This is a genomic window from Peribacillus sp. YIM B13472, assembly GCF_042788005.1.
Lineage (GTDB): Bacteria > Bacillota > Bacilli > Bacillales > DSM-1321 > Peribacillus > Peribacillus simplex_E.
Genome location: NZ_JBHZPG010000029.1, coordinates 1 through 57,671 on the forward strand (window position 1 = coordinate 1; position 57,671 = coordinate 57,671).

At 40.4% G+C, this 57,671-nt stretch carries 50 protein-coding genes, 2 pseudogenes and 1 riboswitch (1 of these 53 running past the window's edge); of the genes and pseudogenes, 7 read left to right on the plus strand and 45 right to left on the minus strand.

Annotated features, from left to right (window positions below; all coding sequences use genetic code 11):
* Window positions 1-185 precede the first annotated feature (185 nt).
* From ACFX4I_RS19290 to ACFX4I_RS19320, 7 genes are all read right to left on the minus strand, one after another.
* Window positions 186-1,184 (minus strand): NAD(P)H-dependent flavin oxidoreductase, encoded by a 999-nt coding sequence (locus tag ACFX4I_RS19290; RefSeq protein ID WP_377422404.1) that lies wholly within the window; start codon window positions 1,182-1,184, stop codon window positions 186-188.
* A 172-nt stretch (window positions 1,185-1,356) separates the two neighbouring features.
* Window positions 1,357-2,100 carry a Cof-type HAD-IIB family hydrolase gene (locus ACFX4I_RS19295; RefSeq protein ID WP_377422406.1) on the minus strand — a complete coding sequence of 248 codons (744 nt, stop codon included), beginning with the start codon at window positions 2,098-2,100 and terminating at the stop codon, window positions 1,357-1,359.
* Between the two features lie 176 nt (window positions 2,101-2,276).
* Window positions 2,277-3,272 carry a cation diffusion facilitator family transporter gene (locus ACFX4I_RS19300; RefSeq protein ID WP_377422408.1) on the minus strand — a complete coding sequence of 332 codons (996 nt, stop codon included), beginning with the start codon at window positions 3,270-3,272 and terminating at the stop codon, window positions 2,277-2,279.
* 273 nt (window positions 3,273-3,545) lie between these two features.
* A complete protein-coding gene (locus tag ACFX4I_RS19305; RefSeq protein ID WP_230304296.1) occupies window positions 3,546-4,298 on the minus strand; it encodes a hypothetical protein in 753 nt (250 codons plus the stop codon).
* A 239-nt stretch (window positions 4,299-4,537) separates the two neighbouring features.
* A complete protein-coding gene (locus tag ACFX4I_RS19310) occupies window positions 4,538-5,956 on the minus strand; it encodes an amino acid permease (protein ID WP_377422489.1) in 1,419 nt (472 codons plus the stop codon).
* 794 nt (window positions 5,957-6,750) lie between these two features.
* Complete coding sequence (locus tag ACFX4I_RS19315; protein ID WP_377422410.1) at window positions 6,751-7,896, minus strand: histidine kinase N-terminal domain-containing protein; 1,146 nt, start codon at window positions 7,894-7,896, stop codon at window positions 6,751-6,753.
* A gap of 253 nt (window positions 7,897-8,149) precedes the next feature.
* Window positions 8,150-9,982, minus strand: coding sequence for a sigma-54-dependent Fis family transcriptional regulator (locus ACFX4I_RS19320; protein ID WP_377422412.1), 1,833 nt, complete (start codon window positions 9,980-9,982; stop codon window positions 8,150-8,152).
* A gap of 507 nt (window positions 9,983-10,489) precedes the next feature.
* On the opposite strand from ACFX4I_RS19320, the gene ACFX4I_RS19325 reads away from it, so the two are divergent.
* Window positions 10,490-11,971, plus strand: a complete 1,482-nt coding sequence (locus ACFX4I_RS19325; protein WP_230303566.1) for an aldehyde dehydrogenase family protein — start codon at window positions 10,490-10,492, stop codon at window positions 11,969-11,971.
* Between the two features lie 192 nt (window positions 11,972-12,163).
* Here the strand turns inward: ACFX4I_RS19325 and ACFX4I_RS19330 are convergent, their stop codons facing one another.
* The 4 genes from ACFX4I_RS19330 to ACFX4I_RS19345 form a co-directional block, all read right to left on the minus strand.
* Window positions 12,164-12,868 carry a TerC family protein gene (locus tag ACFX4I_RS19330; protein WP_230303565.1) on the minus strand — a complete coding sequence of 235 codons (705 nt, stop codon included), beginning with the start codon at window positions 12,866-12,868 and terminating at the stop codon, window positions 12,164-12,166.
* 321 nt (window positions 12,869-13,189) lie between these two features.
* The gene (locus tag ACFX4I_RS19335; RefSeq protein ID WP_377422414.1) at window positions 13,190-14,677 is read right to left on the minus strand and encodes a tagaturonate reductase; all 1,488 of its coding nucleotides are present in this window, start codon (window positions 14,675-14,677) and stop codon (window positions 13,190-13,192) included.
* Between the two features lie 81 nt (window positions 14,678-14,758).
* Window positions 14,759-15,772, minus strand: coding sequence for a zinc-binding alcohol dehydrogenase family protein (locus ACFX4I_RS19340; RefSeq protein ID WP_377422416.1), 1,014 nt, complete (start codon window positions 15,770-15,772; stop codon window positions 14,759-14,761).
* Between the two features lie 44 nt (window positions 15,773-15,816).
* The gene (locus tag ACFX4I_RS19345) at window positions 15,817-17,322 is read right to left on the minus strand and encodes a UxaA family hydrolase (RefSeq protein WP_377422418.1); all 1,506 of its coding nucleotides are present in this window, start codon (window positions 17,320-17,322) and stop codon (window positions 15,817-15,819) included.
* Window positions 17,323-17,520: 198 nt separating this feature from the next.
* Between ACFX4I_RS19345 and ACFX4I_RS19350 the strand changes: the two genes are divergently transcribed.
* Window positions 17,521-18,390, plus strand: coding sequence for a helix-turn-helix domain-containing protein (locus ACFX4I_RS19350; RefSeq protein WP_377422420.1), 870 nt, complete (start codon window positions 17,521-17,523; stop codon window positions 18,388-18,390).
* Between the two features lie 95 nt (window positions 18,391-18,485).
* Here ACFX4I_RS19350 and ACFX4I_RS19355 read toward each other — a convergent pair whose 3' ends face one another.
* The 8 genes from ACFX4I_RS19355 to ACFX4I_RS19390 all read right to left on the minus strand — a co-directional run bounded on the left by ACFX4I_RS19355 (window position 18,486) and on the right by ACFX4I_RS19390 (window position 26,648).
* Window positions 18,486-19,727: an MFS transporter gene (locus ACFX4I_RS19355; protein WP_377422422.1), complete on the minus strand. Its 1,242-nt coding sequence runs from the start codon at window positions 19,725-19,727 to the stop codon at window positions 18,486-18,488.
* 157 nt (window positions 19,728-19,884) lie between these two features.
* Complete coding sequence (locus tag ACFX4I_RS19360; RefSeq protein WP_377422424.1) at window positions 19,885-20,886, minus strand: LacI family DNA-binding transcriptional regulator; 1,002 nt, start codon at window positions 20,884-20,886, stop codon at window positions 19,885-19,887.
* A gap of 184 nt (window positions 20,887-21,070) precedes the next feature.
* Window positions 21,071-21,907 (minus strand): SDR family oxidoreductase, encoded by an 837-nt coding sequence (locus ACFX4I_RS19365; protein WP_230303558.1) that lies wholly within the window; start codon window positions 21,905-21,907, stop codon window positions 21,071-21,073.
* The gene (gene uxuA / locus ACFX4I_RS19370) at window positions 21,904-22,980 is read right to left on the minus strand and encodes a mannonate dehydratase (protein WP_283931764.1); all 1,077 of its coding nucleotides are present in this window, start codon (window positions 22,978-22,980) and stop codon (window positions 21,904-21,906) included. Before uxuA ends, ACFX4I_RS19365 begins: the two co-directional genes overlap by 4 nt.
* Before the next feature lie 12 nt (window positions 22,981-22,992).
* Complete coding sequence (locus tag ACFX4I_RS19375; RefSeq protein ID WP_377422426.1) at window positions 22,993-23,613, minus strand: bifunctional 2-keto-4-hydroxyglutarate aldolase/2-keto-3-deoxy-6-phosphogluconate aldolase; 621 nt, start codon at window positions 23,611-23,613, stop codon at window positions 22,993-22,995.
* 13 nt (window positions 23,614-23,626) lie between these two features.
* Window positions 23,627-24,646 (minus strand): zinc-binding alcohol dehydrogenase family protein, encoded by a 1,020-nt coding sequence (locus ACFX4I_RS19380; RefSeq protein WP_377422428.1) that lies wholly within the window; start codon window positions 24,644-24,646, stop codon window positions 23,627-23,629.
* Window positions 24,647-24,654: 8 nt separating this feature from the next.
* Complete coding sequence (gene allD, locus ACFX4I_RS19385; protein WP_377422430.1) at window positions 24,655-25,665, minus strand: ureidoglycolate dehydrogenase; 1,011 nt, start codon at window positions 25,663-25,665, stop codon at window positions 24,655-24,657.
* A 26-nt stretch (window positions 25,666-25,691) separates the two neighbouring features.
* Window positions 25,692-26,648 carry a sugar kinase gene (locus ACFX4I_RS19390; RefSeq protein WP_377422432.1) on the minus strand — a complete coding sequence of 319 codons (957 nt, stop codon included), beginning with the start codon at window positions 26,646-26,648 and terminating at the stop codon, window positions 25,692-25,694.
* A 403-nt stretch (window positions 26,649-27,051) separates the two neighbouring features.
* Between ACFX4I_RS19390 and ACFX4I_RS19395 the strand changes: the two genes are divergently transcribed.
* The gene (locus ACFX4I_RS19395; protein ID WP_283896331.1) at window positions 27,052-27,969 is read left to right on the plus strand and encodes a DMT family transporter; all 918 of its coding nucleotides are present in this window, start codon (window positions 27,052-27,054) and stop codon (window positions 27,967-27,969) included.
* 385 nt (window positions 27,970-28,354) lie between these two features.
* Here ACFX4I_RS19395 and ACFX4I_RS19400 read toward each other — a convergent pair whose 3' ends face one another.
* From ACFX4I_RS19400 to ACFX4I_RS19510, 23 genes are all read right to left on the minus strand, one after another.
* Entirely contained in the window at window positions 28,355-28,993 is a 639-nt protein-coding gene (locus ACFX4I_RS19400) for an urease accessory protein UreH (RefSeq protein WP_377422434.1), read from the minus strand.
* Complete coding sequence (larC2, locus tag ACFX4I_RS19405; RefSeq protein WP_309518902.1) at window positions 28,990-29,466, minus strand: nickel pincer cofactor biosynthesis protein LarC2; 477 nt, start codon at window positions 29,464-29,466, stop codon at window positions 28,990-28,992. Before larC2 ends, ACFX4I_RS19400 begins: the two co-directional genes overlap by 4 nt.
* Entirely contained in the window at window positions 29,463-30,281 is an 819-nt protein-coding gene (gene larC / locus ACFX4I_RS19410; RefSeq protein ID WP_377422436.1) for a nickel pincer cofactor biosynthesis protein LarC, read from the minus strand. The genes larC2 and larC overlap by 4 nt, the downstream gene beginning before the upstream one ends.
* Window positions 30,262-31,032, minus strand: coding sequence for a nickel pincer cofactor biosynthesis protein LarB (gene larB, locus ACFX4I_RS19415; RefSeq protein ID WP_377422438.1), 771 nt, complete (start codon window positions 31,030-31,032; stop codon window positions 30,262-30,264). The genes larC and larB overlap by 20 nt, the downstream gene beginning before the upstream one ends.
* Complete coding sequence (larE, locus tag ACFX4I_RS19420) at window positions 31,029-31,844, minus strand: ATP-dependent sacrificial sulfur transferase LarE (RefSeq protein ID WP_230304312.1); 816 nt, start codon at window positions 31,842-31,844, stop codon at window positions 31,029-31,031. The genes larB and larE overlap by 4 nt, the downstream gene beginning before the upstream one ends.
* A 182-nt stretch (window positions 31,845-32,026) precedes the next feature.
* Window positions 32,027-32,659 carry a bifunctional 4-hydroxy-2-oxoglutarate aldolase/2-dehydro-3-deoxy-phosphogluconate aldolase gene (locus tag ACFX4I_RS19425; protein WP_377422440.1) on the minus strand — a complete coding sequence of 211 codons (633 nt, stop codon included), beginning with the start codon at window positions 32,657-32,659 and terminating at the stop codon, window positions 32,027-32,029.
* Window positions 32,660-32,672: 13 nt separating this feature from the next.
* Window positions 32,673-33,629, minus strand: a complete 957-nt coding sequence (locus ACFX4I_RS19430) for a sugar kinase (protein ID WP_377422442.1) — start codon at window positions 33,627-33,629, stop codon at window positions 32,673-32,675.
* Between the two features lie 21 nt (window positions 33,630-33,650).
* Complete coding sequence (locus tag ACFX4I_RS19435) at window positions 33,651-34,514, minus strand: fumarylacetoacetate hydrolase family protein (protein WP_377422444.1); 864 nt, start codon at window positions 34,512-34,514, stop codon at window positions 33,651-33,653.
* Window positions 34,515-34,529: 15 nt separating this feature from the next.
* On the minus strand, window positions 34,530-35,489 hold the full coding sequence (locus ACFX4I_RS19440) for a C-terminal binding protein (protein WP_230303243.1): 960 nt from the start codon (window positions 35,487-35,489) through the stop codon (window positions 34,530-34,532).
* A 66-nt stretch (window positions 35,490-35,555) separates the two neighbouring features.
* Window positions 35,556-36,503, minus strand: a complete 948-nt coding sequence (locus ACFX4I_RS19445) for a U32 family peptidase (RefSeq protein ID WP_377422446.1) — start codon at window positions 36,501-36,503, stop codon at window positions 35,556-35,558.
* Window positions 36,500-37,411 (minus strand): dihydrodipicolinate synthase family protein, encoded by a 912-nt coding sequence (locus tag ACFX4I_RS19450; RefSeq protein ID WP_230303245.1) that lies wholly within the window; start codon window positions 37,409-37,411, stop codon window positions 36,500-36,502. The genes ACFX4I_RS19445 and ACFX4I_RS19450 overlap by 4 nt, the downstream gene beginning before the upstream one ends.
* 17 nt (window positions 37,412-37,428) lie before the next feature.
* Complete coding sequence (dgoD, locus tag ACFX4I_RS19455) at window positions 37,429-38,577, minus strand: galactonate dehydratase (protein WP_230303246.1); 1,149 nt, start codon at window positions 38,575-38,577, stop codon at window positions 37,429-37,431.
* A 69-nt stretch (window positions 38,578-38,646) separates the two neighbouring features.
* Window positions 38,647-40,116 carry an alpha-ketoglutaric semialdehyde dehydrogenase GucD gene (gucD, locus tag ACFX4I_RS19460; RefSeq protein WP_377422449.1) on the minus strand — a complete coding sequence of 490 codons (1,470 nt, stop codon included), beginning with the start codon at window positions 40,114-40,116 and terminating at the stop codon, window positions 38,647-38,649.
* 22 nt (window positions 40,117-40,138) lie between these two features.
* On the minus strand, window positions 40,139-41,296 hold the full coding sequence (locus tag ACFX4I_RS19465; protein WP_214792355.1) for a UxaA family hydrolase: 1,158 nt from the start codon (window positions 41,294-41,296) through the stop codon (window positions 40,139-40,141).
* A 4-nt stretch (window positions 41,297-41,300) separates the two neighbouring features.
* On the minus strand, window positions 41,301-41,600 hold the full coding sequence (locus ACFX4I_RS19470; protein WP_377422451.1) for a UxaA family hydrolase: 300 nt from the start codon (window positions 41,598-41,600) through the stop codon (window positions 41,301-41,303).
* A gap of 11 nt (window positions 41,601-41,611) precedes the next feature.
* Entirely contained in the window at window positions 41,612-42,499 is an 888-nt protein-coding gene (locus ACFX4I_RS19475) for a fumarylacetoacetate hydrolase family protein (protein ID WP_377422453.1), read from the minus strand.
* A 31-nt stretch (window positions 42,500-42,530) separates the two neighbouring features.
* A complete protein-coding gene (locus ACFX4I_RS19480; RefSeq protein WP_230303250.1) occupies window positions 42,531-43,298 on the minus strand; it encodes an IclR family transcriptional regulator in 768 nt (255 codons plus the stop codon).
* Between the two features lie 62 nt (window positions 43,299-43,360).
* A complete protein-coding gene (locus ACFX4I_RS19485) occupies window positions 43,361-45,565 on the minus strand; it encodes a dihydroxy-acid dehydratase domain-containing protein (protein ID WP_377422455.1) in 2,205 nt (734 codons plus the stop codon).
* 64 nt (window positions 45,566-45,629) lie between these two features.
* On the minus strand, window positions 45,630-46,880 hold the full coding sequence (locus tag ACFX4I_RS19490; protein ID WP_230303252.1) for a nickel pincer cofactor-dependent isomerase, group 22: 1,251 nt from the start codon (window positions 46,878-46,880) through the stop codon (window positions 45,630-45,632).
* Between the two features lie 24 nt (window positions 46,881-46,904).
* On the minus strand, window positions 46,905-47,951 hold the full coding sequence (locus ACFX4I_RS19495; RefSeq protein WP_377422457.1) for a TRAP transporter substrate-binding protein: 1,047 nt from the start codon (window positions 47,949-47,951) through the stop codon (window positions 46,905-46,907).
* A gap of 57 nt (window positions 47,952-48,008) precedes the next feature.
* Complete coding sequence (locus ACFX4I_RS19500; RefSeq protein ID WP_377422459.1) at window positions 48,009-49,286, minus strand: TRAP transporter large permease subunit; 1,278 nt, start codon at window positions 49,284-49,286, stop codon at window positions 48,009-48,011.
* On the minus strand, window positions 49,283-49,855 hold the full coding sequence (locus ACFX4I_RS19505) for a TRAP transporter small permease (protein ID WP_377422461.1): 573 nt from the start codon (window positions 49,853-49,855) through the stop codon (window positions 49,283-49,285). Before ACFX4I_RS19505 ends, ACFX4I_RS19500 begins: the two co-directional genes overlap by 4 nt.
* A gap of 36 nt (window positions 49,856-49,891) precedes the next feature.
* Window positions 49,892-50,920, minus strand: coding sequence for a TRAP transporter substrate-binding protein (locus tag ACFX4I_RS19510; protein ID WP_230303256.1), 1,029 nt, complete (start codon window positions 50,918-50,920; stop codon window positions 49,892-49,894).
* 675 nt (window positions 50,921-51,595) lie between these two features.
* Between ACFX4I_RS19510 and ACFX4I_RS19515 the strand changes: the two genes are divergently transcribed.
* The 3 genes and pseudogenes from ACFX4I_RS19515 to dapA all read left to right on the plus strand — a co-directional run bounded on the left by ACFX4I_RS19515 (window position 51,596) and on the right by dapA (window position 54,073).
* Window positions 51,596-51,883: a DUF2690 domain-containing protein gene (locus ACFX4I_RS19515; RefSeq protein WP_377422463.1), complete on the plus strand. Its 288-nt coding sequence runs from the start codon at window positions 51,596-51,598 to the stop codon at window positions 51,881-51,883.
* Between the two features lie 137 nt (window positions 51,884-52,020).
* Window positions 52,021-52,447: pseudogene (locus ACFX4I_RS19520) on the plus strand (MFS transporter); the annotation flags it as partial.
* A 416-nt stretch (window positions 52,448-52,863) separates the two neighbouring features.
* Window positions 52,864-53,042: riboswitch (Lysine riboswitch) on the plus strand.
* 134 nt (window positions 53,043-53,176) lie between these two features.
* Window positions 53,177-54,073 carry a 4-hydroxy-tetrahydrodipicolinate synthase gene (dapA, locus tag ACFX4I_RS19525; protein WP_377422465.1) on the plus strand — a complete coding sequence of 299 codons (897 nt, stop codon included), beginning with the start codon at window positions 53,177-53,179 and terminating at the stop codon, window positions 54,071-54,073.
* Window positions 54,074-54,699: 626 nt separating this feature from the next.
* On the opposite strand, the gene ACFX4I_RS19530 is transcribed toward dapA, so the two are convergent.
* Window positions 54,700-55,170 (minus strand): Lrp/AsnC family transcriptional regulator, encoded by a 471-nt coding sequence (locus tag ACFX4I_RS19530; RefSeq protein ID WP_098369458.1) that lies wholly within the window; start codon window positions 55,168-55,170, stop codon window positions 54,700-54,702.
* Between the two features lie 253 nt (window positions 55,171-55,423).
* Between ACFX4I_RS19530 and ACFX4I_RS19535 the strand changes: the two genes are divergently transcribed.
* The gene (locus ACFX4I_RS19535; RefSeq protein ID WP_377422467.1) at window positions 55,424-56,338 is read left to right on the plus strand and encodes a DMT family transporter; all 915 of its coding nucleotides are present in this window, start codon (window positions 55,424-55,426) and stop codon (window positions 56,336-56,338) included.
* A 136-nt stretch (window positions 56,339-56,474) separates the two neighbouring features.
* On the opposite strand, the pseudogene ACFX4I_RS19540 reads toward ACFX4I_RS19535, so the two are convergent.
* Window positions 56,475-57,176 (minus strand): annotated as a pseudogene (locus ACFX4I_RS19540) (DNA alkylation repair protein).
* A 354-nt stretch (window positions 57,177-57,530) separates the two neighbouring features.
* A protein-coding gene (locus ACFX4I_RS19545) for an HPP family protein (protein ID WP_377422469.1) crosses the window boundary here: on the minus strand, window positions 57,531-57,671 show its end. 420 nt of this gene lie beyond the right edge of the window; the window shows 141 of its 561 coding nt (coding positions 421-561); its start codon lies beyond the right edge, outside the window; the stop codon is at window positions 57,531-57,533.

Below are 57,671 nucleotides of genomic sequence, written 5' to 3' on the forward strand. Positions count from 1 at the left end.
AATGGCCTAACATAGTGGGCTCGTAGAGCCCCAATCTCTTAACTTTAGGCGAAAATTCAAAGGGAATTTCAAAAGGGTTTCAGAATTTTTTAATTCCGAACCCCTTTTGTCTACAAACTGAAGGGTATCCCTAATGGATACCCTTAGTTAGCTATATTAGCATAATTAAATAAAGCGCTTACATATCATTTTGATATAATGCCTTTTAATTTTTCCGCCTGTCCGGTCAGTTTCTTTAAGGATTGCTGATATTCTTTTTCTAATTGTTTTATGATGCCGGCAGCGGTATCTATTTTTTTAATCGCCCCTACGCCATGACCCGCTGACCAAATATCACGCCACGCTTTAGATTCAGATGATTTGGACATGCTGTCAAAATCGACTTTTTCTTTTTTGGCTAATTGTTCTGGGTCCAATCCTTCCTTTCTGATGCTCGGTTTCAGCATATTACAATTAACGCCTGAAAATGCATCAGTCAAGATGATGTCATCATGATCAGAATCGACAAGCATTTCACGATATTCATCATTGGCCCTGCTCTCTTTTGCCACGATAAAGCGTGTACCCATATATGCAAGATCCGCTCCTGCAGCCTGAGCTGCCAAGATACTGTGACCAGTACTGATGGATCCGGCAAGCAAAATGATTCCGTCCCAGAATGTCCTTACGCTGTCCACGAAAGCAAAGCTATTTATTTCACCAGCATGACCACCGGCTCCCGCAGCAACCAAGATTAATCCGTCCACACCTGACTCCGCAGCTTTTTTTGCAAAATCCACGGAGCTGACATCCGAAAAGACCAACCCGCCATAGCCATGTACGACATCCACCACATGTTTTGGTGAGCCTAATGATGTAATGACGATGGGAGGCTGATGCTTTTTGACCAATTCCAACTCTTCTTCAAGACGGCTATATGTACGGTGAACAACCATATTCATTGCCCATGGAGCAATCTTCGAGCCAGGTTCTTTACCCTTTGCTGCAATCAATGTGTCGTTTATATCACTCATCCATTGATCCAGTACCTCAATCGGCCGCGCATTCGGTGCTGGAAAAGAGCCGATCACCCCATTCAAGCAACATTCTTTCACTAACTCAGGACCGGATATTAAAAACATAGGTGCTGAGATAACTGGTAAAGATAATTGATTCCACCACTGTTCAGGCAAACTTCTTGTCATCTATGAAACCCTCCCATTTTAATATATTACCAAAATATAACACTACAAGATTATCATACTTCTAAAATACACAATTTTCAAGAAATTATTTCAGCAGCTGAATTAACTTGTCATGCAGCGCCATTTCAATAAAAAAACTGTATATGGAATACATCCCATATACAGTGTCGATTCAATTTGAAAGCGCCCATTTACGAATGGCCTTAGCCACACCATCTTCTTCGTTTGTTGCTGTAACCCAATCTGCTTTTTCTTTCACAATTTCTTGGGCGTTTCCCATTGCCACACCCACTTTTGCATCCGAAATCATTGCAAGGTCGTTAAGGCTGTCACCCACTGCCATAACATTATCCATCGTAATATCGAGCAATGAACATACAAGCTTTATTGCTTTCGCTTTATTGACGCCCATGGCATTCACTTCAATATTCGTTGGACTAGAATTGCTTATTTCAAAGTTTCCTTTTGATGCCAGTTCATCCATGATGATTTGGCGGACGTTATCATCACTTGTATCAAAACCGAATTTAAGCCATTGCGAATCATGGATTTTTTCAGGCATTTCAGCCCTGTATATATTATCGCAACTAATTGCCCAAAAATGTGTACCATGTTTTTGGCTTAATTCCCACATCCATTGTATGGACTCACTATCGACGATATTCCTTTCCACCAGTTTTCCTTGATTATCGTATATTTCGCTTCCATTTACGGTAATGAGGTATGATTGGAGTTCCATTGACTTTGCAAAATCACTGCATGTCGCATAGGATCTTCCTGTGCTCAATACAACAAAAATCCCTTGATTTTCTGCTTCTTTTATCGCTCTCCGATTTTCTTGGGATATCTCTCCAGCCTTATTGAGAAGCGTGCCATCCATATCAAGTGCTACCAGCTTAATATCTTGTTCCTTCATTCTTATTCACCCTTCCATAATCCTTCTTTATGTAACTAAGTCCATGATAGCTTATAATGCATACGCAAGGAAAGTACGTGAATAATTGAACAGGCATTACCATTCGTTTCATTATTTTTATAATCAACCAAATATCCTTATCCGGCCACTTTATATTCTGCCATTCTAGACATACTCTACTCCCTTTCTTTTTTCATTTCATTCAATTCTTTTTTTATCTGACCTTCCCATTTTGGGATACCATCATTTTCATCAAATTCTATAATGACATCCGTTACCCCTCTTTCCTTGAATATCTCATTAAACAGCCGATCTTTAATGTCATCCGCCTGGCCGATTGAAATATGGGGATCAAGTTCAACTTCAAGTTCAACATGAAAGTCTTCCCCTTCTTTGATTACGGCCAGTTTCTGTATATCCCTTACGTCTGGATCATCCATGACCATAGTTCCAATTTTTTGTCGCATTTCAATATCGGCTTCCCCAAGAGCACCTGCAGCATTATCAAGAAAAACCCTACCAACCACATAGAACATACCGAGACCGATCATGACGGAAGCAACGCCTTCCGCTTGGATGAAGGGCGTGAAGTTTGCTAATAAAATGGCAATTATCGCAAGTACCCCACCACCGGTTGCTACCATATCTTCCATGAATACTAATTTCGTCGCCGGTTTTGCTCTTTTTAAACCAGCGAAGCTCTTAAATATGACGGCTGCTCCTTTAGCTTCGATTCCAGTCTCATGCACCACTTCTTTCATCGCTTTAAATAATACATATGATTCCAACACAACCGCTAACGAAAGGACGGACAAGTTAATAAGGATACCAGTTGATTCTACAGGGTGCAAAATGTGATGGAACCCTTCTTTAATCGTTTCATAAGACATGATCCCGACAACCAATACTGCCCCTAATAATACGAGGTTAACCAAACGTCCAAAACCATCAGGGAATCGATCAGTTGGAGACTTTTTACTTAGTGCGGATCCAATGAAGACGAAAAACTGATTCGCAGCATCGCCCAAAGTATGTAAAGTTTCGGCAAACATAGCGACATTCCCTGTCATGAAATAAGCAATCCCCTTAAGCACAGCGATGATACTATTCACACAGGCAGCAATGAACGCCGATTTATTGCCTTGTTTTAATAACCGAAATAACTCTTTCATATAAAAACCCCCCTAATCTTTTTTTATAAATCCATTATCATAATGTATTATCCCCAACACTGGAAAATATGAAACCACATAAGCGAAACCCTTAACTATACGATTGGTTTTAATGGTTATAAGTTGTAACTCCCACAAACGAATATATTCCAGGAATGGACTCATCTATTCTAATAAGTTCACATGAACGATTCATTTCTTTTGAAAACTGATAAAAACAACAAAAAAAGGGAGTAAGCGGCGGCTTACTCCCTATCATTCAAGAACTTCAGCTTACATCTCCTTTTTCACTAACTTAGATGGATTATTAACTTTATACCGTATTTCTTTATTGTATTTTTTGTCGACCACTTTTCCATCAAATTCGATTGCGTCCCCTTCTTCGAGCTCAGCTTTTTTTAATGTCTTGCTATATCCACACCAAGCATCGCCTATAGTCAATTCAGGTTCCGTTGTCACTATGACATTCTCCAAGAGTATGACTTCATCTTCTTCACCAGTGAAATGGTTCATTTTCGCCGTGAACTCCTTGACCGTTGCGGTGAAATGCACTTTTTCCCCAGGTAAGTCCAATTTAGGTTTTGCAGTCGTCTTTTTAGTTTTGGTTTTTGCTTTTTTTGGTTCTGCACTTAGCTGATCGGAGTTTTCCGGAATTGGTGCTTCCATCACCTGCTCAGTTTCACTTGAATCTGCGGATATTTCGGAAACCGGTCCACTCAACAATTCTTTTCCGAAACTGGTGCTTTGCATTTCCTTTAAATAGGAAGGGTGAATGCAACTAAGCTTACCATTTTCAAATTCAACAACTACAGTGTCAAGACCATTTCCATATTGTTCATAACCTGCCAATTTGACTTTAGCTTGAAAACTGCCGCTTTTATATATTAGTTCTCTTTTTACCGAACGGGCAGTGAATAATTTCCATTCCAATCCTTTAGCGATATAGTCCGTATCATCTAAAAAAGGGATATACTCTCCTTTTGGTGCAATATAATGTATCAAATCTTCAGCTGGAGTTTCAGCCACAGTCACCACTCCTAATCTTTTCTATAGATTATATTCTAGCAAAGGATTTCAAAGTTGCAAATGAATGAGTATCATAATGGGTTGATAGCAGTCACAATTCCGAAAACGCTTAATTTCCTCCCCGTTAAATGAATGCGATCAATTTTTGAACCAGAAAAAAAGCTGCCCACTAAGAGCAGCCTTTTTATTTGAATAGTCAATCATTTCTTTCTATAATCGGACAAAAAGGACTACATTCCTTACCCTTCCTTAACGTGAATTTTTTTTAGTTTTCCTTCTTGTTCAGGAATAATTACGTTTTTATTATGATAAAACAGAAAGTATGACCCAATAACTAGAATCGTGAGAAGGGTTGTAAGAAAGAATTGCAATCTCATGGAATCAATAAACGCCTGAGCAACGAATATAATAAATAATACGGCAATAGTCGCGTAGGTTAAATAAGGGAATAGCCACATTTTCACTTTGAGTGTCCCTGGATTTTCTTTTTCCGTCTTTTTCCGCAAATACAGATGGGAAAAGGCGATAAAGATATACATGATCATAGTGACTCCTCCCGAGCTGTTAGCGAGAAAAGCAAACAATTTATCAGGGGAAACAAATTTAAATGTCGTGCACACATAAGCAAAGAAAACACTTGCCATCAACGCCCAAATCGGGATTCCCCTCTTATTCACACGGGAAAGGATTTTCGGTGCATCACCTTTTTTTGATAAAGAATATAACATACGAGAGCTTGTATATAGCCCTGAATTCAAAACCGAAAGCAATGAAATGAAGATTACGATATTCATGACTTGACCCGCTGCCGGGAGGCCTGCCATATCAAATACGCTGGCATAGGGGGTTTTTAGTAAATCTTCAGCCCCCTGGGGGATTACGAGAACCAACACAGCCACTGAACCAACAAAGAAAAGAAGGAGACGCCATACAACACTGTTTATGGCTCTAATAATATTTTTTTCAGGATTTTCAGACTCCCCTGCAGCAATGGCAGCTACTTCACTTCCTGATAAAGAGAAGGTAATGAATATCACACTAAGGAGGACAGGCAGAAAACCATTTGGCAAAAACCTTCCATCCCCAGTAATGTTTGAGAGGCCTGGTGAATCGAATCCTGGAACAAATCCGAAAATCATGGCGGCGCCCAGGAAGAGGAATATTACAATGGCAGCCACTTTCATGAAAGCTAACCAGTATTCAAATTCCCCATAAGCTTTGACTGAATAGATATTCGTAACCGTCATTAATATAGGGAAAGATAGACTCGCAGCCCATATAGGTATGCCAGGAAACCAATCATGAATCATAGTACCTAATAACGTAGTTTCGATGGCAATGATGATAACCCAGTTGAACCAGTATAACCAGCCTATCGTGTATCCGGCCCAGGGACCAAATGCTTGATGTGCATATGTTGAAAAGGATCCGCTATCAGGGTTTACCACAGCCATTTCACCCAGCATACGCATTATAAGCACGATCATCAATCCTGCGATTATATACGATAAAATAGCCCCAGGTCCTGCTGAATTGATTATTGTTCCGCTTCCAATAAATAGTCCTGCCCCAATTACCCCGCCAATAGAAATCATTGTGACATGCCTGGTCTTTAGACCGTGTTTCAATTCATTTGTTTGAAGTGCCACTATTGTCACCATCCTTTAAAACTGTCAATTTACCGTTTTGTAAGCAGTAAACCACTGCTCATGGGTACCCTAGTAGAAATCTTTCATTCAAAAACAATGTTTACAGTCCTATCCCCGTTTCATCATTCATTTTAATGAGGTCAAATTCACAATCGGTATATGTATATTGCACAGCAAAAACTCTATTAACCGTAACCGCTTTTCTATTTATACTCCCTACTACTACCTCAGCCCCTCAACGGAATACACGGAAAGTACAATGATCTTTGTTGATTTTGCACTATTTGCATTTTGTTGAGTGAAGTCCTATTATGTAAAAAATATAGTTACCCAGCTCTATTATTTTTTTCCTCGCTCTTCACCCTCTTTTATTAAAATTTTATACATACTAAATAAAAGCAATATCCATGCCAAAAAAAGGATAGTTATTTTAATGGGGTTTAACGCTTTTATGAATTTAAAACGATTCATTATTGAATCATTACTCCGATTTATGATTCATATATTAATTATCGATCCTTTTTGATCCACAATTGAATTAAAAATGACAATCTAATTGTTTCCTTTTAAAATTTCGACACACATATATACTAAAAAATAGCAGGGATAAAAAAAAAGATGCTAAAATCCAAATTATGATTTCTTGGCATCTTCCAAATAAATTTATTTTCACTGAGAATCATTTTGTAAAATACTGTCAAAACCAGAATTTCCTTCCGCTATTAATCAAAGATTTATGTACAAGCTTCGAAAAATATCGATAAGTATATAATGCTTTATGTAGTGTCACTATATGATATGTATTAAACCCTCATAAATTCATTCTGAACTGTGGGGAAATGGATACTGAATGTGGTTAAATTTTCATTGGAGACACAATTCATATATCCAGCATTACTTTCAATGATCTTTTTACATACGTATAATCCAATTCCCGTTCCTAACTCTTTCGTTGTGACAAAAGGCTCAAAAATAGATTCGATCAATTCACTGGCGATGGCCGGTCCATTATTTGAAATTCTAATTATTCTTTCATTCGCCTCAATTAAAGAGCTTATCCTCAAAATCCTCGGATGTTCCTTATCCTTTAAGGCATCAATGGAATTTATAAAAAGGTTCAAGAACACTTGTTTTAACCCATCCTTGCTCGCTGTCATGACGAAGTTTGGATAAATATCTATTTCCACATTAACACTGGCATCCACAATATTTGCATAAGTCAGTTCTTGAATTTCTTCAATTAACTTCAACACGGGAATTTCTTCTCTTTGTTCCTCATTAAAATCTGATTTAGAGGTATGGAGGAATTGGGTTATCCTGAAATTCAACTGATTTAACTCATAATCAATGATATCTAAATATTTCAAGCCCGGGTTCTCCCTTTTCAGTAATTTATTGAACCCCATGATAGCTGTAAGAGGGTTTCGGAACTCATGTACGAAGCTTGATGATATCTGACCCAGTACCGCTAATTTATCTTTGTGGTTTTCACTAATATAAGACTTTTTCTCCTCAATCACTTCATTTGTAAGATTCGTATATCTCGTTACTGCATGGTAGCTGAACGTATCAAAGTGCAAGTTGATGTCATTAATGAATTTCTGCATATAATTAATTGGGATATTGGCTCCAAAAAGATTTCTGATTATGATATTTCTCCCCAAATTGATATTATATAGAAAATCCCCAATGTTGATATTTGCTTCAAGTCGCTCTTTTGCAACCTGGTAAGCCAATTTTATCAGCACATCTTCAGACAATACCTCCTTGAACGTTTGGATGACCAGTGAGTACATCCCATAACCATTTTCTTTAATCTTTTCTTTGTAGGGATCTATTTCATTGATCTTTATAGTCTCGTTCCATTCATTTAAAAACACAGATTCATTTTCTTCCAAATATTGAATCAATACATTTTTATACTTCTTATGTTCAGATGACAACTCCATACTATTGACCACACATCCCCTTACGGAATTTTAGATACTATATCAATAACATCATTCTATATGAGATTTTGATTTTCTGCACTTCATTATTTATTGTTCTTTAAGGTGAAATGTAGCTTATAAGGAGACAAGGTATGCTGGTCCGCATATGTTTACATGCGATACCAAAGAACCGACCAAATCAGGTCGAGAATCTGAGATCTTCATAAAATGTAAACTCATCATTCATGTTTTTTTATATACTAAGAAACTCTTACTTTTGAAAGTTGATTCCATATTTTTTCATTTTTCTATAAAGCGTATTTCGGCCGATGTCGAGTTGTTTCGCGGCGTTACTGATATTTCCATTTGTTCGTTCCAATGCATTTCTGATAAGTTGGATTTCTTGTTCTTGAAAGTTTCTTGGTTCTTGATCGGCATTTGCCCCTTCCTCATGTGTAATGGAAGGAACAGGACAAAGTGCCACAAGCAAGTCCCTTGTAATCGGGCCATTATCAGCTAGGAATGCAGCCTGTCCCAGTACGTTTTGCAATTCACGGAAATTTCCTGGCCATGAATATTCCAAAATGAATGTTTTAGCTTCGTCAGTTAGTTCGGTATGTTCTCCCTTATAGGGTAAATCCGCTAAAATGTTTTCTGCTAACAGCAATAAATCTTTGCGACTCCTCAGATTTGGAAGTTTTAAAGATAATCCACAAAGGCGAAAAAATAGATCTGCACGGAATTCTCCAGCTTCAATTTCTTTTTGTAAGTCTTTGTTGGTGGCGGCAATGACCCTTACATCGATTGGAATGGAAGCGTGTCCGCCGACACGCGTCACACATCGTTCCTGAAGCACGCGGAGCAGAGTCGCTTGAGCTTGAAGCGGCATGTCCCCGATTTCATCCAAAAAAAGGGTTCCGCCATCGGCAGCTTCGAACTTCCCCTTGTGCCCGCCGCTTTTTGCGCCAGTAAAGGCACCCTTTTCATACCCAAATAACTCACTTTCCAATAAATTTTCGGGAATTGCGCTGCAATTGATGGCGATGAATGGCTTATCACTTCTTAAGCTAACCCCATGAATGGATTGAGCGAACAGTTCTTTTCCCGTTCCGCTTTCTCCAGTGATTAACAGGCTGATATCAAGCGCTGCAGCTCTTTTTGCAATGGATATGGTTTGATTCATTTGCGGATCGTTACTTAATATATCTGTAAATTGATAACGATTAGTTGTTAAACCATCAATCAATTTTTGTTTTTTTAACCGAACGATCACGGATGATTGATGTTCCATATTTTTTCCAAGGGTTTGCACCAAAAATTCCTGGTCTTTAATTGAAACCCTCTGTTCCAAAACAAGTGGGTCTGTTCCTGATATTATATTCGATACCGGTTTTTTCAATGTACCGATAACATGTGATGCCGCTAAATTGAGATCTGTAACTTTCCCCTCATTATCAAGGGTAATTAACGGATCAGGGTATGAATCATATATAAAATAAAGGTTTTTCTCCCTTTTTTGTGTATGGGACAATAAGAGTGCTTGTTTGATGCTATCAGCCACCCTTTGAACTAAGCTAATGGAAAAAGGATGGTAGTTCTGTTGATGACTGCTTAAGTTCAAAACGCCAAGCAGATGCCCATCAGGGTGATATATGGGCGATGCGGCACAAGTGAGGAAATGGTTATCTTGATGAAAGTGTTGACTGCCATGGATCAATACAGGATTTTTCTCTACTATGGCTGTCCCTATTGCATTTGTTCCTTTTGATTCCTCTAGCCAATTGGCCCCTTTCCTTAGGGAAACATTATCTGCATGGCGAATGAAAGCTGGATCCCCAACTGTTTCGATGATATATCCTTCAGGAGCTGCAAGTAATAAAATCGACTCCAACCCATTAATCGAGCGATAAACTTCTTCTAAAATGGGGGAAGAATGGTACAGGAGTTCGGCATATCGATCGTGGTATTCGGCCAACTCAAATGCACCAAGCATATCTTCCTTATCCATCATGCTTGGCTGAAGTCCCTTCGAAATGCACCGCTGCCATGATTCTTGAATAAATGCCGGTATTGTTCCTTTATCCGCGCTTATATTAACAGACATTGAATAATCCTCCCGTATGTATAATCGAGTAATCGGCTACTGTTTTTTATCCAATTTCATAAATGAAACTCTATGTAATTCAAAGTTTCAAAGCATTCAGGGTTCGTTCATTCAGGTTAATTATAACAGAAAATTCAGATATTCACCAAAATGAAAACGGCCTTATGCGAACTGCTAAACTTTTTTGTTCCATATTGGAACACCTGCCTGTTCCAATATGGAACAGTATGGCACCTTTCAATATCGCTTTACCATCTTTTAACTGGTTTCATCGATTTTTTGTTATGGCATAAGACTTGCATAATTACATGTCGAGAAATTGATTCCTTTTGATAAGGGGGGGAAAGAATCAAGTAATCCAGTTTTTAAAAATTTTCTGACTTGCTGCAAGGCAGCCAAAGAGAATTGTAACAAAAACATAAGATCTTGCCTGATCCTTTACTTAGAGGAACGCCATTGTCCGAACAAAGATCGAACTTAAAATCCAAATGAAAAGGGGTATTATACATGGAACAAACGATTAAACTTAATCCACGAGTGCAGGAATTCTTGAAGGGCACTAAAAAGCTTTTGATTAATGGAGAATTGGTGGAAGCTGCTTCAGGAAAAACCTTTGAGACTCTCGATCCTTCAAACGGCAAGGTTTTAGCGGTCGTGAGTGAAGCAGGTCCGGAAGATGTAGATAAAGCAGTCAAAGCAGCCCGTAAGGCATTCGACGACGGTCCTTGGAAAAAAATGAGTGCATCGGAACGCAGCCGCCTCATTTATAAATTAGCGGACCTCATGGAGGAACATAAAGAGGCGTTAGCACAATTGGATACCTTGGATAATGGCAAGCCAATTGGCGAAACCACTAATGCCGATGTCCCCCTTGCAATCGATCACTTCCGTTATTATGCTGGATGGACAACTAAGATAGTAGGACAAACAATACCTGTTGCTGGGAATTACTTCAATTATACCCGTCATGAAGCAGTTGGAGTGGTAGGACAGATCATCCCTTGGAATTTCCCTCTACTTATGGCCGCATGGAAATTAGGTGCCGCCCTTGCAACCGGATGTACGATCGTGTTAAAACCAGCGGAGCAAACGCCGCTTTCAGCATTATATTTAGGTCAATTGGCGCTTGAAGCAGGTTTTCCTCCTGGCGTTCTCAATGTCATCCCTGGATTTGGGGAAACAGCAGGGTCACCGCTTGTAGACCATCCTGATGTCGATAAAATTGCCTTTACCGGTTCAACCTCAGTAGGGAAAATGATCATGCGCCAAGCTTCGGGAACTGTGAAAAAAATCTCGTTGGAGTTAGGCGGGAAATCACCTAATATCATTCTACCGGATGCAGATATGAGTAAAGCCATTCCTGGTGCTTTAATGGGCATCATGTTTAATCAAGGACAAGTTTGCTGTGCCGGTTCCCGCCTGTACATTCAAAAGAAATCCTATGACAACGTGGTAGCCGACTTGGTGTCTCATGCAAAAAACATTAAACAAGGGGCCGGTCTTGATCCATCTACACAGATAGGGCCATTGGTTTCCAGTGAACAATTGGAACGAGTGGGCAGTTATATTGAAAAAGGAAAGTCTGAAGGAGCTGAAGTGGTTACCGGGGGCAAATACGGACAAGGAGAGGGCTATTTTGTAACACCTACAATATTTGCAGGCGTTGAAGATGAAATGACGATCGCTAAAGAAGAAATCTTCGGTCCTGTTGTAGCTGCAATGCCTTTTGATGATTTGGATGATGTGATAAACCGTGCAAATAACTCAGAATATGGATTGGCTGCAGGTTTATGGACACAAGATGTAAAAAAAGCCCATTATGTGGCCAATGAATTAAAAGCAGGTACGGTTTGGGTAAACTGCTATAACGCCTTTGATGCAGCTTCCCCATTTGGCGGTTATAAACAAAGTGGAATTGGTCGGGAAATGGGCAGTTATGCTTTGGAAAATTATACGGAAGTCAAAAGTGTATGGATTAACTTAAACTAAATAAAAAAGTGAACGCTCCATATGATCATTCGGCTCAGATATCATGTTTGAAATGCATGTTATCGTTTCCTTGAAAATTTGTAAAAGGCTGTACCAAAGTGTGGACTTTGGTACACCTTTTTCTTGTTTTGTAACTTATGGGCTTAGACAAAAAGAGAGACCTTTCATTTTCGAAAGGTCTCTTTGTGTCCATTATCCATTACGTTCGATTTGCATTTTTTCTCTGTTTGCTTTTTCTTTTTCAATATTTTTCTGTCTTGAAGTCCCGGCAACCAGGATTCCAATCACCACTATCGCTTCAAATCCATATTTAATGAAGGGATTTGCAAAGTAGTCGAGCATGAAGGGTTCAGCTACAATCATTTTAGCAGCTGTCCAGCCTAGTATTCCCGCACCAATTATAATGATGAATGGGAAACGTTCTATCAGTTTAATGATTAAAGTGCTTCCATACATCACTACCGGTATGGAAACAAGTAGACCGATTACCACTAAAGTGAAGTTACCATGTGATGCACCTGCAACCGCTAGGACATTATCCAATCCCATCAGAGCATCTGCAATAATGATCGTTTTTATGGCAGCCCACATCGAGTCCGCAGGCTTCACATCATGTTCTTCTTCATCAATAAGAAGCTTATAAGCGATCCATACAAGAAGTAATCCGCCTATTAAATGCAGTCCAGGCACCTCTAAGAGTACGACAACCAGCAGTGTTGCAATGATCCTTATCACTATTGCCCCGACCGCTCCCCATATTATCACCTTTTTTTGCTGTTCTTTTGGAAGCTTTCTTGCAGCCAATCCAATAAGGATCGCATTATCACCGGCTAGAACCAAATCTATCATAATGATCGCTAAAAGTCCTGAAATGAATTCACCTGTTAAAAAATCCAACACTATTTCCTCCTTTATACAAAAATAAAGAGACCTCTGCCATAAATGGCAAAGGTCTCGCTAAGCACTAAATGAATTAGGCCAATAAAGCCGGTGGGATTCCCACGTAATGACGACTTTATTTCAGGTTATCCCTGACGCTACTCCCCTTCACGGGAATAAAGAATATGTAACTCTTTTAATATCTTTCCATTAGGAAACTACCAAGAAAAAATATCACTAATTCAGTATACCAAAAATACAAATAAAATAAAGAAAAAAATGAGAGATAGGCAGGATATTCATGAACTTAACTTGCCCATACCCTTTCAACGGATTATTTCAGTCAATCATCCCTTCTAGATATTGGCATATTTCGTTTCCTAGGTTCGGGATATCGCTCAAATCCTTCCCCCATAGATATTGATTACTTAAGGTTGCCTCTATCAATTGTCTAAGCGGGATTTCCCCCTTATCATAACGAAGCCATTGTTCCTTGAAAAATTCAATTGTGCTTAGATCATCTTTAACGACATAGACTTTACCCGCAAAGCTTTTACCAATATAACTCTCCTTCACTTCGCGAACCTTATAAAATCGGATCAAGCCTGAAAAACCTCGTACGATACAGGCAGGCAGCCTGCCTTGCGCCTTATGATATTCCTCTAAGGTAGGCAGGAGACGGACCTTGAACTTCGAAATGCTATTCAGCGAAATATCGGCCAGGAGGTGATGTACAAAAGGATTCTTAAATCGCTCAAGAACACTTTCCCCATATAACATCATCTCATTTTGATCAAAAGGTAATGAAGGAATTATTTCCTTTTCGATGGCATTGCGCAGAAATTGGTTGAATTCCGGATGATCGATTGCCTGTTTTACTTCTTCCATTCCAGATAAAATGCCTAAAGGAGCCATCAAGGTATGAGAACCATTAAGAATCCGTACCTTCCTCATTTGATAAGATGTTAAATCTTTTACCCAACGCACATTTAAGCCTGCTTGTTGTAAAGGAAGACGGTGATCAATACATGGGTCACCTTCAATAGCCCATAAATGGTAGGGTTCTGCCGTATTTAGCAGAGTATCCTTATATCCCCATTCCGTAAAAAGTTTTTCCGACTCACTGGCTGGGAATCCTGTAACGATACGGTCTACAAGCGAGTTTAGGAATAGGTTGTCCCGGTCCACCCACTTCATGAATGGCTTTGGTAAATCCCAATCCCTGCTATGCTTAAGAACGCATTGCTTCAATGAATCACCATTTCTCTCTAAAAGCTCACATGGCAGCATGATCAGTCCTTTTTTCTCATCTCCGTTGAAATGCAGATAACGATGATACAAAAAAGCTGTCAGTTTTCCTGGAAAAGATTCAATTGGCTTTCCTTCTTCCAAAGGAATCGGCTGGTATTTGAGCCCTGCTTCAGTCGTGTTGGAAACTACAAATTCCAATTCAGGATTTTCTGATAACGCTAAAAATTCCACCCAATCTTCATATGGATCAATTACCTTCGAAAAAACGGAAATGATCTCTGCATGTTCCATTTTCTCCCCTTGGTGAAAACCACGTAACATTAATGTATACAGTCCATCTTGCCGCTTCACTTCCTCTATTTTCCTTTTTCCGGCGCGGCGAGGCTGGGTAACTGCAATGCTTCCCATGAAATGACCTTGTTTATTACATTCATGAATCATCCAATCAAAGAAGCCTCGAAGGAAATTCCCCTCCCCAATCTGCAATACTTTTATGGGAAAATCCATCATATGTGAATATTGGACAGCTTTTGTATCTTTACTCAGACTCTTTAGTTGACATTTATTTATGTCCATGATCAAAGAACTCCTTTCTTATTGAAATATCCAATTCGGAGTGCGATTTAGAGGTTGCCCTTATGACAGCATACCTAATGCTTAAATTTCGACGATAGCCTTGATCACTTTAGCTTCAGGAGTTAACCACCCTTCAAACTGATTGATCATTTCATCCAAATGTGTGCGGTGTGTAATATACTGGCCCATATCCAGCTTGTCATTCTTCAGCGTATTCACGACATAATCAAAGTCATCCCTTGTTGCATTACGGCTTCCCATTAATGTAAGCTCTTTACTGTGGAATTCAGGATCATTAAAGGAAATATCCGCTTTAACTAACCCAACATAAATCAACCTTCCGCCGTGAGCAGGATATTTAAATGAATCCATCATTGACTTAGCATTACCTGTCGCATCAAATACCACGCTTGGCATATCTCCATTTGTCAATTGGGCTAATTCCTCCATTGGATTCTCCAAAACGTTCAACGTATAATCGACATCTGCCCATTTGCCAGCAAACGCAAGGCGTTCATCATTTACATCCATTGCGATCACCTTCGCACCCTGTTCTTTAGCGAATGCCATGACTCCCAAGCCAATTGGACCAGCACCAATTACCAGTGCAAATTCCCCTTTTTGAATAGCAGCGCGCCTAACTGCGTGAGCCCCTATACTAAAAGGCTCTATCATTGCTGATTGGTCAAGTGTAAGACCCTCTGTTCTCACCAAATGATTATAAGGAACCGTCATCCACTCACTCATGCCGCCTTCAGAATGTACACCCAAAACTTTCATATCCGTACAGCAGTTCGTTTTTCCACTTCTGCAAGCCAGGCATTTTCCACATTCCATATAGGGGATGATCGATACTTGATCTCCGACATTCAGCCCTGATTCATTCTCCGGTATGGATTCAATATAACCGGATAATTCATGTCCAAGTATTCGAGGATAGCTAAAAAAGGGTTGATTACCTCCATAGGCATGAATATCCGTACCGCATATTCCTATGCGCCGCACACGAACCAAAGCTTCGCCTGAGTTTGGAACCGGTTTCTCCGACTCGATTATCTTAAATTCAAAAGGTTGTTCACAAACAATACTTTTCACTGAATAACACTCCTTTTTAGTATCTTAATAGATATGTACACCTGTTAGAGAATGACGCCTTCTTTAAAGATGCTTATCTCCCTATAACCGAATTTTTCATTATTCGTTTTCTTTTTACCTGATGAAAGTTCAAGAATGTATTGGAATAAATCGTCCTTTAATTCCTCGATCTTTTGACCTTCAATCAACTGCCCTGCATTATAATCAATCCAGTGTTTTTTACGATCGGCCAAATCTGAATTCGTTGCTATTTTCACGGTTGGCACCGGTCCGCCAAATGGTGTTCCCCTTCCCGTAGTGAACAGAACGATATGTGCCCCTGCTGCTGCCAAAGCCGTCACCGAAATCAGGTCATTTCCAGGAGAATTGATTAAATTCAAACCATGCTTCACTACCCGTTCACCATATGGACTAACATCCACTACAGTGGCATGGCCGCCTTTTTGCGTGCACCCAAGTGATTTTTCCTCCAGCGTACTAATGCCGCCTTCCTTGTTTCCAGGTGAAGGGTTTTCATAAATTTCCTGATCATGGCGAATGAAATACTGTTTGAAATCATTAATAAGGCCAACGATTTTATTAAAGGTTTCTTCATCTCTTGCCCTGTTCATCAATATCGTTTCCGCTCCAAACATCTCAGGAACCTCTGTCAATATCGTGGTCCCGCCATTTTCTACAATAAGGTCGGAAACTGCACCAACCAATGGATTAGCGGTAATGCCTGAAAAACCATCGGAACCCCCGCATTTCAAGCCTATTTTCAGCTTTGAAACCGGTATGGGCTTGCGTACGAACCCTTCGGCATATTCCACTAATTCTCCCATTAAACGTAAGCCGCTCTCCAATTCATCTTGAACCTCCTGGGCTTTTAAAAATTTAATGCGATTTGGAGGAAATTCGCCTATGACCTCTTTAAATGCTTCGATTTGATTGTTCTCACATCCTAATCCTACAACTAAAACCCCTGCTGCATTTGGATGTTGAGCCAAGGCAGCTAAAAGTTTTTGTGTATGTGTCAAATCATCACCCAATTGAGAACATCCGTATGGGTGGGAAAAGTGATGAATCCCATCGATTTGTCGATCTTTAAACTGCTCATTTCCCATTTTAGCGAGAATTTCACATGTTTTATTGATGCAACCAACCGTGTTGATGATCCAGATTTCATTCCGGATACCCACTTCCCCATTTTCACGGATATATCCTTGGAAGGTATGATCTTGACTTGGCTCTTTTGTATTTTGACTGCTAGGTTGATAGGAATAATCCAATATACCATGCAAACCGGATGTTAAATTATGGGTGTGAACCCAATCGCCAATCGAGATATCTTCTTTAGCTTTTCCAATCGAGTAGCCGAATTTTATTACGTCCTCCCCTCGTTTTACCGGTTTCACTAACATTTTATGCCCTTTAGGAATGTCGTCACTTGCCTTTATATAGATCATTCCCCTGTCTTCCGTTTGAATCTGGAGGCTCTGTCCTTTATGAATCCCCTCCAAGGAAATAACAACATCATCATTTGAATGCAATTGAACAAATTTATTCATTTTGTCCCCTCCTTATCATGAGTGAAGACGTTCAAGACCAAACGTCAATCCATTCCGAAAGCCCTTTCATTTTTCGCTTGAACTTTTTTAATTTTTAAATATATTCTAATTTTAACATCAATTTTCGAAATATATATTGCATATTTTGCTATAAATATACTCATTCTTGTTGTATTATACTTTCAGGAGATGAACGAAATGAAAAAAATTCATAATGCCTTAAATCATGATTTACTCTTCCCATTTTCTTTTGTCTATCAAGATACGAAAAGTCCCCAGAATGAATTGTCCGATCATATGCATGACTATTATGAAATTGTTTATGTTTATAACGGTAAGGGGACCTTTTTTATCGGTGATGTGTTTTATGATATGCAGCAAGGGGATGTATTCCTGATCCCTAATAATACAATTCATAGAGCTTTACCCAATAAGGCCGAACCTGTTACCTCCACCATTATCTTTTTCAGTCCCACATTGATTTATAAAGATATGGTTGATGATTCTTTTTCATATTTACATTTGTTTGACCTGACAAAAAAGAGTAAGAATTATAAAATATCATTGCCGAAAAAGAAACAAGTAAAGATGGAGGAACAGCTACAACTCATCCTGCATGAAACCACTAGCCAATCAATGGGCTCGAGGCATGCTTGTTTGCTGACCGTTCATCAAATCATACTTGATTTATACCGTACCCGGATAAATGGCAAAGAAGAGATACCAGAGGGCAATAGCTATAGTTCAGAATGGATCAAAGATATTTTTATCTATATTAATGAACATATAGATGAAGCATTGACTTTGACGACACTTGCACAAAAAGCTTTGGTCAGCCCCGCTCATTTCAGCAGAGTTTTTAAGGAAACGACTGGAATTGGCTTAATCGTATATTTAAATACGAAAAGAATCATTAAGGCAAAGGAACTTTTACTGGAAACGAATCACACCATTGCCCATATTGCTGAAATGTGTGGTTTTGAAAGCATGCCCCAATTTTATCGTACCTTTAAGAAATACAATGAAAAGACACCAGCTACATTTCGTAATGAAAATCGGCTCCGCTAGGCATGCCTAATAAACATGAAAAGTTAAACTCATTAAAAATGGAAGTGTCTTCCCATGATATTTCCTTTGGGAGACACTTCCATTCTAACAATCTATTACGCAGGCTTTACTATCGGTCGTACAAAACGGATGACTGCAAGTGATGCAACGATGGCCAATCCACCTGCAAGCAAGAATGCAACTGTGTATGTGCCTGAGGTATCGACAATGTATCCTGTTAACGTCGGTCCGATGATTCCTGCTGTATTTGCCAGGAAATGCATAAAACCTCCAACAGATCCAACATTAGCAGGGTCGACAACATCATTGACGATTGCCCAGTAAATGGCACCAGTCAAATATAGGAAGAAGACGGAAAGTGCGACAAGTGTTACCGCACTGACGGTTGTGGATACAAGTCCGGCAAAACCGATACATACTGCCGATAAGAACAAACATGTTACAAGCACGAGCTTACGTGAGAATAAAACACCTTTTTGAGCGAATTTTTTAAAGAAAAAATCCGACACGAATCCACCCAAAGCAAGTCCGATGAATCCAAAAATCCAAGGAATTACAGTAATGATACTCATATTTTCTACACTTAGGCCGCGTGCATCCACCAAATAGCTTGGGAACCAAGTTAAGAAAAAGAAGAGAATGTAATTGTAAGAAAAAAAGGCTAGAGCTGTAAATAAAACCGTTTTTTGTTTTAAATAAAAGGTGAATTTCACCTTTCCTTCCGATGTTGCCGCTACATAAGCTTTTCCCGTATGTTTCTGTTCTTTTGACTCTTCTGGTTTTTCTTTAACGAACTTCCACCAGCAAATCGCCCATATAAGACCAATTACCATAATGGCAATGAAAGAAACTCTCCATCCATATGAGATGGCAATAAATCCAACTATTGGACCTGCAATCGCGCCACCAAGCGGCGTCCCGCTATTCGTCAAACCAACGACAGATGCCCGCTGATTCGCTGGGAACCAGTTATTCACCATTTTATTGATGGTTGAAGAAAGAGGGCCTTCGCCCATCCCAAACAGTATGCGGATGATTATCATACTTGCAAAACCGACAGCAAGTACAAGTGCACCACTGAATAAAGACCAAACGATCATCGCCACGAAAAGCGTGATCTTTGCACCCCATCTATCGGACGCCATTCCTCCAAGGAAGTTAAATATGGCATAACCAACTGAAAAGCTACTAAAAATAATTCCCATCTGTGTTGCTGTTAAAGATAAATCATCTTGGATGAACGGAGCTGCAATGGACAGTGCAGATCGGTCCAGATAATTTATTACACCTGCCAAGAACAAGAAAACGATAACCATTCCTCTACCATTTGAAAACATAAAATACCCCCCTATACGTTTCTATAAATGCAGCAGCATTTTTGGAAACGTTTCCATTTAATAACCAAGAGTAAAGCCTATATGACCTTTAACTAAATCGGTTTAGAATTCCCGTAAAAAAGCGCTTTCTTTTTCACAGGAATTCTTACATCCAGTTCTAGCAAGAATTCCTTGAAAGCAAAGTCGGTTTCAAGCGATGCACGCTTGTATCCTCTTTTCCTGTTTTATTGATTTGACTAAGCAGTAACTCTGCTGCCAAGTTGGCCATTTCAATGGCTGGCTGATTAACCGTTGTGATGGTCGGTGTATAGAAACTGGCATAGGGTACATCATCGATCCCTATGACCGCTATGTCATCAGGTATATTGATTTCGTGATGTTTCATATAACGCAACACTTCATTAAGTACGATATCATTTCCTGCCAAAATGGCTTGAGGCGGCTTTTCCAATTCGAAAAATTCTGAAAGTGCAAGCGGAATTTCGTCTGCGTTCACTGTTTTAATATATTCAGAATTGAATGGTATCCCATGTGACGCGAGTGAATCCTTGTACCCTTGGATCCGTTCGATACGAGGACTGATATCGCGTATTATTGAAGTGGTTATGATTGCAATGGTTTCATAACCCTTTTCAATAAACCTGTCGATCGCTAACTTGGAAGCAAGGTGATTATCGAGCATGACTGTTGCAATATCCAATTCTTCGATCGTCCTATCCATGAAAACAATCGGGAAATGATCACTCTTCATACGTTGATATAAATCAATATTGTCCCCTGTGGGAAAAATGATGATCCCATCCACTTGTTTAGCTCTTAGCATTTCAATATAATTCTTTTCCTTTTCAGGATTGTCATCTGCATTGCATACGATAATATGGAACCCTTGTTCATAAAAGTAGTTTTCAATAGCTCTAATAACTTGCGTTGAAAACGTGTGAAGGATATTGGCAACCACCACACCGACGGTAAAAGTGGATTTTTGTTTTAAACTGCGTGCTATTATATTAGGCTGATAGTTTAACTCTTCTATTGTTTCTTCAATCTTTTTCCTGGTTTTTTCACTCATATATTCGTAACGTTTGTTCAGGTATTGGGAAACTGTGCTTTTTGATACTTTCGCGTGATTGGCGACATCAGTAATTGTAATGGTTTTCAATTCATTCATTCCTGTCGTATGGTTTCGATTCTCTAATACCAAAGTGGCTTAGATATATAAGGAATATTCTATTATAATAAGGAAAGCTTTACAATCACCTTTTGATGCAGTAAAAAGTCAATTTCCCATACCGTGGAACTAATTTAATCACGGTCACTTGTTTGCCTTTTTATTGGACCTGAATTCAGACACCTGAGTATGCCATGAAACCACCATCGACTGGTACCGTAATTCCTGTGACAAAGCCCGAATAGGATTCATCAATGAGCCAAAGCAAGGTACCAAGTAAATCTTCAGGCTGCCCAAAGCGCTTCATGGGTGTTGAAGTAATGATTTTATTAGATCTTGCCGTCAGGCTGCCATCTTCATTAAGCAGAAGATCACGATTTTGCTTCGTCAAAAAGAATCCTGGAGCAATGGCATTCACCCGTAAACCTTCTTCGGCAAAATGAACAGCCATCCACATGGTAAAATTATTTATCGAAGCTTTGGCAGCACTATATGCTGGTACTTTAGTCATTGGAGAGTAGGCGCTCATGGAAGATACATTTACGATAACAGGTGCTTCCACTTGCAATAACTCTTTCCCAAAAACCTGACTGGCCAAAAATGTACCGGTAAAATTACTGGCAAAAACCTGGGAGAAACCATTTTCATCCAAATCAAAAAAGGATTTTCCATCTGCTTCTTCCCCATATTTCTCTGGATCTGTAATGGCATCAGGGTGATTGCCTCCCGCACCATTTATTAATAGATCCACTCTTCCGAATGTTTCTATTATTTTTCCTCTTGCATTTTCCAATGAGGTTCTATCCAAAACGTCTGCCGCGATGGATATCGCATTCCCCCCAGTTTGTTCAATGAGTTCGACCACTTCTTGCCCTTTTTCCGCCGTTCTGTTCAATATAGCTATCTTGACACCATGACGGGCCAATTCCACCGCCATTTTGGAACATAAAACACCGCTGCCTCCAGTGATCACTGCCACCCTGTTCGATAAGTTTTCATGAATGGGAATCATGATTTTTCACCTAATTTAGTAGCTTCATATGCATCCCATAATCCGAGCAAATACATGATTCCCAATGCTCGGTCATATAAACCGTAACCTGGGCGGCAAACTTCACCCCATATATGGCGGCCATGATCCGGTCTGACATAACCAGTATAATTTTGCTTATTCAATTCTTCCACGACGCCCTGTATATTGATCGATCCATCCTGGGTATGATGGGATGTTTCCACAAAGTCACCGTTTTCATAAATCTTCACATTGCGTATATGGGAGAAAGGCGAACGGTTTGCATACTTTTTAGCCACCTGGACCATATCATTTTCTGGGTTTGCCCCCATCGATCCTGTACACAAGGTAAACGCATTCGATGGTGAATCCGAAATCGAAATCAGTTTTTCATAGCTCGACTCTCCAGTGATGATTCTTGGCAAGCCAAAAATGGACCATGGCGGATCATCCGGGTGTATTGCCATTTTTATACCGCAAGCCTCGGCAACAGGTAATATTTCTTTTAGGAATATTTCAAGATTCGCCCATAGCTGCTCTTCGTCCACAGTTTTGTAAGCTTCGAATAATTCAGAGATTTTATCCATCTTTTCTGGTTCCCAACCTGGTAAAGTTAAATCTGAAGCTTCTGTTACAGTACGAATTAAATCTTGCGGATCTAACGTATCCACTTTTGCTTTTTCATAAAACAGGGCAGTTGAGCCATCTTCCAAAGGATGGAACATTTCCGTCCGAGTCCAATCAAAGATCGGCATGAAGTTATAACAAATGACTTTCACTCCAGCTTCCGAAAGATTCCGGATCGTCTCTTTGTATTTCTCTATATATATCATGCGGTCTTCATTACCCAATTTAATCGATTCATGGACATTTACACTTTCTACGACATCCGTGTGAAAACCAAATGATTGGATATACTCAATTTCTTCTTGAATTTCTTCTTTTTCCCATACCTCACCAACAGGTTTTTGGTGAAGTGCCCAGACAATTCCTTTCACTCCAGGAATCTGTTTAATGTGCTCCAATGTAACGGTATCATTGTCTTTCCCGTACCATCTAAATGTAATGTTCATCATGCACCTCCATTATTCCGCAATTTTTTGCATGTATTTTCGGCTTAATTCCACTGCGGCTTCATAGCCGCCAATTTGATAGGCTTTGTTCAAGTCACTGCCGATCCCGATTGCTACCGCTCCTGCATTCAGCCAGTCCTTCATGTTATCCAAATTAATTCCGCCGGTTGGCATGATCCTTACATTGGGCAGTGGACCATTAACCGACTTGATGAAAGAAGGTTCAAAATGGTTTGCCGGAAATAACTTCAAAACATCACAACCTGCTTCCAATGATGTAGCCATTTCTCTAATTGTCATGCATCCAGGCATATAGGGAATGCCGTATCGATTACAAAGTTCGGCTACGCCATTGACAAAATAGGGGCTGACGATAAAATTGGCGCCAGCTAAAATCGCATGCCGAGCCGTTTCAGAATCAAGTACCGAGCCTGCTCCTAATAGTGCATCCGTATTTTTCAGTTCTTTGAAAACTTCTTCAATTCCCGGTGTTGTATAAGTCAATTCGATTGCCTGAATACCGCCTTCCACAGCTGCTTTAGAAAGTTGTGCCGCCTCCTTTGCATCCTGTCCCCGGATAACAGCTACAACTTTCGTTTCCGTTATTCGATGTATGATTGAATGTTTATCCATAACTCCTACCCCCTTAATTAAAAACGATGATCGCTTTTCGAACTTGTTCGGGATGATTTTCAACAAAATTAAATGCTTCCTGGATTTCATCAAGCGAAAATGTATGGGTAACTAAACCTTCATGTCTGAGTTTTCCTTCATTTAAAAGTTTTACCACTTTTGGGAACTGATCGGTTTGCAACCTAGATCCTTTCACCGATACTTCGTTTTTTGTGATTGGTAGCTGAGAAACCGATGAAGGACGTTCATCAAAACCTAGTACGACAATCCGCCCCGCCGTTGACACGACATCGAAAGAAAATTCGAATGTCATCGGCAAGCATACTGCATCAATGACGACGTTGGCTCCTTCGCCATTCGTCCATTCTTCCACTCGTTTTTGAACATCTTCTTTTCCAGCATGGACGGTGATATCTGCGCCGCTTTCTTTAGCGAATTCCAAACGCTCATCACTTAAATCCGTGATCATCACTGATGCTCCTTGAAGCTTTGCCATCTTTAATATGCAAATTCCAATAGGCCCGGCTCCCTGGATAAGCACTGTTTCCCCTTCCTCCACTTCGCCTCTCCAAACGGCCTGTGCGCCGATTGTGTATGGCTCAGCCAATACGATTTCTTCCCAAGCTAAAGCGGAATCCACAACATGTAATTGTTTCTCCGGAAGGACGAACCATTCCCTCATCCCACCATCTTCATGCACCCCAAAAACGGAAAGTTTTTCACAAACATTTTGGCGGCCTTTACGGCAGGCGTAACACTCCCCGCAATAACTGATGGGCTCAATAACAACGTGGTCCCCCACTTTTATGCCCGCGACACCTTGACCTATCTCCACAACTTCTCCCGCAACTTCATGCCCAACGACTCGCGGCAGCGTTGCAAGAGGATTCGTACCATGGTAAATATGCATATCCGATCCGCAAATCCCGACTCTTTTTACTTTCACAAGGACATCCGTCGAGTTTGAAATCCGAGGTTTTTCCACTTCTTGAATAATAAGTTCATGAGCTTTCCGTACTTGAACCGCTTTCATTTCCCCACCTACTTTGTAAGAAATTCATAAACACTTGATGCTATCGTAATACCCTGTTTCAGGTTTTTTTCTTCATTGATTTGTTCAATCTCACCCGGTACATATACGCGATCGAACCCTGGAGCAGGTTCAACCTGTTGCAGCTCTTCGATCATTTGATCCATTTGCTCTAAAAATATATCAGTATCCGTAAAGAACGAAGGATTAATTACACAAAAATAATGTCCCAGCTTCCGTTTCCTATCAAGGTCGTCATACATCTTTCCAATATGCGGGCCAAATGCCGCACCGGCCAATAATCCAGAAAAAACATCTACAATTACGGATAGACCATAGCCTTTCGGGCCTCCGAAAGTGGAAAGGGAAACGACTTTATTCGGGTCTGTGACATTAGCTCCATTTTCATCCACTCCCCATCCTTCAGGGATTTCCTTTCCTTCTTCGCGTGCCTGGAGGATTTTCCCCAGCGCAACATTGGATGTTGCCATATCAAGTATAAAGGGTTTCTTCGTTTTGGCAGGAACTCCGTAAGCGATTGGGTTGGTACCAAGAAATGATGTTTTTCCTCCGAACGGGACCACAATTTTATCGGTATGTGACATCGCGATGCCAATCAACTTTGCCTCAGCGGCTTTTTGAACGAAATAGCTTAGTGCCCCGCAATGGCTGCTATTAAAAACCGTCACCATGCCCACGCCATTATCTCTAGCCATTTCGATTGCATGGTCCATGGCCACGTCACTAATCACATGCCCAAATCCATCATCTCCATCAACTACACCGGTAACGGGCCCTGTCTTTTGGAAGGAAATCTGGGCATCGGGATTTATTCCCCCTGCCTGTAAACGGTTCACATAATGCTCTGTTCGCAAGACACCATGGGAATTGACATTTCTGAGATCGGCATGAACCAATACTTCCGCGATTTTCCCGGCATTTTCTTCATTTAAACCCACTTTGGTCAGCTGTTGTATGACTAATCGTTTTGCTTCCTCGGCTTGTATCGTTACTGTTGCCATTTTTCCCCCTCATTTCTTTCAGTCATCTATCTTTCTATAACAGCCTCATTCTGTATGAAAGGTATTACTTCATCCAAATATGGTAATCCTTCATTGTCCCCAGCAACAGTGGTGACAAGAGCTCCCACACCATTTGCGAATGTCAATCTTTCTTCAATTGATAGGCCATGAAGATATCCGTAAATATAACCGGCATCATAACCATCGCCCGCACCAACAGTATCTACAGGTATAACCGGGAAGGCTTCTTTTTCATGCCAATCATTTTTGGTATATAGTTTTGAACCATGTTTCCCGTCCTTAATGACAAGCTGATCAATATCATTCACCATTGCGAATTCCGCCAAAGATTCTTTAGAGTCCGTTCCGATGATCAATCTTATTTCATCCAAACCTGTAAGCAAAATATCAACATATGGAAAAATATCACGATATACTGATCTTGCTTCCTCGATGGACCATAGCTTTAGGCGGATATTCGGATCAAAAGAAACAGGTATATTTTTTTGTTTTGCAATATCCATTACTCTCTTGGCAATATCCACATTTTTGGGATCTATAGCCAAAAATACTCCAGTAAGGTGGACTATATCAATCTCTTCAAACATCTTCTCTGTTATATCTCCCGGCTTTAAAGTTAAAATGGGAGATTGATAACGGTAATAAAATGTCTTTCCGGAACCATCTTCCCGGATTTCTTTAAAGTTAAGAGATGTTGGGTATCCATTTACATAGGCAACATCACTCATGTCCACGCCTTCCCCACGAGCGAAATTATATATAACTTTACCGAACTCATCCTTGCCTAAGCGGCTTATCCATTTTGCCCTCATGCCAAGCCTCGCACAGCCAATCGCAAAATTCAGTTCAGCGCCTCCTACTTTTCGCTCAAAACGGTTAACGAATCTTAAAGGTCCTGTCTCTTCCGGATTTAGCGTAATCATGGCGTCGCCAAGCGTTAAAACACCATATTTTGATGACAATACAGTACCTCCTTCTTTCGAACAATCACAAATAAAAACAAAAAACATTTGATCATATCACTTTCATTACACTTTTTAGCTAAATCGATTTAGTAAAGTACTAAACCGGTTTGGTAAATCATAAGGAAATTGTAAATGAAAACCCTATCAAAAACAATAGAAAAGTTTGATAATTTTAAATTTTATTTTAATTTGTTGATTTCCCTTATTATTTTTCAGCCAAATTTATGATAAAAAACCACATTACGGTAAAGTGAAAGGAATTATTCCTTCCCTCTTTTTAATGATTAAGAGTTTCTGATTTTTCACCCTAGGGCTTCCAATCAAATTTACTCTTTGCTATTAATTTGGAGAAAGTTGTATAATATATCAATTGTTAAATAAGTTTGAAAGGTTGTTTGGAATGAGTTTTTTGAAGATATACATATTACTTACCGGAATAATGATTACATGGGGGTTAAATGTCTCGGTTATTAAAATTTTAGTTGCGAATACACAGCCCGTAACAATAACCTCTTTGAGAATTTTTACTGCTTCTCTTATAGTCATTCTTATCCTTTTCTTCTTTGGACTAATACGCCTTCCTAAAAAAAGTGAACTTTTTTACGTTTTTGGAGGAGCACTTTTGAGTGTCGTTTTTCATCATTATTTTTTAGCTGAGGGATTGACGAAGACTTCTGCATCGAATGCTGGACTGATTTTAGGCATGGGGCCAATTCTGACTGTCATCTTGACCATGATATTCTTTCGTAAAAAGCCCACTTTAATCAGGCTTTTTGGCTTTATATGCGGTGCCCTAGGTGTGAGTTTTACCGTTATGGCAGGAAGTGGAGGACTTCATTCTATTAATCTGGGGGATGTGGATATTTTACTTTCCATACTTTCACAGGCATTAAGTTTCATACTTATCAATAAAGCCTCAAAAACAATGGATCCACGATTACTAACCGGCTACATGATGCTGATCGGGTCTTTTATTCTTTTTGCCATCAGCTTATGGAAGGAACCAGAGGGCTTATCTTCACTGGCAACTGCACCGCCCTCCATCTGGGGAGCTTTCATTTTCTCCGCCATTTTTGCCACTGCCCTCGGGCACATGAGCTATAATTATGCCATTGGTAAGGTAGGGGCAGCCGAATCATCCATTTTTCTTAACTTAAACACCTTATTCTCTTTGTTAGGGGCAGCATTTTTCCTTAATGAAGCCATTGTACCTGCACATTTCATTGGACTCATCTTCATTGTTTCGGGGGTATTGCTTGGCTCCGGTGCAATTGAAATATGGATTCTACAAAGGAAAAATAAACGTATATCTGCCTAGCGGTAAAGGCAACCCCTAGATTCAGTACCTTTCTTCGTACCAGAATAAGAGACCCTATGACTCTACCATCCCAATGGCTTAGCAGTGTCATAGGGTCTTATTAAATATTGTCCACCCTCTTCTCCACCTACAGATGAATATAAACCCCTGAAACATACTTGCAGAATAATTATTGGAGATTCATATCCGTTACAATATACCCCTAAATTTACATGGACATGTCCAATGAAATGTGCCCATTTTGACAAGCCTTTTTGTCAGCTGTGGCGCTTTTCTTTCTGAGAAACCTCGTTGAAGACATATTGTTTGATGATTTAATAAATATAAAAGAGACTGTCTATGGGTTACAGACAGCCTGAGATTCCAGTCATGCTTATAAAGTAAATCAATTAGCCCAGATTGCAAACAAGCCTTCTGTTACACCCAATTTGTATATATAATAAAGTCCGAATGCAAAACTTAAAGCTCCCGCCATTTTGATGAAGATTCGGTTTAAAACGATGTCCTTTCCATTCAATGCAAACGGTATGCCTAGTAGAGTTGTAAAGCACAGCATGCCAATAATCGTCCCTGCGCCAAATATAATGATATAGATGGATCCTTCGCCTATACCGGTTACGGTCGACATCGTTAGAATGACCATTGCGGCACTGCCCGCGAGACCATGGACGAACCCAATTAAAGCAGACACCAAAAAAGGACGAAATCTATCTTTGTCGTTCGTTATATTAGGGCGAGTTTTAAATAAACTTTTCGCCCCTAGCATAACAAGCATAATACCAACGCCCAATTCCAGCGTCATGCTTAACGACTCTGGAATTTCCCCTTTCATCCAAATGAATAGCATACCTATAAGAAACAGCGTACATGTATGCCCTATTCCCCAATACACCCCCGTTAGAGTGGACCGTGATAATTTTTTCGTTTTTCCTGCCGTGGTTGCTACTGCAATAACATGATCCGGCTCTAACGAATGTTTTATCCCCAATAGGAATCCTAATGTAAGAATCGACACCAAGCTCATTTCTCTACCACCTCCCCGAGACACTTCCATACTTCTTCATACACCCTTTTAAGAGGTATATTGTTCTGAACGGCAATTTTACGGCAATCTTCATATTCAGGTGCCTGCTGTATGGGTTGGCCCTCATGGTACCCTCTCTTTATCGTCACTTGCCCCCATTGTGTGTCTACATGTAAAAAAGACCGTTCGAGCCTGTGCACGGTAAGAGGATAGTAGCGTATACCGAGAGTCGTCGTTTCAGCAAATAATATCTTCTTGATTTTCGGAATCACCTGCTGTGAACAGAGAAGTTGCAATAACACCCCCGGTCGATTTTTTTTCATGAAGATTGGCGTATAAAATACATCATTTGCTCCTGATTCAAACAACAAATCCATTACATGGCCAAGCCATTCACCGGAAATATCATCTAGATTCACTTCCATTTTTACCATTTGTCCATCAAGATGCTCATGATCAGGTGGGCGCTTCATTGGATCTCCCCTATAATAATGCGAAGGACGTTCGGATGATTTTCAAATGTTTTTGTCCCCGCACCATAGCCAATCGATTCGACAGTCATGGCTGGAAGCGAGCCGAATTTTTCAGCTAAAACCGCAGCGATGGCAGCACCGGTCGGCGTTGCTAATTCAGAACGAATAACGTTTGAGGCAATCGGTACCCCCTTTAATATTTCAAGTGTGGCAGGTGCAGGAACCGGGTATACACCGTGATCAATATGTATATGTCCAGATCCCGTTGGAATGGCTGATGACTGAACTGATTCAATACCTAGCTGATCGATTAAAATTGCAGCCCCGATTATATCTATTATTGAATCTACAGCTCCTACCTCATGAAAGTGAACTTTATCAAGCGGAAGCCCGTGTATGTGCCCTTCCGCTTCACCAATCTTCTTAAATATGGCGAGTGACATGTTTTTTACCGATTCATTAAGGTTTGCCTCATTAATAGCTTCCACAATTTGTTTGTAGGTGCGGCTACCACGATGATTGTGAGGTTCATGGCTATGGTTGTGTTCGGTTTCATGACTGTGGCTGTGTTCATGTCCATGACTGTGGCTGTGTTCCTGTGGTCGCTCTGATTTACTGGTAAGAATGACATCAAATTTAGTACTCGTAATGCCATTTTTGACGACTTTCCCCCATGACAGAGTATATTCTTCATCTATGTTCAGCTTTTTTAACTCTTCTTCCATTTGTAAAGGGTCTGCACCTGCATCAATCAACGCACCAATAACCATATCTCCGCTTATGCCGGAAAAGCAGTCAAAATATAATGTCCTCATCATCATTGATCTCCTTTTTATGTACCAGTTTGTATATAATCGCTGCATTGTAGGCGGCACCAAATCCATTATCGATGTTCACCACACTTACACCAGATGCGCATGAATTAAGCATTGATAAAAGTGCCGATAAACCGTTAAAATTGGCACCGTAACCGATACTTGTCGGAACAGCAATAATTGGATTCGTGACAAGGCCTCCTAACACACTTGGGAGTGCCCCTTCCATCCCGGCTACACAAACTGATACGGTAGCCCCTCGTATCTCGTCTATATTATCAAGGAGGCGGTGCAGCCCAGCAACACCAACATCGTATATACGCCTGACTGGAATACCTAGTGTTTCGGCCGTCACGGCAGCTTCTTCAGCAACGGACAAATCTGATGTCCCGGCGCACACAATTGCAATATATGGTCCAACGGATTTGGGCTTTTTTTTAACCCAAGCAAGTGTCCGTGCCATATCGTTATACTCAAATTCACTGCATTCTTTTTGTACAAATACTGCTTTTTCACGAGAAATTCGAGTCACAAGCACAGAATCATTCCTTGTCCGCATTGATTGTACAATCGTTAAAATTTGCTCAGCTGTTTTCCCTTCTCCAAACACAATTTCGGGAAAGCCTTGTCTCCTTTTACGATGATGATCAATTTTTACAAACCCTAAATTTTCATATGATGCAAGTTTTTCCTTTGCTTCAGCTGCTGTCAATGAACCTTTTTGAACCTGCTCTAAAATATCATCAATCATATCTTCTCTTCCTTTTTAAGTGCTATATTCATACTTCCGCTTGTATAGCCCGTGAGATCCATTGATACATACTTATAACCAAATTGCTTCAGTCGTTTCGTGATCGCCACATGGTGTTGGAGCACTCTCGGCATATCAACGGGTTCAACTTCAATTCGGGCAGTATCCTCATGCGTCCTGACTCTTACCTGATGAATATCCAATGATTTCAAGTAAGCTTCTGATTTATCCACTTTCGTCAATTTTTCCTTCGTAATGATATCGCCATATGCAATGCGTGAAGATAGGCAAGCGAATGATGGTTTATCCCAGGTTGGCAAACCGGCTTGCTTGGACAATACTCTTATTTCTTCTTTGAATAAATCGGCTTCTAGAAGAGGTCCCCTTATTCCTTTTTCTTTAGCTGCTTTCATGCCTGGACGAAATTCGTTAGCATCATCAGCGATGACTCCATAAATAATATTATTAAATTCATATTCTTCAAGAATAGGAAGCAGGTGGTCAAATAAACTACTTTTACAAAAGTAACAGCGATTCTGATTATTTTCTGAATATCCAGGAATGGCCAACTCAGAAGTCTGAATGATTCGATGGTTGGCACCAATCCATTTTGATAGCATAATGGCTTCTTTCAACTCACTCGACGGATAGGTTTCCGAATCTGCTGTAATGGCTAACACATTATCGTAACCCAAAGTATCAATAGCAACCTTTAGCAAAAAAGTGCTGTCCACCCCTCCTGAAAAAGCGACCACAACCGACTCCATTTTTTGGAGAATACCCTGCAGATTTCTATACTTTTCTAGTAACATAGCACTTTTCCCCTTTCTGGTTTGTCTGAATTTATCTACTGTCCACAAGCAATAACACCCTTGATGGACTACTAAAAGATTGAACGAGATACATCATATTGGTAAGAAAGGAGGAAATAACACAGTCATACTTTCATTCCCAGCACCTATTGGACGGAAATTCATTTAAGCGATGGATTGCTTTAACTTTTTTGTGCAATTGCTGAAAAATTTTTTGCCGTTTCTGTCAGCCTGGTGTAATCTTCACCTGTAATCAATTTCGTAGGATTGATCAATGATCCACCAAGTCCCGCCGCGATGGCCCCTGCCTTAAAAAAAGATGCGAGGTTGTCAAGGTTGACACCGCCAGTTGGCATAAGGGGAATGTGAGGAAGCGGTCCTTTAAGATTTTTAAAGTAGCTAACACCCAGTGCATCTGCCGGGAAAACTTTGATAATGTCAGCTCCATGCTCATAAGCAGTCAATATTTCGGTTGGTGTGAGCGCACCAGGGATACTAATGACGCCATAGCGCTTCGCCATTTTAATCGTTTTGACATTGACGGTTGGAGAAAAGATAAATTCCGCCCCTGCCATGATGACCGCACGGGCCGTTTCAGGATCCAATACTGTACCGGCACCCGCTATGATATCATCACCGAACTCCTCTTTCACTCTTTCAATCAAATGGCACACTTTGGGAGTTTCCACTGTTATTTCTAGTGTTCGGATGCCGCCCTTTTTCAGGGCCCGGGCGATTGGTATAATTTGATCTGGGCGTGCACCGCGAATGACGGCGACCAGCTTCCCATGTTTAAGCTCTTCAAGTTTAGTCATTTTTTCCACCTTTCTACCTCGTCACATCATCAGCGCCGCCACTCATGAACAAGGCGAGGTCGGCACGGACCGGCAAACCCTCAACATCGCCATTTACCATCGTTGCCATTGCTCCCATGGCATTTCCACGCCTTGCAGCTTCATCTAGGGTCAGTCCATCTAGCAGGCCGGAAAGTACACCAGATGCAAAAGCATCACCAGCACCAATGGGATCCACGACCCGTTCAACATAGAATCCAGGAACGTATGTTTTCGGTACAGACGGGGCTGAAATTAAAGAGCCCTCTTTGCCCAATTTAAGTAAAACTGTTTCGACACCGAGTTCATGAAAATGATCGGCAAACATCTCCGGAGTATGGGAACCGAATAAAAATTCGGCTTCGGCCACCCCAGGCATGACGATATCACTTTTCGAGGCGTACTTTGTTATGATGTGACGTGCTTCATTTTCATCCGACCATATTTTCAAGCGAATATTCGGATCGAAGACGATTTTTGTTCCGTTTTCTTTAGCAATGCAGATCGCTTTATCCAAGAGAGACTGACACGAATTCCCTAGTGCAGGGGTAATTCCGGTAATATGGAGATAAGCTGCGTCTTGGATGGCAAGATCAGTTAGTAATTCCGCCGTCATTTTGCTAGCTGCCGAATCTTTCCGGTAATAATAAACTCTAGTATCATTCAGCCGTCTGAATTCTTTAAAAAAGACTCCGGTAGGCGCATCAGGGTCTCTTGTTACATAAGAGACATCAACGCCTTCTCCGCGAATGAACGATTGCATGGCATCGCCAAATTCATCCTCGCCGAGACGGCTTATCCAGCGTGACCGATGACCGAGTCGGCTTAACCCGATTGCGACATTGGATTCCGCACCGCCAAACTTCATTGAAAAAGATCGGGCGTGGCGAAGTGGACCTTCTTCATTCGGGGTAAACACTGTCATTGTTTCTCCGATGGTTACAACATCCATCTCATCACCTTCTTTCTCTTGTCATGCTATTACGTGATTAGAAAGCGTACCGATCTTCTCAATACTGACGTTCATCCGGTCACCATTTTTCAACCAGATTTTCGGATTCCTTCCCATTCCAACGCCTGGTGGCGTGCCAGTTGCAATCAAATCACCTGGCATTAGTGTCATGGACTGTGATAAAAATGATATGATTTTCGGAACGGTAAAAATTAGGTTGCTTGTATTTGAATCCTGCATAATTTCACCGTTTAATTCAAGAGAAATCGCTAGATTGTGGGGATCACCCACTTCATCTTGTGTCACGATAACAGGACCAAATGGAGCAAATGTGTCCGCCGTTTTGCCTCTGGACCACTGGCCATCCTGAAATTGCAAGTCACGGGCGCTAATATCATTCATAATTGTATAGCCAAAGATGTAGTCATTCGCCTCTTCTTCTGATACATGTTTCGCTACTCTTCCAATGACAAACGCAAGCTCTGCTTCAAAGTCGACCGCGGTTGAATTAATTGGAATTTCAACCGCATCATTATGGCCGGCAATGGCATTTGCATATTTTGAAAAAATGACTGGTGATTCAGGAGGCTCCATCCCCGTTTCCTTGCAATGATCAAAATAGTTAAGTCCTACGCAAATGATTTTATCCGGCTTTGCGATTGGCGGCAGGATTTTCACTTCTGACAGATTGAATATTGCATCGTCATTAACCCGTTGCTCAATTAACTGTTCAGCACGGTTTATCCACTCGCTGCTTCGTTCTATGAATTTTTTCATGCAAGCTGGAAATTCTTCTGGACCGAGAGCCGTTAAACTAATAATTTGATCATTTTTAACAAGACCGATGTGTTGTTCGGTTTGTACGGAAAAAGTCGCTATTTTCATATTTTTTCCCCTTTCCTAAGTCAAAGCGTATGGTGTTATTTCTCCGTTTAACACCTGAACGATATTTCTCGCTGCCTTTTGACGAAGTTCAACCATTGCTTCCTCTGAATACCAGGCGCTGTGCGGCGTAATGATGACATTGTCCATTGTGAGCAGCGGGCTATCGGTGCTGACCGGCTCATTCTCTGTCACATCAAGTGCCGCACCTGCAATTACCCCTTTTTCAAGTGCATCAGAAAGTGCTTTTTCATCGATTATCGGTCCACGTGCCGTGTTAATGATAACCGCATTTCTCTTCATTTGTTTAAGGCGCTCCTCATTGATCAAATGGTATGTATCATCAATTAAGGGCACATGGATCGATAAATAATCGGCTTCTGCTATAATTTCGTCGAGATCCATTTTTTGAACCCCAACCGCAGCCATGTCTGCCGCCGAAACGAAAGGATCGTAAGCAGCAGTTTTAAAGCCGAGTGGTTTCACCTTTTCGATGAAACGGCGCGGAATCCGGCCAAAGCCTAGAACCCCAACAGTTTGCTCGTTAAAGCGATGAATCGGGACACACACCTTAAAGTCCCAGTTACCTTTTTTCACTTCCTTGTTTAACAGTGTCACTTTCCGCGCCGAAGAAAGTAAAAGTGCCAATGCATGATTCGATACTTCTTCCATTCCATAATCTGGTACATTGGCGACAGTAATCCCCTTTTCCTTAGCCGCATTGAGATCAATTGTATTGACGCCAACACCGTAACGGGAAATGATTTTCGTGTTTTCAAGCGAATCAATAACTCGGCGTGAGATAGGAGCATATTGATTTAAAATTGCATCCACTTGTTTTGCCTGCTCCATTACTTCTTCTTCAGTTTTGCATTGCGATTTGATGAATTCGATTTCCAGACCGCTTTCTTGAAAAATCTCTTCTTCATATTTCAAATGTTCAAATTCGTAATCCGTTAATAATATTTTAAAGGACATTTGGGCTCAACTCCTTTTTAGTAATAAATACGTGAATATCAGAGGGGATCCCTCACGTTAATATCATTATTTCACTGCTGTCTTTTCAATTTTCGCAATTCCGAGTCCTTTTGCACCGAGTTTCGATGTTTTTGCTTCCGGATAGTATCGTTCGATCATTTGAATACCAATTGCGGCACGGCGTACACGTTCCTTTGTGAGTGAGATGTTCGTACTTTCCCATTGTTTCCCTGAGGGGTATACATCTGGGTGATTACGAAGACCGAATTTGATGTAGACAGGCGCCAATACACGGATTATTTCCGGTATTTCATAATAGCGAAGAAAGCCGCCGAAGGTATCCGGAACTTCAACGTATAAATCTATTGGAATGTCTATTGATTGTCGGATCGCTGCAAGTTTAGACAGCGTTAATGCAGGTGGCACGTTGTATGTATCCGCACCGATATCTTCCATTAATTTGACGGATACTGGATTGGCTGAACCCATTTGAACCGATACTTTAACAACAAAGTCTTCCGGAAGCTGTCCGTATTTTTTCATTTCTTTCGTTAAAAGAAGGAGTCCTTCATCCGCCACTAACGCACCGCGAAGACCTAGTGCAGCCCCTCTTTTCAGGTCTTCCATGGCATAAACAAGCTGATCGGAGCCCTCATGGCGAATTCCCTGAGATTTGCCTCCTGGCGTAAGCGGTCCCGCACTGACATCCCATGAACCCCTGGGACCGACAAACAAACTCAGTTCCATGCCTCGCTCTGCTGTCATTTTACACATTTCTATAATTTCTTCATCCGTTTGAAGCATGATACCGCTGCCTTGAGATATTCGGTGAATGGTCAAACCGAGTCGGTCAATTTCTTTCAATGTTTCTTTTAGTGCTATTGGACCTTCTACGCTTGGGAGTTCAATGCGGTATTGAGCACCGTCTGGAAATGTTTTCGTTGATGTAGGAAGTTCTTTAAGATCAGTTGATGGGTAGCCTAATTGTTCGAGCAAGTCTCGTGATTCTTTCATTTTTGGACGCCTTCTTTCATATTTATATTTTTTAAAAGAGCAGCTACTTTGTCACTCAAATCAGCAGGGAATACGTCGCAGGGTGCACGGTGTCCAGCCGCAACGTCAAACCAGCGCTGATGAACCGCTTCTTTCATGGCAGTAAAAAATGTCGGACCGTAATTGTACACATCCATCAGTTTTGAAATCACTTGATGCTTTTTCTGTGCTTCAGCAAGGTCACCTTTATGATATGATTGATATAAATCAACGGAAATTTCCGGTGCAAAGACAGCGCTTCCATTAATGCTTCCCGCTGCACCAATCATTTGAGCCGGAAGCAAGTGCTCGTCAAAAGCAGAGAAGACTCGGAAATCACTGCGAACTTTCTTCACTTCCGCCAGCACTTGACGAAGGTGCCCGAAATCACTGACAGTCTCTTTAATACCAGCAATGTTTGAATGATCTTCAGCTAATTTTTTAATCAATTCGATTGATAAATTTTGACCTGTCAGGAGCGGGATATTATAAATGTAAACTTGCAGATTAGTATGATTCGCTACACTGGAAAAATGTCGGTATAATTGCTCGTCAGACAGCTTCCAGTAATATGGGTTGACTACGAGAACGCCGTTTGCTCCATGCTCTTCTGCATAAGAAGTCAGTTCTTGCACCTCTTTTAATGCGGTATGCCCGACCCCGACCATAACAGGCACTCGGTTGTTAATATGCTTTATCATTTCGCGTACATATAATTTTCTTTCTTCTGTTGTAAGCGATGAGAACTCACCTGAACTTCCCATCAATAAAATACCGTCTATATTCCGTGAGATTAATAGGTCGATATAGCTTCTGTTCAGCGCCATATCTAAGTTCCCCGTTTCATCAAATAAGGTGACTACCGGTGGAATGATGCCATGAAAGTCCATTGTTCTTCCTCCTTTTATTACCATTCAGCGATACTCCCGTCTTCATTACGCCAAATGGGGTTTTTCCAATCATGTCCGGTTTGTGCTGCCTGCTTCACTTTTTCCTCATCGATTTCCACCCCAAGACCCGGTTTATCCGGAATGTTCACATAACCATTTTCATAGTCGAATAATTCTGGATTTTTCATATAATCGAGAATGTCCATGCCTTCGTTGTAATGAATACCAAGGCTTTGCTCTTGAATAATGAAATTCGGTGTCGTGGCGTCCAAATGAATTGATGAAGCGAGAGTCATCGGACCGAGCGGGCAGTGCGGAGCGATCGCTACATCATAGGCTTCTGCCATCGCGGCAATTTTTTTCCCTTCTAAAATACCACCTGTGTGGGATAGATCCGGCTGAATAATATCGACATAGCCATCATGAAGAAGCTGCTTAAAGCCCCAGCGTGTATACATCCTTTCACCCGTCGCAATCGGGCACGTAGTATGCCAGGCAATCTCACGAAGTGCTTCATTATTTTCCGGAAGCACCGGCTCTTCAATGAACATTGGATGGTACGGTTCAAGTTCTTTCACAATCGCCTTTGCCATCGTTTTATGAATCCTTCCATGAAAATCCACACCAATGCCAAAGTCTTTGCCAACCGCTTCCCTAATTGAAGCAACACGTTCGATGACCGCCTCTACTTTCGAAAAGCTATCAATGTAATTCATTTCTTCTGATGCGTTCATTTTGACAGCAAGGAAGCCCTCTTTCTGTTTTTCGATTGCTGCAGCAACGACATCCACTGGTCGATCTCCTCCGACCCATGAGTACACTTTAATTTTTTGGCGTGCTTTACCGCCGAGCATTTGGTATACAGGAATATTGAAGTATTTTCCTTTTATATCCCATAGTGCCTGCTCAATGCCAGAAATGGCACTCATTAAAATTGGCCCCCCGCGGTAAAATCCACCTCGATAAAGCGTTTGCCAGATGTCTTCAATGTCGTTCGGATTTCTCCCAATCAAATAATCGGTCAGTTCGTTAACTGCTGCTTTAACCGTTTCAGCACGGCCTTCCACGACAGGCTCTCCCCATCCGGAAATGCCTTCATCCGTATCGATTTTTAAAAACAGCCAGCGGGGTGGAACTTTGTACAAAGAAATCTTTATGATTTTCATCAAGCACCTCTCAAAGTTTTTTTTGGAAGAAAGAGAGATTTTCAACCATGGAAACCTCTCTTACTCTTGTTAAGAACCTTTAATAAAAACCGTTTTTATGGCTGTATAAAATTCTTTCGCCGCTTCACCTTGCTCTCGCGAACCCGTGCTCGATGCCTTCATGCCTCCGAATGGGGCTTGCAACTCTACGCCCGCACTTTCTGCGTTAATGCGGACAAGCCCTGCTTCAATTTCATCGATGAATTCCAGAATTGAGCTAATATTTGATGTGAAGATTGATGCACTCAATCCGTATTTCGTATTATTTGCCATGTCTATCGCTTCAACTAGATCGCTAGCTTTCATAAGCGCGATTACTGGTCCAAAAATTTCTGCCTGTGCAATCACCATATCCGTCGTCACACCTTCAAAAATCGCTGGTGTAATGAAAAAGCCCCCATCATAGTCTACGCCAGTTAATATCTCCCCGCCATGTATGAGTTTTGCGCCCTCCTGCTTGCCTTTTTCAATGTACTCTTTTACCGTATTGAACTGGCTTTCGCTTGCACAGGGGCCCATCCAAATTCCCTCTTGAAGGCCGTTGCCAACCGTTATTTTCGCTGCTGCTTCTACCAGTTTTTGTTTAAATACATCATAGACCGATGATTCAACAACAACACGGCTTGAAGCTGTGCATTTTTGGCCGGAGGAACGAAATCCACCGTTGATGACCGCCTCTACTGCTTGGTCGATGTTTGCATCTTTCGTCACGATGACTGGATTCTTGCCTCCCATTTCAAGCTGATATTTTATGCCGCGGGCGGAAGCTGATTTTGCGACGCTCTGACCGACACTTTCAGAACCGGTAAATGTTATTGCATTTAAAAGCGGATGATCGATGAGCCCTTGGCCAATGATCGATCCTTTACCGGTAATAAAATTCACAACACCCTCAGGGAAGCCTGCTTTGGTAAAGCATTCCATGACTTTCGCTGCTGTAACGGCTCCTTCCGTAGCAGGTTTCCATACGATTGTATTGCCATATACAAGAGCTGGAGCCATTTTCCAAATGGGAATTGCAACTGGGAAGTTCCATGGCGTGATTATCCCGACAACACCAAGTGGGGAGCGTTTTGTAAACATTAGGGCATCTTTATCGGATGATGGTATAACATCGCCGTCTTTCCGCATCCCTTCACCAGCATAGTAACGGAGAATTGCAACACCTCGTGCCGTTTCCCCTTTTGCTTCAGGTAACGTCTTACCCATTTCGCGAGTCATGGTTTCGGCAATTTCATCTAGATTTTCTTCCAATATATTGGCCGTTTTGAAAAGGATTTGTCCACGTGCAGACTGCCCGAGCCTGCGCCAATCCCTCTTTGCCTTATGCGCAGAATCTACAGCTTTGTTTAAGTCATCTCCGGTTGAGCTTTGAACGTAGCCAACCGGCTCTTTGTCCGCAGGATTAATGCTTTCGATTGTATTTCCAGAAGATGCATCCACCCACTCATTATTAATGAAATTTTTATATGTCTTCGTTGCAAATGTAGCTGATATCATAATCTTTAGCTCCTTTTTCGTTTTAGAATGTCGGTCCAATTCTCCAAATACCAAAGTCATGCTGCTTTAAGATCTCCGCTTTTGTTAGTTTTCCGTTTGAAACATGTTGAATTTCTTCCATGATGCGACTTCCCACTTCATCAACGGTTTCTAAACCATCAACAATCGTACCTGCATTTAAATCCATATTTTCATTCATCCTGTCAAACATTGGTGTATTAGTTGAGATTTTTATGACGGGTGTTATAGGAGAACCTGTTGGCGTCCCCCTTCCACTTGTAAAGAGAACGATTTGGGCACCGCCTGCGACCATACCCGTCAATTGCTCAATGTCGTGGCCAGGCGTATCCATCCATACGAGCCCTTTTTTTGTGGGTACCTGGGCATAATCAATGACTTCTTCCAGCCTGGTTGTGCCTGATTTTGTCGCTGCCCCCAGTGATTTTTCTTCGATTGAGCTGAGACCTCCCTCAATGTTTCCCGGACTTGGATTTCCGGTGCGGATGTCTACGCCCATTTGAATCGAGCGGTCTTCCATCATTTTAATAACCGCATAAGCTTTTTTGGCTACCTGGTCGTTTGCCGCCCGGTTAGCGATCAAATGCTCTGCACCGATAAGTTCAGTCGTTTCCGCTAATATTGCGGTTCCCCCCTGCTGAACAACCAAATCGCTTGTACGCCCGACTGCCGGGTTAGCCGATAAGCCGGAGCATGCATCCGACCCACCGCATTCTGTGCCGACAATCAGCTCGCTAAAATCACATAATTCCCGTTGCACCATCGACGCATCCTGGACCATTTTGACCGCAATTTTAGCTACTTCGGCAATGGTTTGAAGAGTGCCGCCATGTTCCTGAATCGATACAGTTTCCACTGGTTTTCCGCATTTAGCAATTTCATCTCCAATACGGTGCGCCTGATGTGTTTCACAGCCAAGGCCGAGTACTATGACACCATACACATTTGGATTCATCCCCATTCCCGCATAGGTTCTGGCCGTTTGATCAAAATCAGAGCCCACTTGCGCACAGCCATGCTGATGAATGAATGTGACGGTTCCGCTCACCAATTCTGTGACGCGCTGTGCAGTTTGAGTTGCGCATGTTATCGTTGGCAAAATCAGTACATGATTCCGGACTCCGACGCGGCCATCCGGACGGCGGTAGCCCCAAAACTGCATTTTTTCATTCAGCAATTTTGTCACCCCTTCCTCTTTTACCTTCTAAATTGTGTACATGAACATGTGCACCAGCGGGAATAAAAGCTGAGGCTGCCCCAATGACTTCCCCATATTTAATTATGTCTGCTCCTTGTTCGATGGCTTTGACTGCGAACTTATGTCCAAAACGAATCGGTTCAAGAATGGGTACGACAAGTTCTTCAAGGTCTGTCTTCACAACTACTGATGTGTTTGCAGGGATTTCGGATAAAGCGACAGCTACACTATCTTTCGTACTTAAGTAAAGTGTTTTATACTCGCCCATTTTGTCACCCCTTAAATTGTTTGAACTGCTTTACTTTGGATAACCGGGTTGTTTAATACTCCAATCCCTGGTATTTCGATTTCGATTCGGTCATCGCCTTTCAATGTAAATTCATTTGGCGGAACCACGCATGTACCTGTAAGTAACACTGATCCGTCAAAAACAGTGTTATCTAAGACTAAATAGTCGACAAGCTCTTCCAATTTTCGTTTCAGTTGGTTTACCTTCGCTTCACCTTCAAATACTTTTTCTTCATTTCGATAAATACGGCACATGATTTTAAGCTCATATGGATCCGGAACAGCCTCTTTTAACAAGATGGCCGGTCCAATGGAGCAAGAGTTTTTCCATACTTTTGCCTGTGGAAGATAAAGCGGATTTTCACCTTCAATATCACGACAGCTCATGTCATTACCTGCGATATATCCAAGTACCGTTCCCTCTTTATCGATGACAAGACCAAGTTCCGGCTCCGGAATTTGCCATTTTGAATCTGAACGCAAGTATACCGGATCATTCGGGCCCACGGTTCTTGCTGCAGTCGATTTAAAGAAAATCTCAGGACGCACTGCATCATAAACTTTGTCATAGAAAGTTTGGCGGTCCAGCTTTCCTTGTGTAGCTTCGTAGTTACGTGCTTCCTTGCTTTTCTTATACGTAACGCCAGATGCCCATACTTCCGGTGCGTCGATAGGCGTTGTTAATTGAAGACCTTCCAATGGCCGCTTTTCCCCTTCGGCAATAATTTGTTTTACAATGTCAAACGCCGTTCTGTTATCATGACGTGCCGTTGTAATCAACGACATAAAATCCGTAAATGGAAGGTCCACCACATTGTTTTCGTTTGTAACGGCAGCAAGTTGTTTCTTATTTTCTTTTACATAGCGAATAATTCTCATTTTCTAGTTCCTCCTAAATGGCAGGCCTCATTTATATTTTTTGATATTCATAACCGAGCTCCTGCGAAATTTTACTGCTGCATTCCTTTAAGAGACGTACATAATACTCATGTGTTTCTTCATTTACTTTCGAAGCAGGCATCGATACACTCATTGCAGCGATAACCTTTCCTGAATAATCTTTTATCGGTACAGCAAGACAGAAAATGCCCGGTTCGTTTTCTTCATTATCCATTGAATAGCCATTAATGCGTGCTTTTTCGATTTCCGCTAAAAACTGCTCCTTGGATCTAATCGATCTTTCGGTCGGTCCCGTATAATCATATCCGTCCAAGAGCAAATCCAGTTCACTATCCGTTTTTGTTGCAACAAGAGATTTGCCAACTGCACTCGTATGAATCGGAACACGTCGGCCAATACGGGAATAGAGGACCGTTACCCCAGTGCCCTCCACTTTATCGACATAGACACCTTCCTGCCCGTCTAATATGACAAGGTGCAGCGTTAAATTCGTTGTTGCTGAAAGCCATTCAAGATGTTTTCTTGCTACGTTGCGCAAATCGAGATGGGTCACAACAACGCTTCCCCTCTCCAATAGCTTTAATCCTAGCGAGTATTTTCCATTTTCTTCGCCTTGTGAAATATAGTGATGCTCCTGTAAGGTTTTTAATAGTGAATGAACCGTACTTTTATGTAAATTCATTCGCTTGCTTATCTCTGTGATAGTTAGTTCGCGCTCACGCTCATCAAATAAATCCAATATTTTCAAGGCACGCTCCACCGATTGGATGATAGGCATCGTTCCTCACTCCTTTTATAATCTGTCTACCTTTATCTTATCGGATTTATGACGAGCATTCCTCACTTTATTTCAACTTTTTTTTCTTGAAGTAAGATATCCTGTTCATAATCAAGTACCGCATCCTCAATGACAGCGATTGGAACGACGCCATTTGCTGCATCTGTATGTCCAAACATCCTGTTGCTGGCCGCAACCATTTTTTGTCTAACTTTCATCCGCTGCTTGCGTTCAGCTGCCAATGATTGTCTTTCTTCTTTAAAATGATCCGCAAAATCATGAACAACCTTTCCTGAATGAAGTTGAGTAGCATCTACAAAATCAATCCGTCGATTACGAAGCTGAAGGTGAATTACATCCCCTGATTTAAGTAAACCTATGCCGCCGCCTTCATACGATTCCGGTGTCATATGTCCTATAGCAGCACCATATGTGACTCCTGAATAGCGGCCGTCGCTAATGATTGTACCGATTTTTTTCATAACACGATTTGCATTGATGTGTTGCATTGGTGTAAACATTTCCGGCATTCCGAATGCTACTGGCCCCTGCCCTGAGATAATGACCGCAATTTTCAATGTGCCTTCTTCAACCATCCTGTCAAATAACTCCCCATATGTAGCAGTTTTTAGAAGAGACCATTCCGGCTCATTGTTGTATTTAAGAGATTCGAGCAATAGATTATGTTCGAAAAGCTTTTGCTCTTTTATTTTTAAAAGCAGATTTGAATCGAGCAGGCTTTTATTTGCATCATCTTCATTTTCGTAATAAAGGACAAATGCAAGCTTATCATCGAATTGGTCAAGCTGTGGTGTCGGCATTCCGCTGATTTTCACAACGGCGCTTTCAAAGAAGTTTCCTTTTAATACATCAACACCGCTGAATCCACGTCGTGGATTGGATAAAATGACCTGATTTTTCTTTACATTAACCGCTTTTAGGCTACTTGTAATCGCAAGACGTTCTTTCCAAGTTTTTGCTGCGACAGTCGGCGCATCCTGATCCATTGGTACACCATTCTCGATAAGTTCATAAAAAAGTGTTTCCATTCCTCTGCTTGTCCCGCTGCAACACTGCATCGCAAGTGAATAAATGTCCCTTCCTTCTGTCAAACTGTAATCAAATAAGTCAGGAATTGGATGTGAATGATGAATGCGGTCAAGGTCCCATAAGCTGAATTTGAATCCTGCATAAAGCATGCCTGCGACAATATGCATCATTAAGTTAGTGGAACCACCCGAAGCGCTGTGAATACGGATTGCATTTTTTATGTTCGCAGCGACAATGTTGGCCACGCCATAGCGCTCTTCGTTTATCATGCCGGCAAAGCTATCAAGCACCGAGTTAATCTGGCGCTGTGTTGGTGGATCGGTTAACAGCTCCACGGCTGGATGAACGAGACCCATGCCTGCCACTAAATGACGTGAACTATTCCCCGTACCATTGAAGGCACATACACCTCCCTGCCCGTCACATGTTGCGACAGCAAGTCTCATTTCAAAATATTTATGCTGTTCCTTCGTCAATATTCCTCTTTCATACGCCCTTTCAAACACGCCCTGAAAAGCAGTATTCGATGAACATTGCAATATATATGCCATCGTATCTCGTAAATCAACGGCTACATCAGTAGCTCCTTTACTTTCCGCTTTTTTCGCAAGAGTTTCCAATTCCTCGATCACGTCAGCTGGAATCGAACCGCCTTCTAATACGTGAGCAGGTGCGAATGTTGCGAAAAAGGGGGCTTCGCCACGGTTTCGGCGAACACGATCAACATGTGCGAGTGCACTTACAACACCAAGAGGCTGCTTATCACACCCTTGAATGACGAATGCACCATGATAACTGTGAGCTTCTAGCTGGTTGACAACCATTTGTGCAACCGCGTTTCGGCTCTGGAGAGAGTAACTCATTCCTTGATTGTTTTGCGCAGTTCCATCACACATTACCGGTGTCGAGAAATGAAACGGCACACCGCCGTTTTGCCAGATACGGATTGCTGCCCGTGCCGACGTTTGGTAATCCATTATGTGGGCCGGATGATCGGACGAGCCACCGATAATTGCGATACGCGGGGCATTCCTCTCGAGCCGCATATAAATTTCTTCAAGCGTCCAATCAGGCTTCCCCCCTTCATATGTGGAGCCAAGCGTCAGTTTCGAACGGTCCAACAAACCCGCAACCGTAATGGGTTCATTTGCTTTTCCCTGTACATTATCGCGGTAAGGGTTTATTTCGTTATCAATTAGTGGATATAGGTGTGTCATCTCAGCACTCCTTTTCTGATTTCAAATGAATTCTTCCATTCTCTAAAAATATTAACGAAGGTTTTTAGTCTAATGCCAATTCTTCTGGTTCTGAAAAGAGCTCTATATTTTTGTTTTTTAAAGCTTCTTCCATCATGCTTTCAGAAATCCAAATTTCACCGATTTCAAGCGTATTTTTTATTCTTACCACTCTCACTTTATTCAAATCGAAGGCATTGCACGTTTTGATAGCAGCTTTAACAGCTAATTCCTGCGTATCTAAAAACATCGGGAGCTTTACTACATCTGTCACTGTGCTTGTGAGTGCATTGGCATAGCCTTTTTCCCATTCGATTTCATTCATGACGGCCTTCGTCGTCATATCAGCCATGCCGATGCCGTTTGCATTACCGTGAGTTTTTTCAGTAAGTCCAAGTACAACGGTCCGTTTAACCTCTGGCCCCCCGGTAGCATATGGAGTGGCGAAGTTCCCCGTAATATTCGGATCCATTCCATCACCCGAAATATCCTTTCCGAGTTCATTTACAATAAGTACGTCGATCGAATCGAAATGGATTTTTGGCATCAATGATTTTGCTTCAAGCAATAGTCCCGGTTCCACTTCCTCCAGTTCCTCTGCTGGGACTGCGACGATTTTCGCTGGTTTATCATAGGCATTTTCAATAGTCGCAAGACCAAATATGATAGGAGCTTTCGCTAAAGAAATTTTCGCCATTTCAGGGACATGTTCCGCCATATACTTAAAGCTGTACGCATGTGCAGCTTCGGCTCCCTTTTGCTTGCCTAAACCGATTGTAATCATTTTCATAAGTCCGCTTTCAACCGGTCCACGAAATGCCGTATGTGGTTTTATCCGATTAATGACTATGATTTTATCTGATTCATATGCAAGCTTATCAATATAGACAGGGAGCCCATTTGGCAATTCATCCAGTTTAATAACTTCCATCGATGACAGTATTGGCGCTCCAACCGATTCTTCTGAAATACCCAGCTGAAGCAACACATCGATTTGTCCTTCCGCTGTAGCGCCCCCATGGCTTCCCATTGCAGGGACTATAAAAGGATTGCCACCAGCCTCCTTAACGGCAGCCACCGATTCTCTTACTAGAGTAGGAAGGTCCGCTACCCCTCTGCTTCCTACTGCAATTGCCACCCTGTCATCTTCATTTATTCTTGATAAGACACCTGCTTCTTTTATCGCCTTCCTCACCTCACCAGCTACATCAGCGATTTGAGGTGTACGAAATTTCTGCCTCACTTTGACCATTTTCGGTAATTGGATTTCACGTAAAAGTTCAGAGATAATATCCATTTTCTACCCTCCAAACAGTCTGGATTATTTACTGCGTACTTTTTCAACTTCACTCATCATTTCCTCTACAAGATCCGGCCCGAATTTTTGAGCATATTCGTCCGTTACTGGTTGGATGACTTTCTTCATTTTTTCCATTTCTTCCGGCTCTACTTCATTGATTTTCATTCCTTCTTCTTTTAGATACTTAAGTGCTTTTTCATTTTCTTTCTGGTTAACTTCCCGTTGATACTTTCCAGCCTCTTGTGCGGCATCACTCATGATTTCTTGCTCTTGCTCTGATAGGCCATCCCAGAACTTTTTACTTACAAGGAATACAAATGGTGTATAAACATGATTTGTAAGACTTAAGTATTCTTGCACTTCATTATATTTTTGCGTTTGAATTGTAGCGAGTGGATTCTCCTGACCATCAACAGTGCCGGTCTCCAACGCAGTAAATACTTCAGAGAAGGCCATCGGCGATGGATTCGCCCCTAACTTTGAAAATGCATCTAAATGCACTTCATTTTGCATGGTACGAAGTTTAAGCCCTTTGAAATCGTCAGCCGTTTTTATCGGATGTTTACTATTAGTTAAGTTTCGGAAGCCGTTTTCCCAGTATCCCAAACCTACTAAATCATGTTCCGGTAATTTATCCAAAAGTTTTTTTCCTACTGCACCATCAAGTACTGTATAAGCTTCTTCTTCATTATTAAAGACAAATGGGAAGTCATAAATTCCAAATTCCTTAATCATACCAACAAGTGGAGAAGTTGAAGGCACTGTTACTTCCTGTAAACCGCCTTGAAGTGCTTCTGTCATTTTCTGATCATCTCCGAGGGTGGCATCAAAAAAGTTTTGGACTTTCATTTTCCCACCGCTTTTTTCTTCAACCAGTTCTTTAAATTTCTCCATTCCTTTTCCTTGTGGATGCATTTTACTATTTCCGATTCCTGCTTTGATTGTTCTTTTCTGAATACCGTCAGCTGAAGCGCTTTCATTTTGTCCGCTTCCGCAAGCGCTTAATAGTAGTAATGAAGGCAGTAAAACTCCAACCGCCAAACGTTTGAACAAATTATTCATTTTCATTTTCCTCCTATTAATAAGATGAATATCAATACAGACCCAATTACTTGTTTAATTCCGTTAGGAGGTAAACCATTCTAGAGGAACCAGCACTAAGGAAGGAAACAAAATCAACAAGATCAATATAATCACTTCAACGAGCAAGAAAGGCCAAATCCCCTTCATGATATCTTCCATACTGATCTTACTGATGCCGCACATGACATTTAAAACGGTTCCGACAGGTGGTGTAAGTAAACCGATGGCGTTATTCAGGATAAACAGGACACCAAAGTAAACTGGATCAATACCTGCAGCGACCACCAATGGCATCAAGACAGGTGTTAGAATAAGGATTGTCGGCGTCATATCCATAGCAGTTCCAACTACGATAACCAATAGGTTTATCATTATTAATAGAAGGAATGGATGATCCATAAATGGCTCCAGCAATCCAATTACCTGACCAGGTAAATCAGCTACAGTTATCAGCCAGGATGACACGAGTGCTGCAGCGACCAGAAACATGACAACACTCGTCATTTTTCCTGCATGAACAAAGACCTCATACAAATCTTTCACTTTCATTTCGCGATAGATTACAAGACCGACAAATATTGCATAGACTGCAGCCACCACTGCCGCTTCAGTAGGTGTAAATAAACCGAATTTCAATCCACCAATGATAATGACGGGCAGGAATAGAGCCCAAATGCCTTGACGAAAAGAAGTAAGTATTTCTTTTTTTGAAGCTCGAGGGTTAACGGCGACTTTATCTTTTCGTGCAACAATGGCCCACGTAACCGTAAGTCCAACCGCTAGTAAAATACCTGGAACGATTCCTGCCATGAACAGCTTTGTAATGGACACACCACTCGCGACACCGAAAATGATAAAGCCAATACTTGGGGGAATGATCGGGGCAATGATACCACCTGATGCAATCAAGCCACTTGACCGGTTCACATCATAACCAGACTTCACCATCATTGGAATTAATATTGCCCCAAGCGCTGCCGTATCGGCAACAGCAGACCCTGATAAACTCGCAAACAACACACTCGCAATGATCGCAACATAGCCAAGGCCTCCCTTGATATGGCCAACCAAATTCATTGCCATCTCAACGATACGCCGTGATAAACCGCCCCGATTCATCGCCTCTCCTGCCAGCATAAAGAACGGTATGGCCATTAGAGGAAAGTTATCCGCGCCACTAATTAGGTTTTGTGCGATAATTTGACTATCAAAAATACCAAGAAAGTACATAAGCACTACGCTACTAACAAGTAAGGCAAATGCAATAGGTATTCCAAGTCCCATGGCTCCCAGTAATGATCCGACAAATACACCTATCATCCCTGCTTCTCCTCCTTAACTATCCTAATATCTGACTCAAATTCATCAGCATGGAGGGAAATTAGCTCTTCTGAATCACTTATCATCACCAATTCTTCGTCTTTAATTTTATTGAAGAAAATCCGATACAAATTGAAAATGATCATGCTGCCCATTGAAACACTTACAAGAATGCCTGTCCCATATACAAAAGCCAGTGGCATTCCAGTGGCCGGTGCAGCACTATCAATGTTTATCATAGTCATTTTCCAGCTTCCATCCAGGATTAAGAGAAGAACGAATAACATCATCAAATCACTAATAACTAGTACCACTTTTTTCATCTTATTCGGGAGCCGTTTAATGACCATGTCGACACCTAAGTGTTCTTTGTTTTTGAAAGCTCCGATGGCGCCGAGGAACGTCAACCAAATAAAGAGATACCTTGACATTTCTTCTGACCAAGTAATCCCTGAATTAAAGAAATAACGAAGAACTACATTACCAAACACGAGTACGACCATTATTGCTAATGCAGCTGCCATAATAATGTTTAACGAATTTTCCAAGATTCTGGATATTTTATTCACCTATACATCTCCCCCTTCCTATCTAGAGTGCCTGCTTCATTCTGCTTTTATTTTTCCGACGAGCTCCTCCGCCCAGTCATTTTCCTCAAAGACTTCATCATAAACAGGTTGAGATGCTTTTAACATTTTTTCTGAAAAGTCTTCGTCAGGCGTAGTGAATTTGATTCCATTATCCTTAAGATATGCTTTGTCATCATCATAACTTTTTTCCATCAATTCAAACTCATATGCTGCCGACTCTTTTGCTGCTTTTTGAATGATTTTTTGTTGCTCCTTTGTTAGCCCTTTATAGAATTTGCTATTGATAATGTAAATATTGGGGCTGAACATATGCTTGGATTCTAATACATCACTTTGAACTTCATTCCATCCCGAGGATCTCAGCGTGGCAATGGGATTATCTTGAGCATCAACTACCTTTTGTTCAAGTGCGGTAAAAACTTCTGAAATAGGTAATGGGCTAACGTTCGCTCCCAATGATTCACCTAATTTTATGTAATTCGGGATGTTCGGCATTCTGAGTCGAAGTCCATCAAAATCTTTCATACTCTTAATTGGACGATTACTCGAAAACATCCTAAATCCGTTTGCACTCCAAGCAAGCGGTGTCACTCCATGTTTTGGATCAAGCTCTTCTGTCAATTCCTCTCCGATAGGTCCATTCAATACCTTCTTTACATGATCGTAATCCCTAAATAGGAAGGGCCATTCCGGAACACCCATTTTAGGAATGTCCGACTGCATAATTAGTCCTGGAACACCCATTTCGATCGTTCCATTTCTGACGCCGTCATAAAATTCTTTTTCCGCACCTAATGTACTGTTCGCATAAATCCGAACCTCTAGTTCACCATTACTCTCCTTTTCAACCATTTTTTTGAATTTTTCTTTCAAGGCAATGTTTTGAGGATGATTTTCAGCAAAATAATGTGCCACTTTAATCGTTTTCTTTTCAACTCCAGATCCACTGGTTTTTTCTCCCTCGCCTCCACCACATCCTGCTAAAAGGAATGCCATTGCTAGAGTTAAGCTTGTGGAGAATACAAAAAACTTTCTTTTTTTCAATAAAAACCCTCCCTAAAGTTTTTTTGTAAGCGTTATCATTTATGATTGATCTTAATAACTTCTCCTCACCCTTGTATAAGCCAAAATTAATTTGTTTTATAATATAAAACTCCGTTTTTGTTTTATTCGGAGTAAGGAAAACACTTCACCTCTAATTACGTTTTTCTAGTTGATTCATGACTTTTTAAACGATTAATAAAATGAAGGGTAATTTGTTCTATAATATAAAACTAAGTTTTTGAATTTGAAATCTTACGTTGATTATAAGCTTCCATTTTTACTAATGTCAAACCATTTTTTGAATTTTATAACAATTTAACAAATCCTCTATTTCACTAATTAATATGTAGAGGTTCAACATTTCATAATCTCATCCTTCCAGTCAAGATTTATAGAATCAGAACGGAAAAGAGTATTTATTTTTTTCTATACTAGGACTTGTGATAATGATTTGCCTTTGCTTGATGGGAATGGGGAACTATCCCTTAACTACGTAGTTATCTGAGTTATGGTAATATTTATACATTTGGTAAATGATTCCAAAGTACATGGAAATATCAATTTTCATATGGTGAAGTCTGGAAGAAGGAAAGGAGAGGGGTTATTATAAAAAAATTATTAAATATTGTGATGGTAATAACGCTTGTCTTTGGACTGTTTTTTGCGATTGCACCGGTGAATAAAGCATTTGCCTTGTCCTACGATAATACAAACCCTTATTCGACAGGTTGTGCTTCTAAAAGCCCAATCACTTATGAAACGGAATATATTTATAAAAACGGTGTAAAAATTGGATATGTGCAGCTAAAAGGAAGTGCGTATTGTCATACGGCGTGGGGTTACTTAAAGTTTTATTCGGCTGCTCCTTACGATTATTATGCAAATGTTTGGGTTGACAGTTTTAATGGCAAGACCAAGAGAGCAATACAAGTTGTGCTAGTTCCGGTGGTAACGGATGGATAATGAAAGGCCAGACATCCTGTTATACTGCACAATTATGGAATTTAGATCCGTATAATGCTTTGGCTAAGGCAGGCATTTATTCTTCAACTGGGGCTCTCATTATTTCTGCGAACACTGGTCGTTATTAATGGGTTATTAATGCAACCTACCTGTTAACGACTTTTCTCGATGGAATTGCGTTTTGGGCATCTTTTCTCATTTTGCCTGCTATGCACAGTACATTTCGCAGTTCAATGCGTGATCAATTTTCTTTGTTAACAACCCCTTCGAATCTTAATGGCTTTTATCATTCCATCTCATGGATTTGGAGCGACGATGCTGTTTTTCAGTATCTCGTTCCAATCCTGAAAGGAATGGACCAATCAGTTTGATCTTGTTTGGCTACGGATTTATTTCCATTTTCAGCAACTTACTCGCTGGTAAAATGGCCAGCTACAATGCTATGAACGCCTCCGGTTTGTTTTCCTCGTCCAAGCAATTGTTCTGATCAGTTTTTATTGGACGACAGATAATTTTATCTTTGGATTGGTTAACATTAGCTTGATGTCATTAATGGCCACCCTTTTCAATTTTGATAGTATAATTGAATCAATGGAGTCCTCCTTACATTGAAGCGATCCGTTTTCTTGCTTCCCAAACGTCACGGATTTTCATATCTTTTCTTTCCTTTGTTAGTTTTGTATTTATCATGTTGTCCTCCCCATCCTGATCATCATTCTAAGTATTCATAAGATAAATACTAATTTTCTATAAGATATATCAATTGTAAAACTGAGAAACTTTTCATACAGATTGTTTTATAAAACTATTAATGTTGAGATTACATAATACTAAAAAAGATGAATCCAACCCCTATACCGTATCCATTCCATTGAATATCCATGTATTCTAAAAAAATATTTTTAAATTGGCCTTGCAATAAAAAGGATTCCTTGTTATATTACAGTCAATTAAATATTTTCTTACTTCATACTTTTTGAAGTGAGGATAGAGGAGCAAAGACCATTAGTACACATATTGAGGAGAATGAGATCCTATGACTATTGTGGAAAGGGGAATTTGCCGAAGCGGAAAGAATCTCATGTTCTTGAAGCTGGTTCTGCTATTGAATAAATGCAGGACTGTCATATAGGAAACTATATGGAGGGCTATCTTATGCGCGGAAACATTTTTTTGATAAATATTGTTTCTACTGCAGCAGCGAATCCTCGTTGTTGCTTTTTTGCGTTTACTCCTGAATGGCCCTAACCACCTCTGAACTTTTTAAAAAATTATACAAAAGGGTGTGAAGTTATGAATTTTGGCCAAGTTTTAACCGCAATGGTTACCCCGTTTAATCATAATGATGAGGTTGATTTCAATGCTACGAGAACTTTAGTAAATTATTTAATTGCTAATGGTTCTGATGGATTAGTAATAGCAGGTACAACTGGAGAGTCTCCTACATTAACTCAAGAAGAGAAAGTAGATTTATTCAAAATTGTTGTAGAAGTTGTTGATGGAAGAGTCCCAGTCATAGCTGGAACTGGCTCAAATAACACGAAGGCTTCTATCAGCTTAACAAAACAAGCAGAGGAAGCAGGAGTCGACGGAATCATGCTCGTTACCCCATACTATAACAAGCCGTCTCAAGAAGGATTATTTCAGCACTTTAGTGCTATTGCCCATTCAACATCATTACCGGTAATGCTTTATAATATCCCAGGACGAAGTGTTGTGAACATGTCAGTAGAGACAATTGTTAGTCTCTCGAAAATCAACAATATTGTGGCAGTAAAAGAAGCAAGTGGTGACTTAGATGCCATGGCACAAATCATAAGCAAAACAACTAGCGATTTTACATTGTACAGCGGCGATGATGGGTTAACATTACCGGTTTTAGCCATTGGTGGAACAGGTATTGTTTCGGTTGCTTCACACATAATTGGTAATGAAATGCAAGAAATGATCAATAGCTTTAAAAATGGTGATGTCCAAGGTGGTGCCACTGCACATCGTAACCTTCTTCCAATTATGAAAGCATTATTTGCTGCACCAAGCCCAGCACCGGTAAAATCAGCATTAAATATGCGGGGGTTAAATGTTGGAGGTGTCCGCTTACCATTGGTCCCTTTAAACCATGAAGAAAAAAGAGCACTACAAATAGCTCTACAACCGAGTAACGCAGAAGCAATTTTGTTAAGTAAATAAACTTAATGATTCATTAAGCGAGTGTGATTAAAAATCATAATAAACGGGCGAAATTTAAAAAAGCAGTGCAAACTCCTAAAGAATTGTACTGCTTTTTAATCAATGCACGGCTAAGTACTTAAACTAGTTGAGCAATATAATAATTTTATAAGATTAAGGGAAAAAGCAGAATTTACATTTTCAAGAAAAATATTTGGTGTATCCAGTAGGAATTGTAAATTTCAAATTTTCTATAGAACTGATTTTATTGGGGATTGATCATAAGCTTAGTATTTCTAGTGATAATGATATGTAATTATTGAAAGACAGAGTCGTTCCTTAGTATCCATTCAAAAGAAATAAAGTAATTGATAGCTTTGACTTTCAAAATTCCGAGCGAACATTCGTTCAACTTAGAAATGGATTTATATTTACTTATATAACTTGATATTGAATAAATAGCCTATGTTCTCGTTTAGCAAAGGCTATTTTTTTTGACAAGTTTTTTTATCCAACCCCTTTTTTCTCTTGGCCTGAAGTCGCTGTCCTTAGGACTTCATTTTTTTATTCCTTCTTCTACTTTTCTCTCTCTCTTGTTCTATTAAAAAACGTTCGTAAAAGTGTACTTTACGAACGGGACTTTTTTTCTATATGGGTAAAACCGTTGAATATTTAATTTCTCTGAGAGCTAGGCTAGTTTGAATTCTTGTTATGCCTAATTTATTTAACTTTCTAATAAATATTTCTAATTCCTTCCGATCTTTGTTAGCCACTTTTAAAAGATAATCATACTCACCTGTTAAACAATGGCACTCTAATACTTCTGACATAGAAGCTAATGCCTTCTCCAAAACTTCCAGTTTTTCAGCTTGATGTATATTCGTACTCATAAAAATAAAACATAATAAATCAAAACCTAGCTTCTCTTGGTTTAAAATTGCTACTTGTCCATTAATAAATCCTTCATTTTCCAAACGTTTTATCCTTGAATGTATAGCAGGTGGAGATAACTTGACACGCTTTGCAAGCTCAGTATTGCTTAACTGTGCATCCTTTTGCAGTAAATCTAAAATTTGAATATCAACATTATCTAGAACCTTGCTTACGATAGATTCCACTTATAGTCACTCCTTTTACAATTGTTCCAAAAACGGTACCATCTCAATAGCAAAACTTAATTTAATTCTGTATATCAGTAATATTTTTTAATATTATTTTAAGTTTCTTCTATTATACAAAACAATATATAAAGTAACGAACTAAAATGTTAAAATTAGTAGTAATTAATTATGAAAATTGATATGTCATTGTGCACAATGGCTTCGATCTTTTTTCACTTCAACTGTGAAAGATGAAAAGGAGCAATAAGATATGCAGTATTATTATTTTTCGTTATTACTTTTAACAAGTTTATTATGGGGTGGAAACTTTGTCGTAGGAAAATCGCTTGTCGGTCATGCTTCTCCGATGACGTTGACAAGCTTAAGGTGGATCATTGCTATTGGTTGTCTTTTGCCAATTGTATGGTGGAAAGAAAGAAAGATATTCCCCCCTCGAAGTGCAATCCTTCCTTTATTTTTGATGGGAATTACTGGTGTAGTTCTCTTTAATCTATTACAATTTGCAGCTTTAGAGAAAACATCCGCCACTAATGTTGGATTAATATCAACATTAAACATGATTTCAATTGCTGTTTTTTCATTTTTCTTTTTAAAAGAAAGAATTAATATTCTTCAAATGTTTTCTATGTTTTTTTCGCTTATTGGCGTAATACTTGTACTTTCAAAAGGAAATATTGATCTATTCCTTTCATTACGATTTAATACAGGTGATTTATATATGATGGCTGCTGTATGCGTTTGGGGAATATATTCCGTTTGTAGCAAATGGGCCATGATAACAACTACACCCATGATGTCTACATTATATTCTGGTATATTTGGACTTATAGTCCTTCTTCCGTTTAATTTTTCTAATTTTACAGTGTCTAATATAAATACTTCTTTCATACAATCTATTTTATATACAGGCGTTATCTCTACTGTAGCATGTATGGTACTTTGGAACATTGGTGTACAAAAATTAGGTACAACAACATCAGGTATTTTCTTGAATTTCAATCCTATTTTCACTGCAATTTTAGCCTTTCTATTATTAGGTGAAAAAATGACGTGGGTACAAGGAATTGGTAGTGGAATTGTGATTATAGGCTGTTATTTGTTCTCACATTTTAAAGCGAAGGTGATTTTCAAAAAGAATTCCAGACAATCGCAGATTCAAGCATGATTTTTTTCAAAGTCTATAAAGGTAATATCTCTCGTGATTAATTTTCTATATATACATAAAAGCCTGATCCAAGGTGGATACAGGCTCGTTTGTTCAAAAACTTTCCGGATAATGAATTAATAAAAAAGTGCTAATTTTAACATCTTACATATTTGCGTTTAAAGCCAAGCCTTCCTTTATCGACTTCTTTTTGAATACTTTCGTAAGCATTTAGAAAACTGCTTTTTTTCTTGTCCCGTTTTTGACTTCTACTGTCCCTATTGCCTTTGCAGTCTCGACTGCCTTTTCATGGAGTGGCAAATATGAAATCCCCACGGTGTATAGAAAATTATTCATAGCGGATTTCGTTCGTTCTGGCGAATCGTGAATCGTATTTTTCACAATATCAAGCATATTGGAAATCTTGCTTTCGGAAAATTCAACGTCTAGCCGATTCCCTAAAAGCCAGCAGTAGCAACTCTGAGCCCGCTGACATTCTCAGCTCTTCACCGCTTGCGATCCATTTATCAGCAACTTCTTGTGCAATATCTGACTCCGCTAAAGTTACGGCCACTACAAAATCGGACAGCATAAAAATACGCAGCATCCATCCAACGATCATAATCCGACTCAGTCATGGCTTTTGGATCTGCAATAATGCCTGCAAGGTACATTGCATCGTAGTTCCCCGTGGAATAAAGCTCTTCAGCTAAACGGTGACTTTATTTTCTTTGCAATTGGTTTCATAGCGCCTGTAGCCACGCCAAAAAGCGGCTCATGCGCACCATTGGATATGTACATTTTTTAGTTCGTTCCTTGCCAAGGCTTCAAGTTCCTGCATAACCATCTCTAAATTCATCGCTTAGCACTTCCTTCATTTGATAACGAAAAGAATTTCAATTCCTAAATCGAATGCTGTGAGTGATGGAGAATATTTTGCAAACTTATTTGGTAAGAATCTTCTATTACCGGTTCAGACATGAACATTCACCTTTTTTACTGGGATTTTACAACTGTCCATCAAGCTTTAGCAAATCATTATCAAACGCTATTTTTCATGTAATATGATGGTAAGTAAGTTTTTTCATTCTAAAGGTTTTTCATTCTATTAGTAAGAAAAGCCATAGCTCCCCGCTTATTGAAGTAAAGCAGTCAGTACAATAAGCGGGGAGCTTTAAAACAGTCACATATAAAAGTATCTGAAATATGTTTTTCATAACCAGTGTTTTGGATACTGTCTTGTTTGAAATAAATTATTATAAATCATCGATATAAAAACTAATAATAAGGTACCTATTACAATCGGAATCAGGAATCCCCAACCAACTTGAGAATTGATCGAAACAAGGGCACT

What these genes read in the sequence shown, in the direction of transcription:
- ACFX4I_RS19350 (WP_377422420.1), top strand. Translation starts at nt 17,521, where the DNA reads ATGAAAAAAATTCATAATGCCTTAAATCATGATTTACTCTTCCCATTT.
- ACFX4I_RS19345 (WP_377422418.1), bottom strand. Translation starts at nt 17,322, where the DNA reads ATGAATAAATTTGTTCAATTGCATTCAAATGATGATGTTGTTATTTCC.
- ACFX4I_RS19335 (WP_377422414.1), bottom strand. Translation starts at nt 14,677, where the DNA reads ATGGACATAAATAAATGTCAACTAAAGAGTCTGAGTAAAGATACAAAA.
- ACFX4I_RS19535 (WP_377422467.1), top strand. Translation starts at nt 55,424, where the DNA reads ATGCAGTATTATTATTTTTCGTTATTACTTTTAACAAGTTTATTATGG.
- allD (WP_377422430.1), bottom strand. Translation starts at nt 25,665, where the DNA reads ATGGCAACAGTAACGATACAAGCCGAGGAAGCAAAACGATTAGTCATA.
- ACFX4I_RS19440 (WP_230303243.1), bottom strand. Translation starts at nt 35,489, where the DNA reads ATGTCCTTTAAAATATTATTAACGGATTACGAATTTGAACATTTGAAA.
- ACFX4I_RS19315 (WP_377422410.1), bottom strand. Translation starts at nt 7,896, where the DNA reads ATGGAGTTGTCATCTGAACATAAGAAGTATAAAAATGTATTGATTCAA.
- dapA (WP_377422465.1), top strand. Translation starts at nt 53,177, where the DNA reads ATGAATTTTGGCCAAGTTTTAACCGCAATGGTTACCCCGTTTAATCAT.
- ACFX4I_RS19485 (WP_377422455.1), bottom strand. Translation starts at nt 45,565, where the DNA reads ATGACACACCTATATCCACTAATTGATAACGAAATAAACCCTTACCGC.
- larE (WP_230304312.1), bottom strand. Translation starts at nt 31,844, where the DNA reads ATGTTACTAGAAAAGTATAGAAATCTGCAGGGTATTCTCCAAAAAATG.
- ACFX4I_RS19450 (WP_230303245.1), bottom strand. Translation starts at nt 37,411, where the DNA reads ATGGACTTTCATGGCATCATTCCACCGGTAGTCACCTTATTTGATGAA.
- ACFX4I_RS19290 (WP_377422404.1), bottom strand. Translation starts at nt 1,184, where the DNA reads ATGACAAGAAGTTTGCCTGAACAGTGGTGGAATCAATTATCTTTACCA.
- ACFX4I_RS19355 (WP_377422422.1), bottom strand. Translation starts at nt 19,727, where the DNA reads ATGTTTTCAAATGGTAGAGGAATGGTTATCGTTTTCTTGTTCTTGGCA.
- ACFX4I_RS19495 (WP_377422457.1), bottom strand. Translation starts at nt 47,951, where the DNA reads ATGAAAATGAATAATTTGTTCAAACGTTTGGCGGTTGGAGTTTTACTG.
- ACFX4I_RS19430 (WP_377422442.1), bottom strand. Translation starts at nt 33,629, where the DNA reads ATGGATGTTGTAACCATCGGAGAAACAATGACAGTGTTTACCCCGAAT.
- ACFX4I_RS19320 (WP_377422412.1), bottom strand. Translation starts at nt 9,982, where the DNA reads ATGTCTGTTAATATAAGCGCGGATAAAGGAACAATACCGGCATTTATT.
- ACFX4I_RS19435 (WP_377422444.1), bottom strand. Translation starts at nt 34,514, where the DNA reads ATGAAAATAGCGACTTTTTCCGTACAAACCGAACAACACATCGGTCTT.
- ACFX4I_RS19490 (WP_230303252.1), bottom strand. Translation starts at nt 46,880, where the DNA reads ATGGATATTATCTCTGAACTTTTACGTGAAATCCAATTACCGAAAATG.
- ACFX4I_RS19465 (WP_214792355.1), bottom strand. Translation starts at nt 41,296, where the DNA reads ATGCAGTTTTGGGGCTACCGCCGTCCGGATGGCCGCGTCGGAGTCCGG.
- ACFX4I_RS19400 (WP_377422434.1), bottom strand. Translation starts at nt 28,993, where the DNA reads ATGAGCTTGGTGTCGATTCTTACATTAGGATTCCTATTGGGGATAAAA.
- ACFX4I_RS19395 (WP_283896331.1), top strand. Translation starts at nt 27,052, where the DNA reads ATGAGTTTTTTGAAGATATACATATTACTTACCGGAATAATGATTACA.
- ACFX4I_RS19500 (WP_377422459.1), bottom strand. Translation starts at nt 49,286, where the DNA reads ATGATAGGTGTATTTGTCGGATCATTACTGGGAGCCATGGGACTTGGA.
- ACFX4I_RS19300 (WP_377422408.1), bottom strand. Translation starts at nt 3,272, where the DNA reads ATGAAAGAGTTATTTCGGTTATTAAAACAAGGCAATAAATCGGCGTTC.
- larC (WP_377422436.1), bottom strand. Translation starts at nt 30,281, where the DNA reads ATGAGGACATTATATTTTGACTGCTTTTCCGGCATAAGCGGAGATATG.
- ACFX4I_RS19470 (WP_377422451.1), bottom strand. Translation starts at nt 41,600, where the DNA reads ATGGGCGAGTATAAAACACTTTACTTAAGTACGAAAGATAGTGTAGCT.
- ACFX4I_RS19445 (WP_377422446.1), bottom strand. Translation starts at nt 36,503, where the DNA reads ATGAAAGAATCACGAGACTTGCTCGAACAATTAGGCTACCCATCAACT.
- larB (WP_377422438.1), bottom strand. Translation starts at nt 31,032, where the DNA reads ATGATTGATGATATTTTAGAGCAGGTTCAAAAAGGTTCATTGACAGCA.
- ACFX4I_RS19365 (WP_230303558.1), bottom strand. Translation starts at nt 21,907, where the DNA reads ATGATTCCCATTCATGAAAACTTATCGAACAGGGTGGCAGTGATCACT.
- ACFX4I_RS19325 (WP_230303566.1), top strand. Translation starts at nt 10,490, where the DNA reads ATGGAACAAACGATTAAACTTAATCCACGAGTGCAGGAATTCTTGAAG.
- ACFX4I_RS19475 (WP_377422453.1), bottom strand. Translation starts at nt 42,499, where the DNA reads ATGAGAATTATTCGCTATGTAAAAGAAAATAAGAAACAACTTGCTGCC.
- ACFX4I_RS19380 (WP_377422428.1), bottom strand. Translation starts at nt 24,646, where the DNA reads ATGAAAGCGGTTCAAGTACGGAAAGCTCATGAACTTATTATTCAAGAA.
- gucD (WP_377422449.1), bottom strand. Translation starts at nt 40,116, where the DNA reads ATGATATCAGCTACATTTGCAACGAAGACATATAAAAATTTCATTAAT.
- ACFX4I_RS19425 (WP_377422440.1), bottom strand. Translation starts at nt 32,659, where the DNA reads ATGACTAAACTTGAAGAGCTTAAACATGGGAAGCTGGTCGCCGTCATT.
- uxuA (WP_283931764.1), bottom strand. Translation starts at nt 22,980, where the DNA reads ATGAACATTACATTTAGATGGTACGGGAAAGACAATGATACCGTTACA.
- ACFX4I_RS19295 (WP_377422406.1), bottom strand. Translation starts at nt 2,100, where the DNA reads ATGAAGGAACAAGATATTAAGCTGGTAGCACTTGATATGGATGGCACG.
- larC2 (WP_309518902.1), bottom strand. Translation starts at nt 29,466, where the DNA reads ATGAAGCGCCCACCTGATCATGAGCATCTTGATGGACAAATGGTAAAA.
- ACFX4I_RS19480 (WP_230303250.1), bottom strand. Translation starts at nt 43,298, where the DNA reads ATGCCTATCATCCAATCGGTGGAGCGTGCCTTGAAAATATTGGATTTA.
- ACFX4I_RS19375 (WP_377422426.1), bottom strand. Translation starts at nt 23,613, where the DNA reads ATGGATAAACATTCAATCATACATCGAATAACGGAAACGAAAGTTGTA.
- dgoD (WP_230303246.1), bottom strand. Translation starts at nt 38,577, where the DNA reads ATGAAAATCATAAAGATTTCTTTGTACAAAGTTCCACCCCGCTGGCTG.